The organism is Acinetobacter sp. 24-47-39, from assembly GCF_056783825.1.
This window is the reverse complement of the sequence record NZ_JBWYIP010000003.1, coordinates 173015-230685: the sequence shown is the minus strand read 5'-3', so window position 1 is coordinate 230685 and position 57671 is coordinate 173015. Positions and strand designations below refer to the sequence as shown.

Annotated in this window: 63 protein-coding genes, 1 tRNA gene and 1 pseudogene (1 of these 65 cut by a window edge); 37 read left to right on the top strand and 28 right to left on the bottom strand. The window is 38.8% G+C overall.

The window, feature by feature from the left end; all coding sequences use genetic code 11:
• On the top strand, positions 1-537 hold the 3' portion of the coding sequence (locus AC1M9C_RS05105; RefSeq protein ID WP_481611692.1) for an OmpW/AlkL family protein. The gene continues 42 nt to the left of window position 1, outside the view; the window shows 537 of its 579 coding nt (coding positions 43-579); its start codon lies off the left edge, out of view; the stop codon is at positions 535-537.
• A 57-nt stretch (positions 538-594) separates the two neighbouring features.
• On the opposite strand, the gene AC1M9C_RS05100 is transcribed toward AC1M9C_RS05105, so the two are convergent.
• From AC1M9C_RS05100 to AC1M9C_RS05075, 6 genes are all read right to left on the bottom strand, one after another.
• A complete protein-coding gene (locus AC1M9C_RS05100) occupies positions 595-1656 on the bottom strand; it encodes a 2Fe-2S iron-sulfur cluster-binding protein (protein ID WP_481953318.1) in 1062 nt (353 codons plus the stop codon).
• 11 nt (positions 1657-1667) lie between these two features.
• Complete coding sequence (locus tag AC1M9C_RS05095; RefSeq protein ID WP_481953317.1) at positions 1668-2030, bottom strand: phenol hydroxylase subunit P4; 363 nt, start codon at positions 2028-2030, stop codon at positions 1668-1670.
• A gap of 67 nt (positions 2031-2097) precedes the next feature.
• On the bottom strand, positions 2098-3621 hold the full coding sequence (locus AC1M9C_RS05090; protein ID WP_179998392.1) for an aromatic/alkene/methane monooxygenase hydroxylase/oxygenase subunit alpha: 1524 nt from the start codon (positions 3619-3621) through the stop codon (positions 2098-2100).
• A 62-nt stretch (positions 3622-3683) separates the two neighbouring features.
• Positions 3684-3950 (bottom strand): MmoB/DmpM family protein, encoded by a 267-nt coding sequence (locus AC1M9C_RS05085; RefSeq protein WP_180027547.1) that lies wholly within the window; start codon positions 3948-3950, stop codon positions 3684-3686.
• An 11-nt stretch (positions 3951-3961) separates the two neighbouring features.
• A complete protein-coding gene (locus AC1M9C_RS05080) occupies positions 3962-4966 on the bottom strand; it encodes an aromatic/alkene monooxygenase hydroxylase subunit beta (protein WP_481953316.1) in 1005 nt (334 codons plus the stop codon).
• Between the two features lie 21 nt (positions 4967-4987).
• Positions 4988-5257 (bottom strand): phenol hydroxylase subunit, encoded by a 270-nt coding sequence (locus tag AC1M9C_RS05075; RefSeq protein ID WP_180027867.1) that lies wholly within the window; start codon positions 5255-5257, stop codon positions 4988-4990.
• Between the two features lie 356 nt (positions 5258-5613).
• Between AC1M9C_RS05075 and mobR the strand changes: the two genes are divergently transcribed.
• Positions 5614-7290 (top strand): phenol degradation transcriptional regulator MobR, encoded by a 1677-nt coding sequence (mobR, locus tag AC1M9C_RS05070; protein ID WP_481586629.1) that lies wholly within the window; start codon positions 5614-5616, stop codon positions 7288-7290.
• 32 nt (positions 7291-7322) lie between these two features.
• Here mobR and AC1M9C_RS05065 read toward each other — a convergent pair whose 3' ends face one another.
• From AC1M9C_RS05065 to AC1M9C_RS05050, 4 genes are all read right to left on the bottom strand, one after another.
• The gene (locus AC1M9C_RS05065) at positions 7323-8948 is read right to left on the bottom strand and encodes a sigma 54-interacting transcriptional regulator (protein ID WP_481586628.1); all 1626 of its coding nucleotides are present in this window, start codon (positions 8946-8948) and stop codon (positions 7323-7325) included.
• 268 nt (positions 8949-9216) lie between these two features.
• Entirely contained in the window at positions 9217-10125 is a 909-nt protein-coding gene (locus tag AC1M9C_RS05060) for an alpha/beta hydrolase (RefSeq protein WP_481586696.1), read from the bottom strand.
• A gap of 12 nt (positions 10126-10137) precedes the next feature.
• A complete protein-coding gene (locus AC1M9C_RS05055) occupies positions 10138-11799 on the bottom strand; it encodes a flavin-containing monooxygenase (RefSeq protein ID WP_481586627.1) in 1662 nt (553 codons plus the stop codon).
• A gap of 284 nt (positions 11800-12083) precedes the next feature.
• Positions 12084-13310: an acetamidase/formamidase family protein gene (locus AC1M9C_RS05050; protein WP_035265726.1), complete on the bottom strand. Its 1227-nt coding sequence runs from the start codon at positions 13308-13310 to the stop codon at positions 12084-12086.
• 262 nt (positions 13311-13572) lie between these two features.
• Here AC1M9C_RS05050 and ybgC point away from each other — a divergent pair, with 262 nt between their 5' ends.
• From ybgC to pal, 6 genes are all read left to right on the top strand, one after another.
• The gene (ybgC, locus tag AC1M9C_RS05045) at positions 13573-13980 is read left to right on the top strand and encodes a tol-pal system-associated acyl-CoA thioesterase (protein WP_035265725.1); all 408 of its coding nucleotides are present in this window, start codon (positions 13573-13575) and stop codon (positions 13978-13980) included.
• A gap of 23 nt (positions 13981-14003) precedes the next feature.
• Positions 14004-14702, top strand: coding sequence for a protein TolQ (tolQ, locus tag AC1M9C_RS05040; protein ID WP_179998400.1), 699 nt, complete (start codon positions 14004-14006; stop codon positions 14700-14702).
• On the top strand, positions 14703-15152 hold the full coding sequence (gene tolR / locus AC1M9C_RS05035; RefSeq protein WP_035265723.1) for a protein TolR: 450 nt from the start codon (positions 14703-14705) through the stop codon (positions 15150-15152).
• 3 nt (positions 15153-15155) lie between these two features.
• Positions 15156-16373: a cell envelope integrity protein TolA gene (gene tolA / locus AC1M9C_RS05030; RefSeq protein WP_481586626.1), complete on the top strand. Its 1218-nt coding sequence runs from the start codon at positions 15156-15158 to the stop codon at positions 16371-16373.
• A 137-nt stretch (positions 16374-16510) separates the two neighbouring features.
• On the top strand, positions 16511-17794 hold the full coding sequence (tolB, locus tag AC1M9C_RS05025) for a Tol-Pal system beta propeller repeat protein TolB (protein WP_035265720.1): 1284 nt from the start codon (positions 16511-16513) through the stop codon (positions 17792-17794).
• Positions 17795-17822: 28 nt separating this feature from the next.
• Entirely contained in the window at positions 17823-18395 is a 573-nt protein-coding gene (gene pal, locus AC1M9C_RS05020; RefSeq protein ID WP_035265718.1) for a peptidoglycan-associated lipoprotein Pal, read from the top strand.
• A gap of 47 nt (positions 18396-18442) precedes the next feature.
• Here pal and AC1M9C_RS05015 read toward each other — a convergent pair whose 3' ends face one another.
• Positions 18443-18628: an NF038105 family protein gene (locus AC1M9C_RS05015; RefSeq protein WP_481953315.1), complete on the bottom strand. Its 186-nt coding sequence runs from the start codon at positions 18626-18628 to the stop codon at positions 18443-18445.
• Positions 18629-18800: 172 nt separating this feature from the next.
• On the opposite strand from AC1M9C_RS05015, the gene AC1M9C_RS05010 reads away from it, so the two are divergent.
• The 5 genes from AC1M9C_RS05010 (at position 18801) to AC1M9C_RS04990 (ending at position 22093) form a co-directional block, all read left to right on the top strand.
• A complete protein-coding gene (locus tag AC1M9C_RS05010) occupies positions 18801-19775 on the top strand; it encodes a class 1 fructose-bisphosphatase (protein ID WP_035265714.1) in 975 nt (324 codons plus the stop codon).
• A 50-nt stretch (positions 19776-19825) separates the two neighbouring features.
• Entirely contained in the window at positions 19826-20602 is a 777-nt protein-coding gene (locus AC1M9C_RS05005) for a TrmH family RNA methyltransferase (protein WP_035265712.1), read from the top strand.
• A 160-nt stretch (positions 20603-20762) separates the two neighbouring features.
• Positions 20763-21383, top strand: coding sequence for an RNA polymerase sigma factor (locus AC1M9C_RS05000; RefSeq protein ID WP_035265710.1), 621 nt, complete (start codon positions 20763-20765; stop codon positions 21381-21383).
• Complete coding sequence (locus AC1M9C_RS04995; RefSeq protein WP_092766070.1) at positions 21373-21699, top strand: hypothetical protein; 327 nt, start codon at positions 21373-21375, stop codon at positions 21697-21699. Before AC1M9C_RS05000 ends, AC1M9C_RS04995 begins: the two co-directional genes overlap by 11 nt.
• On the top strand, positions 21689-22093 hold the full coding sequence (locus AC1M9C_RS04990; protein WP_481588469.1) for a DUF3106 domain-containing protein: 405 nt from the start codon (positions 21689-21691) through the stop codon (positions 22091-22093). The genes AC1M9C_RS04995 and AC1M9C_RS04990 overlap by 11 nt, the downstream gene beginning before the upstream one ends.
• 38 nt (positions 22094-22131) lie before the next feature.
• On the opposite strand, the gene rnk is transcribed toward AC1M9C_RS04990, so the two are convergent.
• Both rnk and glyA read right to left on the bottom strand, forming a co-directional pair.
• A complete protein-coding gene (gene rnk, locus AC1M9C_RS04985) occupies positions 22132-22536 on the bottom strand; it encodes a nucleoside diphosphate kinase regulator (protein ID WP_481953314.1) in 405 nt (134 codons plus the stop codon).
• A gap of 144 nt (positions 22537-22680) precedes the next feature.
• Positions 22681-23934 (bottom strand): serine hydroxymethyltransferase, encoded by a 1254-nt coding sequence (gene glyA, locus AC1M9C_RS04980; RefSeq protein ID WP_035265704.1) that lies wholly within the window; start codon positions 23932-23934, stop codon positions 22681-22683.
• Between the two features lie 402 nt (positions 23935-24336).
• Here glyA and AC1M9C_RS04975 point away from each other — a divergent pair, with 402 nt between their 5' ends.
• Positions 24337-25038: a putative quorum-sensing-regulated virulence factor gene (locus tag AC1M9C_RS04975; protein ID WP_481953313.1), complete on the top strand. Its 702-nt coding sequence runs from the start codon at positions 24337-24339 to the stop codon at positions 25036-25038.
• 258 nt (positions 25039-25296) lie between these two features.
• Positions 25297-25653, top strand: coding sequence for a hypothetical protein (locus AC1M9C_RS04970; protein ID WP_481953312.1), 357 nt, complete (start codon positions 25297-25299; stop codon positions 25651-25653).
• Positions 25654-25949: 296 nt separating this feature from the next.
• Here AC1M9C_RS04970 and AC1M9C_RS04965 read toward each other — a convergent pair whose 3' ends face one another.
• Positions 25950-26951 (bottom strand): hypothetical protein, encoded by a 1002-nt coding sequence (locus AC1M9C_RS04965; RefSeq protein ID WP_481953311.1) that lies wholly within the window; start codon positions 26949-26951, stop codon positions 25950-25952.
• 459 nt (positions 26952-27410) lie between these two features.
• Here AC1M9C_RS04965 and AC1M9C_RS04960 point away from each other — a divergent pair, with 459 nt between their 5' ends.
• The 10 genes from AC1M9C_RS04960 to AC1M9C_RS04915 all read left to right on the top strand — a co-directional run bounded on the left by AC1M9C_RS04960 (position 27411) and on the right by AC1M9C_RS04915 (position 34876).
• Positions 27411-28736 (top strand): tyrosine-type recombinase/integrase, encoded by a 1326-nt coding sequence (locus AC1M9C_RS04960; protein WP_481953310.1) that lies wholly within the window; start codon positions 27411-27413, stop codon positions 28734-28736.
• A gap of 99 nt (positions 28737-28835) precedes the next feature.
• On the top strand, positions 28836-28994 hold the full coding sequence (locus tag AC1M9C_RS04955) for a hypothetical protein (protein WP_481953309.1): 159 nt from the start codon (positions 28836-28838) through the stop codon (positions 28992-28994).
• A gap of 445 nt (positions 28995-29439) precedes the next feature.
• A complete protein-coding gene (locus tag AC1M9C_RS04950; RefSeq protein ID WP_481953308.1) occupies positions 29440-30261 on the top strand; it encodes a hypothetical protein in 822 nt (273 codons plus the stop codon).
• A gap of 130 nt (positions 30262-30391) precedes the next feature.
• Entirely contained in the window at positions 30392-30613 is a 222-nt protein-coding gene (locus AC1M9C_RS04945) for a transcriptional regulator (RefSeq protein WP_481953307.1), read from the top strand.
• A 2-nt stretch (positions 30614-30615) separates the two neighbouring features.
• Complete coding sequence (locus tag AC1M9C_RS04940; RefSeq protein WP_481953306.1) at positions 30616-31323, top strand: phage antirepressor KilAC domain-containing protein; 708 nt, start codon at positions 30616-30618, stop codon at positions 31321-31323.
• A complete protein-coding gene (locus AC1M9C_RS04935; protein ID WP_481953305.1) occupies positions 31320-31637 on the top strand; it encodes a hypothetical protein in 318 nt (105 codons plus the stop codon). The genes AC1M9C_RS04940 and AC1M9C_RS04935 overlap by 4 nt, the downstream gene beginning before the upstream one ends.
• Entirely contained in the window at positions 31634-32179 is a 546-nt protein-coding gene (locus AC1M9C_RS04930; protein ID WP_481953304.1) for a hypothetical protein, read from the top strand. Before AC1M9C_RS04935 ends, AC1M9C_RS04930 begins: the two co-directional genes overlap by 4 nt.
• A 158-nt stretch (positions 32180-32337) precedes the next feature.
• Complete coding sequence (locus tag AC1M9C_RS04925; protein WP_481953303.1) at positions 32338-33138, top strand: helix-turn-helix domain-containing protein; 801 nt, start codon at positions 32338-32340, stop codon at positions 33136-33138.
• Positions 33135-34502, top strand: coding sequence for a replicative DNA helicase (locus AC1M9C_RS04920; RefSeq protein WP_481953302.1), 1368 nt, complete (start codon positions 33135-33137; stop codon positions 34500-34502). The genes AC1M9C_RS04925 and AC1M9C_RS04920 overlap by 4 nt, the downstream gene beginning before the upstream one ends.
• Positions 34499-34876 (top strand): hypothetical protein, encoded by a 378-nt coding sequence (locus AC1M9C_RS04915; RefSeq protein ID WP_481953301.1) that lies wholly within the window; start codon positions 34499-34501, stop codon positions 34874-34876. The genes AC1M9C_RS04920 and AC1M9C_RS04915 overlap by 4 nt, the downstream gene beginning before the upstream one ends.
• A 59-nt stretch (positions 34877-34935) precedes the next feature.
• On the opposite strand, the gene AC1M9C_RS04910 is transcribed toward AC1M9C_RS04915, so the two are convergent.
• The 11 genes from AC1M9C_RS04910 to AC1M9C_RS04860 all read right to left on the bottom strand — a co-directional run bounded on the left by AC1M9C_RS04910 (position 34936) and on the right by AC1M9C_RS04860 (position 46743).
• The gene (locus AC1M9C_RS04910; protein ID WP_481953300.1) at positions 34936-35367 is read right to left on the bottom strand and encodes a hypothetical protein; all 432 of its coding nucleotides are present in this window, start codon (positions 35365-35367) and stop codon (positions 34936-34938) included.
• A gap of 25 nt (positions 35368-35392) precedes the next feature.
• Positions 35393-35614: a hypothetical protein gene (locus AC1M9C_RS04905; protein ID WP_481953299.1), complete on the bottom strand. Its 222-nt coding sequence runs from the start codon at positions 35612-35614 to the stop codon at positions 35393-35395.
• A 43-nt stretch (positions 35615-35657) separates the two neighbouring features.
• Positions 35658-36161 carry a hypothetical protein gene (locus AC1M9C_RS04900; protein ID WP_481953298.1) on the bottom strand — a complete coding sequence of 168 codons (504 nt, stop codon included), beginning with the start codon at positions 36159-36161 and terminating at the stop codon, positions 35658-35660.
• Positions 36162-36207: 46 nt separating this feature from the next.
• Complete coding sequence (locus AC1M9C_RS04895; protein WP_481953297.1) at positions 36208-37143, bottom strand: hypothetical protein; 936 nt, start codon at positions 37141-37143, stop codon at positions 36208-36210.
• 72 nt (positions 37144-37215) lie between these two features.
• On the bottom strand, positions 37216-37698 hold the full coding sequence (locus AC1M9C_RS04890; RefSeq protein WP_481953296.1) for a hypothetical protein: 483 nt from the start codon (positions 37696-37698) through the stop codon (positions 37216-37218).
• Positions 37699-37764: 66 nt separating this feature from the next.
• Complete coding sequence (locus AC1M9C_RS04885; protein ID WP_481953295.1) at positions 37765-40290, bottom strand: hypothetical protein; 2526 nt, start codon at positions 40288-40290, stop codon at positions 37765-37767.
• Positions 40287-42917: a lysozyme family protein gene (locus tag AC1M9C_RS04880; protein ID WP_481953294.1), complete on the bottom strand. Its 2631-nt coding sequence runs from the start codon at positions 42915-42917 to the stop codon at positions 40287-40289. The genes AC1M9C_RS04885 and AC1M9C_RS04880 overlap by 4 nt, the downstream gene beginning before the upstream one ends.
• 7 nt (positions 42918-42924) lie before the next feature.
• On the bottom strand, positions 42925-44907 hold the full coding sequence (locus tag AC1M9C_RS04875; protein WP_481953293.1) for a hypothetical protein: 1983 nt from the start codon (positions 44905-44907) through the stop codon (positions 42925-42927).
• A 117-nt stretch (positions 44908-45024) separates the two neighbouring features.
• Complete coding sequence (locus tag AC1M9C_RS04870; RefSeq protein WP_481953292.1) at positions 45025-45507, bottom strand: hypothetical protein; 483 nt, start codon at positions 45505-45507, stop codon at positions 45025-45027.
• Between the two features lie 11 nt (positions 45508-45518).
• Positions 45519-45821: a helix-turn-helix domain-containing protein gene (locus tag AC1M9C_RS04865; protein ID WP_481953291.1), complete on the bottom strand. Its 303-nt coding sequence runs from the start codon at positions 45819-45821 to the stop codon at positions 45519-45521.
• A gap of 640 nt (positions 45822-46461) precedes the next feature.
• The gene (locus AC1M9C_RS04860) at positions 46462-46743 is read right to left on the bottom strand and encodes a hypothetical protein (RefSeq protein ID WP_481953290.1); all 282 of its coding nucleotides are present in this window, start codon (positions 46741-46743) and stop codon (positions 46462-46464) included.
• 187 nt (positions 46744-46930) lie between these two features.
• Here AC1M9C_RS04860 and ssb point away from each other — a divergent pair.
• Both ssb and AC1M9C_RS04850 read left to right on the top strand, forming a co-directional pair.
• Positions 46931-47143 (top strand): annotated as a pseudogene (ssb, locus tag AC1M9C_RS04855) (single-stranded DNA-binding protein); the annotation flags it as partial.
• Between the two features lie 97 nt (positions 47144-47240).
• Complete coding sequence (locus AC1M9C_RS04850; protein WP_481953289.1) at positions 47241-48236, top strand: hypothetical protein; 996 nt, start codon at positions 47241-47243, stop codon at positions 48234-48236.
• Positions 48237-48270: 34 nt separating this feature from the next.
• Here the strand turns inward: AC1M9C_RS04850 and AC1M9C_RS04845 are convergent, their stop codons facing one another.
• Both AC1M9C_RS04845 and AC1M9C_RS04840 read right to left on the bottom strand, forming a co-directional pair.
• Positions 48271-48801, bottom strand: a complete 531-nt coding sequence (locus tag AC1M9C_RS04845) for a hypothetical protein (RefSeq protein ID WP_481953288.1) — start codon at positions 48799-48801, stop codon at positions 48271-48273.
• Positions 48802-48805: 4 nt separating this feature from the next.
• Positions 48806-49264 (bottom strand): Panacea domain-containing protein, encoded by a 459-nt coding sequence (locus tag AC1M9C_RS04840; RefSeq protein ID WP_481953287.1) that lies wholly within the window; start codon positions 49262-49264, stop codon positions 48806-48808.
• Positions 49265-49779: 515 nt separating this feature from the next.
• On the opposite strand from AC1M9C_RS04840, the gene AC1M9C_RS04835 reads away from it, so the two are divergent.
• The 5 genes from AC1M9C_RS04835 to AC1M9C_RS04815 all read left to right on the top strand — a co-directional run bounded on the left by AC1M9C_RS04835 (position 49780) and on the right by AC1M9C_RS04815 (position 52449).
• A complete protein-coding gene (locus AC1M9C_RS04835; RefSeq protein ID WP_481953286.1) occupies positions 49780-50157 on the top strand; it encodes a hypothetical protein in 378 nt (125 codons plus the stop codon).
• A complete protein-coding gene (locus tag AC1M9C_RS04830; protein ID WP_481953285.1) occupies positions 50157-50432 on the top strand; it encodes a pyocin activator PrtN family protein in 276 nt (91 codons plus the stop codon). Before AC1M9C_RS04835 ends, AC1M9C_RS04830 begins: the two co-directional genes overlap by 1 nt.
• A 76-nt stretch (positions 50433-50508) precedes the next feature.
• Positions 50509-51771 (top strand): exodeoxyribonuclease VII large subunit, encoded by a 1263-nt coding sequence (gene xseA, locus AC1M9C_RS04825; protein WP_481953284.1) that lies wholly within the window; start codon positions 50509-50511, stop codon positions 51769-51771.
• Positions 51764-51958 (top strand): exodeoxyribonuclease VII small subunit, encoded by a 195-nt coding sequence (gene xseB, locus AC1M9C_RS04820; RefSeq protein ID WP_481953283.1) that lies wholly within the window; start codon positions 51764-51766, stop codon positions 51956-51958. Before xseA ends, xseB begins: the two co-directional genes overlap by 8 nt.
• Positions 51959-51981: 23 nt before the next feature.
• A complete protein-coding gene (locus tag AC1M9C_RS04815) occupies positions 51982-52449 on the top strand; it encodes a hypothetical protein (protein ID WP_481953282.1) in 468 nt (155 codons plus the stop codon).
• Between the two features lie 392 nt (positions 52450-52841).
• On the opposite strand, the gene AC1M9C_RS04810 is transcribed toward AC1M9C_RS04815, so the two are convergent.
• Positions 52842-52917 (bottom strand) — tRNA-Arg (locus tag AC1M9C_RS04810).
• A gap of 187 nt (positions 52918-53104) precedes the next feature.
• On the opposite strand from AC1M9C_RS04810, the gene AC1M9C_RS04805 reads away from it, so the two are divergent.
• The 5 genes from AC1M9C_RS04805 to mltB all read left to right on the top strand — a co-directional run bounded on the left by AC1M9C_RS04805 (position 53105) and on the right by mltB (position 57558).
• A complete protein-coding gene (locus AC1M9C_RS04805) occupies positions 53105-54040 on the top strand; it encodes an ABC transporter ATP-binding protein (RefSeq protein WP_180027530.1) in 936 nt (311 codons plus the stop codon).
• The gene (locus AC1M9C_RS04800) at positions 54037-54810 is read left to right on the top strand and encodes an ABC transporter permease (RefSeq protein WP_035265695.1); all 774 of its coding nucleotides are present in this window, start codon (positions 54037-54039) and stop codon (positions 54808-54810) included. Before AC1M9C_RS04805 ends, AC1M9C_RS04800 begins: the two co-directional genes overlap by 4 nt.
• Entirely contained in the window at positions 54810-55628 is an 819-nt protein-coding gene (gene queF / locus AC1M9C_RS04795; protein ID WP_481586625.1) for an NADPH-dependent 7-cyano-7-deazaguanine reductase QueF, read from the top strand. Before AC1M9C_RS04800 ends, queF begins: the two co-directional genes overlap by 1 nt.
• 25 nt (positions 55629-55653) lie before the next feature.
• Positions 55654-56307 (top strand): hypothetical protein, encoded by a 654-nt coding sequence (locus AC1M9C_RS04790; protein ID WP_035265692.1) that lies wholly within the window; start codon positions 55654-55656, stop codon positions 56305-56307.
• Positions 56308-56616: 309 nt separating this feature from the next.
• A complete protein-coding gene (mltB, locus tag AC1M9C_RS04785; RefSeq protein WP_416202006.1) occupies positions 56617-57558 on the top strand; it encodes a lytic murein transglycosylase B in 942 nt (313 codons plus the stop codon).
• The last annotated feature ends 113 nt before the right edge of the window (positions 57559-57671 follow it).

The window sequence follows — 57671 nt, the reverse complement described above, 5'->3', positions numbered from 1 at the left end:
CTTTCGCATGACAAGTATCTACGGTTTGGTATTACCCAGATTGAAGCAGACAAACATCCTGGCCTGTTATTTAACAGTGTTGAAACCTCAATTGGTGAAAGTTATCGACCAACCCTAGCCATGGGGCTATTCCTCAGTGACAACATCAGCCTGGATTTATTAGCTGGTATCCCGCCACAACATAATTTTTATGGTGATGGAGTCAAACTAGGCAGCACCAAATATCTGCCACCCACATTGAGTCTCCAGTACCATTTCAAACCCAAAGGTAATATTAATCCTTATCTAGGCATCGGTTACAATTATGTCTATTTTTATGATACTGACAGCACAGATGGTTCAGATGTTGATCTGTCCAATTCACATGGCATCGCGTTTAACGCCGGCCTAGAATATTTCATCAATAATAAAATTAGTCTAGGTTTTGATTATCGTTATGTCAAAGTAGACAGCGATGTGAAAATCAATGGTGCGGATGCAGGTAATCTCAAAATTGATCCAAGTCTCTACAGCCTTACACTGGCTTATCATTTTTAAATCATTCAATAAAAAAACAGCCATTTGGCTGTTTTTTTATGTTCACCTATCAGGCACTTAGATATGTTTAAATAGTGCTGAACGTGATTGATCCGATGCTCCATCGGCCGCACTGAGAAAGCGTTCTGTATGAATATCTCGTTCAAATAGACGACTTTGCATTAGTGTGGAAATCGCAGCGTCAATCATGAGTGGTGGACCGCACAAATAAGCTTTGTGACCAGAACATTTATTTTCAAAATAATCTGCTACGGCGTCATGTACAAATCCGGTAAATCCATCCCATTGATCTTCGGGCTTAGGGGCATTCAAGGCTGGTACATAACGGAAGTTCGGATATTGTTTTACCCAACCTTCAAATATTTCACGGTTATACAGTTCTGCAACATCACGTGCACCTTGGAATAAATAAATGGTCCGGTTATCACCTTGTTCTAATAAATCTTGAATCATTGATTGAGGGCTAGATAGGCCCGAACCACCTGCGATAAAAATCACATCCTTCGTATCAGACTTGCGTACAAAGAATTGTCCATACGGTCCGGAAATTTCTAGCTGGTCGCCAGTCTTTAATGATTCATGGACATAAGTAGTCGCTGCGCCACCCGGTACTTGGCGGATATGTAATTCAACAATACCTTCCTCACTTGGGGAATTGGCAATCGAAAAGGCGCGTGTACCTTCAATTCCAGGGAACCGAATATTGATGTACTGCCCAGCTTGGAATTGCATTGGACGATCTAAGGCTAAACGCACGCCTTTAATCGTAGGTGAAAGCTCTTTGATCTCAATCACTTCAGCCTGAAAATCATCAACCAGATAGCCAAGGAAGTCTTCATCCTCATCAACATCCGCTTCAATGACCATATCTGATTCTGGTTTGCAGCAACATGCGAGAACTTTATTTTCTTCACGCTCAATGTCCATTAATGCAAATGGAGAAGCTTCACCAACATCATAATATCCATCTGTCACCTGCACTTTACAGGTACCGCAGGTGCCATGACCACAGGCAAATGGAAGCCATACACCCTGACGTAATGCTGCATCCAAAATGGTTTGATCTTCTTCGACTTCAATGGTGGTTCCAATCGGTTCAATCGTGACCTGATAACTCATTTCAGCGCTCCTTAAACATGACGATGCTGGTAGCCATCCAGCCCAGGTGTAATGAAGCGCAATAGTGATTTATGACCAATATTTTGACTTGCCAAGCTTTGATCCAGTTTCGGTTGGAACGACTGACCATCTAACAAATATTCGACTTTTGACCAATCAATTTCAGTAAATTCAGGATGTTGGTGGAAACCACCTTGTATCTGTTGATCAATTAAATCCTGAAAGCTTTGCTGTGGAGATGCCAACATGGCATGTGCCGCACAGTATAAGGTGTGATGATCCCATCCCACGTAAATCAGTATGTTGTCACCATAGTGTTTTTGTAAGTCACGTGGTTCAAAATCATATTGGTTGATAATTGCTTTTACTGGCATTTCCCTAAACTCCTAAATTCCATGATGAAGGTGGATAGCCCTGTGAAGGGCTATCCAAACATTCGACTTAAGCCACACCTTTCCATTTCTTCCAACGTGCTTGATCTGGAGAACCTTCGATATCTAAATTATCAGCACCGACATTAAAGCGATAATATTCGCGTAACATCACTTCCAGATCAGGGCCACCACAGTTACCTTGTAGAATTTGGTTCACCGGCAACCAAGCTTGTACATATTTCTCTGGTTCACGCTCGAAAATGTCATGGCAACCATCTGAACAAGTGTGATAACGCTCGCCCTTATAGACACTGCTGCGGTAACTGAACATGGTTTGGTCACCATCCATTTCAGTAAAGGTCATCGGTACCTGACAGATTTGGCATAGCTGTGGCAAGCCCGCACTATAGAAACGTTTACCTTCCGCTTCCATCTTGCGTGCTAACTCCCAACGTGGACGGTAATACTTGTCAAAAGTGTCTGGATATTTTTCTGATAACCAATCCATTTCTTCATCAGTTGGAATCCAAGTGTGGAAGCCAGCCGCATGACCAAAGTTATAGAAAATCCACCATGCTTGATGCGAGACGTGCTCTTTTTCTTTTTCAATGACTTCAGAATATTTAGGCATACGAATGCCGTAGCGGCTCAGGTCTTTAAAGAGCGCCCCACCCGCTTCTTCAAAATAAGTTTCCCATGCTTCTTTCCATGACATAACTTTGTTTGGCAGCATGTAATCCATCATCATGCCGACAATTGATAGTAATCGAGTGCCACGCCAGAACCATTTATCAATCCACTCCTGTACGATCGGCACGTTGTCTTCATGCTGTTCCAGTAGGAATTTGACAATTTCCAGTCCTAGTGTCATATGACGCGCTTCATCTGACTGCGCGCTAAAGCCGAATGTGACGGTTGCCATATCACCGTTATGGGCAGCACCAGACATGAAGGGTACAAACAGCAAGTTGGTCAACACATATTCAAAGGCAAAACTGATAGCCAGTAAGAATTCAAATGGGCCTGCAGAACGCGCATCTTCAAAGAATGATTTAGGTACAGATAAATACCAAACGCGGTCATGCATGTGTGACCAATCTTGGAAGCCATCAAAGAATTTGTTGTAATGGCTCATCGCATGAATCTGCGTTTGCACATGACGCAGTTCATCAATGGACTGCATTTGGGACGCAATACGTGCACCCACACCACTGAACTGACGTCCTACATGGGCATAACCTTGGAAGGCTTGATATTCCAATGGCGTTACAGCAGTTAAAAACAGTTTAATGGCATTTAAATAGCGTTCGTTGGTGACATTCAACTGACCATTATTTTGTGCAAAAGCATCAAAAATTGCGTAGAGCTTTTTCTCTTTTTCCGCTTGATATTTCCAGTAGGCATCCATGGTTAGGCGGAATGGATCTTCCCATTTCGACCAATCCGTAATTTTAATGCCTTCAAATTCTTCATAAGGAAATGCTTCTTTACGGTCTGCATAGGAAAATTCCCAGTCCAGATCACGCGTGAGTGCACGGTAACGGTCTTTGGCATTTAGTTTTTTACCAATTGCATTAATTTTAGAATTCATACCTAAGGTCCTTTATTCTTTTGATATACCGCTTCAATGCGGCACATTGGCGCTTACTATTTTTAATTCCAGTGTAGACGGAACGTATCGTCATCTTCTTCAACGTTACCGCCCAATGTGATCATATTGAGCTGTAAAGATTGGATATCCCATTCTTGTCCCAATTTTTCCGAAACCGTTTCCGCACGAACAATCAGCCCTTTTTCACTTTCTACGCGAATCATGGCCGGTAAATATTGAATGGTGGCCTCAGGATTATCTTCTTCAATCGCTTCAATGATGTAACGTGAGGTATCGTTATCTTGTAATGCCAAATACACTTTAGACATGCTGCTTCTCCTTAAGCCTGTGCCACTTGTTCGAGATCTATTCCAATTTTTTTACTGCGCTCCAGCAGTTTTTGTTCAGCCGCATCTATTGCGTCACTAGCTAAAACTTTTTCAGCCCAAGGTGCAAATGCGGCTCTAACTTCGGGTAGGTATTCCGCCAGCCATTGACTTAACAATTGCTTATTTTCAATTGATTCTGCTGTCGCTGTTTTGAGTACGCTGTCTGACCATTTGCGCAGATCTGTTAAGGCTTCTTGCATAAACTCGGTGAGCATCGCGAGATCCCGAGCTTGGTGCTCTGCTAACCATTGATCAAATTGGGTATAGACCAGTTCAGCCATAAAACTATCTATCACTAGGTTTTGTAATAAAAACAGCTTGAAATAGTCTTGTTCTGTCAGACTTTGTTCACATAGCTTGCGTAAACCTTGCCAAGCTGTATCGTTCATCCATGCCTGTTTTGCAGGTGCGAGTGATTCACCAGTTCCCCCATCTAAAGCCAAACCCACACGAGAGATATACTGCGCCATCCCGAGTCGGTCCATCGCTGCATAAATACATGCTTGGGTTAGTACCGTGCCATAACCATAAGCACTTCCTGACATCATGTGCAGGTTGGCAGTTTGCTCCAAATGACGGAATGGAATAAACAACGTGATTACTTTTTCACGGACTTCTTCAGAAATATGTACAGCCAGCTGACGTTTTTCAAAAAAGTTAAAATTAGCTTCGGCAGTATCTTGTAAACGGGCGCGATGTTGCACATATGTCCCATAATAAAACTGACGTGGATCCTTAAATGCATACCAGTCCTGCATCACAATAGCTGTATGCGTTTTATCATTCAGTGTTTTCTCAGGTTTCCATAATGGTCGGTAATGGAAGTTGGTTTCAGCCTGAATATCAAAACTAACTTCCTGATAGCGGGTTGCAGGTTTATTGCCAAAACGGCGTTCAATGTAGGCGTAACTCTGGCGTATTGGTTCAATACTAGATGTTTTAATTTCAAGTGACATGGCTATCTCCTTAAGCTATTTCTAAAGATCTTCTTGATCTGGGATATATCGCTGTGCATTGACTAAAGTGACTTCAGTCCCATAGCGCCATTTTTCTTCTTCCTCATCATTTCTGGTTTTCTGTTCTTCAGTCATCTCAACGACTTGATTGGTCTCACAAAACTGTATAAAAGCTTCACGAGGTAGCACCAGTTCGACAAACAGACTTGGATCGTGAATGGCGAAATCAAATTCAATAAATTTGGCATTACGGTCACCCGTCACCCGAATATATTTGGTGAGTTGTGGCATCCCTATTTGATTTGTCATGACTAAGAATCCTTCTTGCTGGACAAATTTCCTTCCACATACATATATCAATTAGTGTGCCAACTTTTTAAGTTTTTGATTTTTATAAATTTTATTATATTGGGTGTCTTTTTTTGAAGTTTGATTTCATCAACTGATGAACACAATTAAAAAAAATTCATCAAATGATGAAAGACTATTTTCAACTCTTTTTTTTATAAATATCCATCTGGCATTTTCATGCACTTTATGTACAGTATGATGATATTTATAAATTTTGAGTTCGTTATTAGTACACAAGTAATGAAAAAAGTGCTTCATAGGATATTGAGCACAGAATAAAATGAAGGACATTGCGCATGCAGCCATTTTTGAAGCCACAACAAGATATTCAGGACCTGATTGACCGGATTAAGTTCGATGCCGCTCATGGTCAGATTTGGTTTGAAGAAAATCGTATGTTGTTGCTACATACCGATATTTTTGGTTTTCTACGCAAAGACTTGCACGATATGCTGGGTTATGAGCCAGCCAAAAGGTTCTTTATTCGTTGTGGTTATCAGGCTGGTATGCGAGATGCCGAAGCCACTGCACAACTTCGTCCAGACCTCAATGAAACAGAGGCTTTTATGGCAGGACCACAAATGCATGGTATTCGTGGGATGGTACAGGTCGAAGTCAATACACTTCAGCTGAGCCATCGCAACCATGAGTTCTATGCCGACTTTAACTGGCGACATTCCTTTGAAGGTGAAGTTCACCTGAGCGAATTTGGTAAATCCGATGAACCTGCTTGCTGGCTACAACTTGGTTATGCTTGTGGATATAGCAGCTATGTCATGGGACAAACCATTATTTATCAGGAAACCCAATGTATTGCCCAAGGTCATGATCATTGTCGGATCATTGGTAAACCCTTAACTGAATGGGAAAATGCTGAAGAACTTGTACAATTTATGTCTCCTGACCCTATATCGGACGAAATCATTGCATTACGCGCTGAATTGAATCAGCTAAAACTCGATATTTATACTCGTGCCGAGGTCGACTACAGCATGTTTAATGCGGTCGGAGAATCTGCGGCTTACCGCAATGTCTGTGACCTCCTCAAAAAAGCGGCTGGCAGTAAAGTGGCCGTACTCTTGTCTGGGGAAACAGGTGTTGGTAAGGAGGCTTTTGCACGAGGTATTCACTATGCTAGTCCACGCAAAGATAAGCCTTTTATCGCAGTTAACTGTGCTTGTATCCCACATGACCTGATTGAAGCTGAGCTCTTTGGCGTAGAAAAGGGGGCTTTCACAGGAGCAGTCAGTCAACGAATAGGTAAATTTGAACGTGCCCATCAAGGTACGATTTTTCTGGATGAACTGGCTGAGTTATCCCCTCGTGCCCAAGCAGCCTTATTACGAATGCTGCAAGAAGGTGAATTTGAGCGTGTAGGCGATTATCAGACCCGAAAAGTCGATGTTAGAGTGGTAGCTGCTACCAATGAAGATCTAGAATTAGCTGTCAAAGAGGGTCGATTCCGTGCCGATCTGTATTTTCGCCTAAATATTTTTCCGGTACGTATTCCGCCATTACGTGAACGGCGGGAGGACATTCCCCTGCTGGTCAGTCATTTTCTTAAACGCTTTGAAAATATATATGACAAAAAATTTAAAGGACTAAGTGACAAAGCCAAACATTTCTTTATAAATTACAATTGGCCAGGTAATATCCGTGAATTAGAGAATGTGCTGGAACGCGCAGCACTACTCACAGATGATCAACAAGAGATTAAACTACGTGATTTATTTCCCGATGTTGTAGCCGCTGAGACAAATAGCTATCGGGAAACATTCCCTTCCAAATCATTTAATTCACAAAAAATTGCAGAACTATTTACTCCTGACTTTTCATTGGAGCATTACGAACAGCAGATTATTGTACAAGCCATGCAACAGAGTCAGAACAACGTCTCCGAAGCAGCACGTTTACTTGGCATTAGCCGGGCAACATTGGATTACCGCTTAAAGAAATATAGGGCCTTATCCTAAGGCTCTATATTTCATACCCAAACACCCTCAACTTATATTACTGCGTGCTTTTTTAACCGGTATTCCAGTGCACTTCGTGTCATATTCAAATAACGTGCGGCTTTCGACACGTTGCCGCGATACTTTTGCAAAGCTGTTTGTAAAATCGTGGCTTCGACATATTCAATATCTAGCTGTTCTGAATTGTGCATCAGATTTTCAATGAACTGATCCAGATCACTTTGAGTAGCAATGCCTTTGATGCCATTCACTTTCTGCTTATGCTGGCTAACAAAGCTCTGAATTACATTATCTTCCAACATCAGGTCTTCTAAGTCCAATGACACATCATTGGACAATAGCACTGCCCGTTCCACAATATTTCGCAGTTCGCGGATATTCCCCGGCCACTCATAACTGTTGAAGAAAGCATAAACCCGGTCACTAAATCCGTTGAAGGTCTTCTCGTACTGCTTTTCAAAGAACCGAATATAATATTCCAGCAGTAAATTAATGTCTTCCCGACGCTCTTTCAATGATGGGATTAATACCGGATAAGTGGCAAGCCGGTAATATAAATCACTGCGGAAACGTCCTTCATCTACTGCTTTTTTCAGACTTTCATTACAAGCGACCACCACCCTGACATTGGTCTTGCGGGTCTTGGTATCCCCTACCCGTTCAAACTCTCCAGTTTGCAAAACACGAAGCAAAGACGCCTGCGCTTTAGGGGATAGCTCGATAATTTCGTCCAGGAAAATGGTGCCCCCATCTGCCCGTTCAAATTTACCAAAGCGATTTTCAGTCGCCCCGGTAAATGCGCCTTTATTACTACCAAACAATTCCGCTTCAATCAGTTGCTCTGGCAGACAGGCACAGTTAATTGCGACAAATTCTTTATCTTTACGGGCACTATTCTGATGGATACCACGCGCAAATGCTTCTTTCCCAACCCCTGTGCTGCCTTGTAGCAATACCGTAATATCCGACTCTGCTGCCTTGAGCAATAATTGGCACACCTTGGCAAAGGTCTTGGATTTCCCTATGGCATCAAAGTAGCTGTTGGAAAATAATGGTTTAATGGTTTCAATGAAATATTCAGATTTCAGTCCAAAATGACGGTCCTGCCCTTCATGGCTTTCAATCCGGCAACACTCATCTCCTTTGGCAACACAATGTGTTTCGACATAATGAAAGGGAGCATTTAAAAATTTTGAGGTATAACCACTGGAATAACCCGTCAACCACCAGCAGCAACAGTGTGTCGAGTAAGACCTGTTCTTAATTTGTGCATAGGCTTCATAGGAGTCATTCCATTTGAATATACCTTTAAACTTGTTTTGCTTGGGATTGAAATCCAGCGTCTCAATATCAACATTTACCATGCCACGAATCTTGGCCAGTTGAGGTCCGGCCACAAAAGCTGACAACTGATCATCTGCGCGCAGTTTGAGCGCTCGCACAGCATCTTCACTACCAATTTCATAACCCCAGCGATAGATAACTTTTTTAGCTAGATCAATCCCATATTCATCAATTAAAAAATGCTTCAGTGTATACAAACTATTCGCATTAAAGAGAAGTGATCGATCTCCATCGAACCAGATTTTACCGTCCTCACTTTCAAAAGAAATTTTACTAATAAAATCGCTAACCGATATATCCATATAATTTTTCATTGAGTATTACTCCATCCCTCAATTAATTTCAAATTTCCTGAACTGTTTGAATATATTATTATTTTTATAAATAAGCAGGCGTTTCTAGGTCAGTGTATAGATCGCCAATTTAGAAATACAGTGTCAAAGATGACAAAACTACAAAACACTACGTTTTGCTCCTTTGATTCATTCTTCAATCTCATCGAGCATATCAAGCACATATCGATAAGATTAATGCGCTTTGAATGTGAAAACCAGCCATTCACTGGCTGGTTTTGAATGGGAGTTATTTCTTTAAAAATCGAGCAATTTCCTCCCGAATCGTCTGGTGTTCAGGCACGACTGCAGATAGCCAGAAAATACCATGTACACCACCCCGAATACGCTTGATGGTGGTGGTTATACCTTGTTCGATTAAACGGAATCCATAATATTCCGCATCATCCCGCGATACTTCATATTCGGTGGTCACAATTAAAGTTTCTGGCGCAGCGGATAGATTGTCATACTGTAAAGGTGAATATTGAACAGACTGCCCATCTTGGATCTGATAATTTTTCCAGAACCAGTCCATATCCTGTTGCGAAATTAGATAACCATTTTCATCATTTCTTGAGGCAGAATCCATCTCAGGCTGTATCACTGGATATATTAAGATCTGTTTGGCAATCTTCATATCCTGTGATACAGCCCATAACGCAGATGTCGTTGCAAGATTACCTCCTGCACTGTCACCTATGACTGAGATTTGATTCTCGTCACCGCCATATTCTTGAATATGTTGAAACACCCACTCCAATCCCTGTCTGGCATCTTCATGTGCGGCTGGAAACGGATGCTCAGGCGCCAAACGGTAATCCACTGACACCACAATATGTTGATTCATTTGCGCCAGCACATGGCAAGTTTCATCGGCTACAGCCAGCGAACCAGCGACAAAGCCACCTCCATGATAATACACCAGCACAGGGAGTGTTTTTCCTGCAAGTTCTGGCTGATAAATGCGCAGATAAGTTCCTGTGCGGTACTCAACATCGGTCGTTTTGGTTTTCACCTCGACCGGCTTTTGCATGTTGTGGAATGATTCAACTACTGCACGCACTTCATCTACCTGACTTTGATGAAAAGGTTTCACTCCTGCTTCTTGGATCTGACCGAGTAGAGTTGCAATTTCTTGAGTAATTGGCATATGAATTCTCCTGACCGATCAAGACACTTGTTGAAGTAAAGTACTGTTAGGATCGCCTGCTTTAAAATGAAAACCCTGATAACCTTTAGCAATCATCTCATCACAAATCGCACGATACTTCGGTGCTCCACCTAAATACACCAGGCAACGGCGTGGTTTTCCGGGAATATTGGCACCCATATACCAAGAATCCGTATTTGGTAGCAGACTTGCCTGAGCCAGCTCATTAGCATGATTCACCCATTCTTCTTCCGCTTGAGCATCTGCATCAACTTCAAGAAGCTGATGATCAATCATGTGTTGGATAATGCCTGTCGCAAGATCAACATGATCTTCAATCGCTAAAGGCATGTTATATAGCACTGAAGGACTTTGTGGACCTGTCACAAGAAATAAATTCGGGAATCCACTCACGGTATGCCCCAAATAGGTACGTGGTCCTTCTTTCCATTTTTCAGTCAGTTTTTCATGGTTCTTGCCTTGGATCCCTAACGCAAATAATGGTCCAGTCATGGCATCAAAACCGGTCGCCAGAATCAAGACATCCACCTCATGCAACTGATCACCAACCACAACGCCATTCTCATCAATACGGGAAATTGGAGTTTGTTTAACGTCAATTAAATGCACATTGTCCTGGTTAAATACTTCGTAATATCCACTTTCCATGGGTGGTCGTTTAGTGCCATAGCAATAATCTCTCGGTGCCAACAATTCTGCTACTTCTGGCCTTTTCACACGAGCATGAATTTTTTGACGAATAAACTCGGATACAGTTTCATTGGCTTTCGGATCAAACAAGATATCCTGATAACTATCAATAAACAGACGGAAACCACCACGTTGGTAACGGTCTTCATAAACTTTTAAACGTTCTTCTTCGGAAACTGCCAGTGCTGAAGGCTGTACTTCGTTATAAGGTACCCCCAGGAAATGATTGCGGGCATTATGTCTGATTAAAGTATATTTGGCCTTGTTCTCGAGATCTTCCTCTGCCTGAGTAGGCCCATTACCCAATGGAGTGGAGTAGTTTGGTGTACGCTGGAACACATATAACTCACCGACTTCTTTGGCAATTTCCGTAATAAGCTGGATACCCGTAGAACCGGTGCCAATTACACCAACACGTTTGCCTTTCAAGCTGATTGGTTGTTTTGGCCAGTTGCCGGTAATCAGTGTTGGACCTTTAAAGTTTTCTACACCTGGGAATTCCGGTTTTTTCGGCACGGACAATGTCCCTACACCAGAAATAAAGAAACGAGATTTAATGACTTCACCCTGATTGGTCGTTACTGTCCAATATTTTTCTTGTTCATTCCAGACCACAGACGTGACTTTGGTATTGAAGGTGATGTCCTTTCTCAGGTCAAAGCGATCTGCCACATGATTGAGATATCGTAGAATTTCTGGCTGGGCGGCAAATTTCTCGCTCCAGGTCCATTCTTGCTGTAATTTTTCATCAAATGAATAGGAATAATGCACACTCTCAATATCACAACGTGCACCGGGATAATTATTCCAGTACCAAGTTCCACCGACATCCGGTGCACTTTCAAACACGCGTACTGGAACTTTCATCTGATCACGCAGTTTGAATAAGGCATAAAGTCCAGTAAATCCTGCACCAACGACCGTCACCAAGGTGTCCACACCTTTTGTTAAAATATTTAAATTATCCATGAAACGTCTCCAGTGTTCATAAATTATCCTTATGCTTAAATGTCCTATCTAAGCCACCAGATACTTCGCAAGGAGCATGCCAAAATTTAACTATATGTTTTTTATAAAAATATTTATTTTCTAAGTAAAAAAAATTCATGTTTTCACTAAATTAACTCTAATTCTCACATATACATGAATTTATAAAGGAGTTGAGAATGAAGGGAGTTCATTCATGGCATCAAAGATACACTCCAGCAGGCAAAAAAAATCCTCCATTAAGGAGGATTTTTTATTTCAAAAATTTATTTCTGCTCGATGAACTCTTTAAAATCTGCTTTACGAATCATCGCATGGATGCCTTTTGTTTTATCTACAACTTGAGAAACTTCAAAATCAGTCGCCGCACTGAGATAAGCATATGCAATATCTTCACTTATGCCATATTCATTCACTAAGAAATTAATTGCTTCACGCGTAGATTTGCGCATTGCTTCATCCAAATCTTCATCTAAACCAGGCGTGATCCAAAACTCACCATTTTCACCTAATGGCTGAGAAAGGTGCTTACCTGGAATATGATCTTTACCCGCTTTTAACACACTAATTTTAAACGTTGCGCGCGCTGAACCCTCTAAAGCAGTTAATGCAACCTCACCATCGCCTTGAACGAAATGACTATCACCTGTGTAGAATAATGCACCTGGAACTTGAACAGGATAATAAGCGGTTGCCCCAGCAGTTAAATCATTAATATCAATATTTCCACCATAAAATGAGGGTGGAACTGAGTGAACAGGTTCGCTGGTATTCGGTGCAACTCCCATTGTTCCCATAAACGGATTTAATGGAAAACGAATCGCTTTACCAGATTCTGTTTGAATCACCCCCTCCCATACACCCTCTTTATTTTGCGCAATGGGTGTAAATACTGAAACATTGCCATAAGCATCTGGATTTTCTGGCGAAGCATGATCATGTTTTTGACGTTTAGGGAATTCAGGCAATGTACCTTTACCATGACGGTTTGAAATAACACCATAAGGAACACGCGGTTCTATTTTGATGATTTCAACTTTAAGCACGTCTCCCGGCATTGCACCTTCAACGTAGATCGGACCAGTAATAATGTGTGGGCCATCTTTATGGAAATCATGCTTTAAATTAGAGCGGGTGATCAATTTCGCTTCATCTAAAATGTGCTCTTTTTTAACACCTTTAGATGTAAAGTATTTTTCAGCATCACGCCCTTGGTCCTCTAATAAACCTTCATGTGACACTGTATCAAAAGTCACATGACTCCCCGATGGAACCGTTAAAACTGGCTTAGCATCTTTATTCGGTAGATAACCCCATTGAATAGTATTGAGTGTGCTTGGAATATAATAGTGTCCAGCATATTCCCCTTTTTTTAGTAAAGTTGGCTTGCTTTCAATCTGTTTTAAAATTTTAAAATCTTCAGCCGAACTAAAAGTCGAAAAACTTAATATTGATGTAGCAATCGAAATCGATAAAGCTAACTTTTTTAACATGCACTCAAATCCAACTATAAATTTCATGTGAATTTATTTAAGCAATCCCTATGCCAAACATGATTAAAATTCAATTAAATCTGCATTTTCATCTTAAAATATTTCGCCCAATCTACAGCTATTTTTGAAATCTTGTGCCATTGGTCTGTAAAAATGGAGTGCTAAACTTCAAGCCTTTCAAACATTGTATAAATCAGCGTTTCGCATTCTTTGTCAAGAATGTTGCAAAACACTGGACTATTTAAAGTAATGGAACACCTGTATGGCGAACAAATTTGAATTTCAAATCCGAGTGTATATTGAAGATACAGATGCAGGAGGCATTGTTTATCATGCCAATCATATTCGCTTTATGGAACGCGCACGTACAGAATGGTTACGCGCTTCAGGGATTTCACATTACTGGCATCAAAAAGATTACAACTTTGTCGTGCATAAATTAGCGCTTAAATATTCACGTCCAATATTAATGGATGACTTAATTACTGTTACAGCAAGTGTAGTTTCGTGTAAAGCAACGTCTTTTGTATTGCAACAAAATATTTATCGTGGTGAAATCATGCTAGCTTCAGGGGAAGTAGAATTGGCGTGTATTAGCGCTGAAATGAAACCGCTGAGAATTCCAAATGAAATCCGTGATCTAATCGAAAAAGAATTAGCCCACGCATAAAAATATGATTGGCACATGTAACTATGGCAACACAACTCGAATCTTCACTTCACGTCACAGATTTAATTCTTCAAGCGAGTCCAGTCGTACAACTGGTCATGCTGGTGTTGGTACTAGCTTCACTCTTTAGCTGGTACCTTATTGCCAAGTTACATATGACTTTTAAAAAAGCTCGCCAAGGTGATGATCATTTTCAAAAGATTTTTTGGTCTGGTGCAGAACTCAACACTTTATATAACAATGCACAAGTCAACTCTAAGCGTGAAGGCTTGGAAGATGTTTTTTATCTTGGTTTTGCAGAGTTTCTCAAACTCAAAAAAACCAAAGCTGAAACAGCACAAGTCATTGATGGCACAGAGCGTATTCTTGGGGTGGGTTTAAGCCGAGATCAGAGCCGTATGGAACAAGGCCTCAGTGCACTTGCCAGTATTGGTTCAGTTGCGCCCTATGTTGGTTTATTTGGTACAGTTTGGGGCATTATGAATGCTTTTATCGGCTTAGCCCAAGTCGATCAAGTGACGCTAGCAACTGTCGCACCAGGTATCGCGGAAGCCCTCATTGCGACTGCTATTGGTTTATTTGCTGCGATTCCTGCAGTACTTGCATTCAACCACTATACGGCCAAAAGTGAAGAAATTTACTCAGATCGTTCCTTGTTTGCTGAAGAAATGGTGGCGCTTTTACAACGTCGTTCTGTGGGTTCTACACAGGAAGCTGAATAAATGGCCGTTCGTCGCTCAGGGCGTTTCCAACGCATTAAAAAGCCACTTAACAGTGACATGAATGTAGTTCCTTATATTGACGTCATGTTAGTACTTTTGGTGATTTTTATGGTGACTGCACCAATGATCACAAGTGGCATAAAAGTTGATTTACCTGAAGCAAACAGTGTACCGATTGAATCTAAGGATGCACCAGCTATGGTGACTTTAGATCAACAAGGACAATACTTTTTAGAATACAAGGGTAGCCAACCAAGTCCACTGAGCTTGCAGGAATTACAACAGATACTTCGTGATGCACAACAAACTGCTGAACGTGAGAATAAACAATTTAGTGTCGTCATTAATGGTCATAACACTCGACCTTATGGTGAGGTGATGACGCTCATGTCTAACTTACAAGATGCAGGGATCAATCAAGTTGGCTTGCTGACCAAACCAATTCAATAAGCTATGAAAGAATCTAACTCTCGCTTTTCAAAAGAAAAGAAAATTGCAATCGGATTCACTGTTGCGGTCCATGTGATTGCGATCACAGGCTTATTGTTCCTTGGGTTGACTCAACCTCCTGAGCCAACTAAAACTGTTAAAACAGTTTTAGTGAAACCTGAAGATCTGGTACCACCTGAACCCACACCATTGGTTGAATCTGATCATTCAGATACAGCGCACCAGAACGTTCAAGAAAATGTTCAACAGACCAATGAGCCTATTCAAAATGCTCCTGTGATTCCTGTTGCGCCTGCTGTACCTCCTCCAGCTCAACCAAAAGTCGAAGAGCCAAAATCCGACCGTAAAGCTGAGCAAGCGGCTGCGGTTAAAGCTCAACAAGAAGCCGAACGTAAAGCAGCGGCTGAAGCACAACGTCAAGCGACTCAAGAAGCGAATCGGAAAGCTAAAGCTGAGGCCGATGCTAGAGCTAAACAAGAGGCCGCCCAAAAAGCCAAAGCAGCAGAGCAAAACGCAAAACAGGAACAACAACAAAAGGCGAAAGCTGATGCGGCTTTAAAAGCGAAACAAGAGGCTGATCGAAAAGCTAAAGCTGAGGCAACTCAAGCCAAAGCTAAGCAAGAAGCTGATCGGAAAGCTAAGGCGGAGGCCGATGCTAAAGCCAAACAAGAAGCCGACCGGAAAGCTAAAGCTGCTGCTGAAGCCAAAGCAAAACAAGATGCTGATCGGAAAGCTAAAGTTGAAGCTGATGCAAAAGCCAAACAGGATGCTGATCGTAAAGCTAAGGCTGCAGCTGATGCCAAAGCTAAAGCGGAAGCTGATGCGAAAGCTCGTCAGGAAGCACAAAGAAAAGCGGATGCCGAAGCCAGAGAACGTGCCGAAGCTGAAGCTCGAGAATCTGCGGCTGAAAAAGCCAGACAAGAAGCAGCCAATAAAAAAGCTGAATCTAAACGCATCGCTTCTTCAGCAAAAAGAGACTTTGAGCAAAAAATTAAAGGTGCTTGGAGAATGCCAATAGGCTCTTCAGGTCAAAAAGCGACAGCACGCGTGACATTATCTGACAGTGGTTCTGTGACTTCAGTCATCGTCAATGCATCAGATCCAGATGTCAAAGCCAGTGTCGAACAGGCTGTTCGTGCAGCAGCACCATATCCGATGCCATCCGATCCTGATGCAAGGCGTGAAGCTCGTAGTTTCACTTCTTCATTCACCGTGAAATAATAAAAAACCTTTCGATTCGTCGAAAGGTTTTTTCATGAATTGCGGATAATTACACGCTTTATATAGATTCGGTACGGAGCTATATGCTAAAAAGCTAGAATATTCGAAAAATTAGTATCTTGAGTACGTGACTTCTCATGAAAATGATCTCAAAACATCTTCTCGGTTTAGCAATTTTGGTAGCATTTAGCCCTGCTCTCATTACGACCTCTTATGCACAGCTTCATCTTGAAATTGCTAAAGCACCTGAAGAAGCACCAAAAATTGCTATCGTGCCATTCCTAGGTGATCAACGCTTATACCCTGTTGTAGAGCAAGATTTAAACCGTTCAGGTCGCTTTACCAGTTCATCTAAAAATTTACCTGCAACAGCAACCATCAATCAAGCCAATGGTGCTGCTTGGCAATCTGCAGGCGTACCTTATGTTGTGAATGGTGAAGTTAAAACTAATCCTGATGGTTCACTGGCTGTTCATTACCAACTCTATGATGTCCAAAAACAACAATATTTGCTCAATGAACTATTAACTGTACCACCATCGCGCATTCGATCTGCAGCACATATGATCAGTGATGCGATTTACCAAGCATTAACAGGTATTCCTGGTGACTTTAGTGGTCGCATCGCTTATGTTTTGCGAAATCCTGCGACTCCTGATAATCGCTACACTTTACAAATCGCAGATACGGACGGCGAACAACCACGCACTGTATTGAGTTCACGCGATCCAATTTTATCCCCTGCTTGGACGCCTGATGGCAAAAAAATCGCTTATGTTTCATTCGAAACCAAACGTCCAGCCATCTATGTTCAAGATTTAGCGACTGGACAACGTGAAAAATTAGCTGGCTTCCGTGGCTTAAACGGTGCGCCAAGTTTTTCCCCTGATGGTAAAAGCATGTTGTTCACTGCTTCAATGCATGACAACCCTGAAATTTATCAAATGGATTTAAATACGCGCCAAGTGAAGCGTATGACAAATAATACAGCAATTGATACAGAAGCTCGCTATACCCCAGATGGTAAAGGTTTTATCTTTACCTCAGACCGTGGTGGTTCAGCACAGATCTATCATTACACATTTGCCGATGGTTCAACAAAACGTTTGACTTTCCGCGGAGCATTCAACGCACGTGGAAGTTTAAGTGCCGATGGTAAATATGTTGCTTTAGTACATCGCCCTTCAGGCAGCAACTATAAGGTAGCAATTCAAGAAATCTCAACTGGAATCACGAACATTTTAACGCCAACCAGTTTAGATGAATCACCAAGCTTTTCACCAAATGGTCAAATGGTCGTGTATGCGACACGTGAAGGCAGCCGTGGATTGTTATCGATTATGTCTACAGACGGTCGCTTCCGCATGAACCTACCTAGCGAACAAGGTGAAGTTCGTGAACCTGCTTGGGCACCCAAATAATCGAATTTAATCTTTCAAGGAGATGAACATGAACGCGATTAAAACGTTTGCTCTTCCACTCATTGCTGTTAGTTTAGTAATGACGGGTTGCGCAAGCCGTAAACCAGCGACTACAGATACCACTACGATGACACCGCCATCAACGTCAACCTCTGTAAATACGACTGGTCTCAGTGAAGATGCAGCATTAAATGCTCAAAACTTAACGGGTGCTTCTGCTAAAGGGGTAACTGAAGCCAATAAAGCTTTCTTGGCTAAACGTGTTGTTCACTTTGATTATGACAGCAGTGAGCTATCTACTGAGGACTATCAAACCCTCCAAGCACATGCACAATTTTTATTGGCAAATGCAAACTCTAAAATCGCATTAACTGGTCATACCGATGAACGTGGAACGCGTGAATATAATATGGCTTTGGGTGAGCGACGCGCCAAAGCAGTTGAAAGTTATTTGGTTACAAATGGTGTAAATCCAAACCAACTCGAAGCTGTGAGTTATGGTAAAGAAATGCCAATTAATACAGGTAACAATGAAGCTGCATGGAAAGAAAACCGTCGTGTAGAACTCAATTATGAAGCAGTGCCACCACTTCTTCGCTAATGAATGCAAAAAAAGCGCTCAATTCGAGCGCTTTTTTTATATCAGGTTTAAGACCTTTGCGAGTCTGGCATGGGCACTTGCATAGACTCAATCATGTCATGCTTATTAAACTCTTTATATTCAGGTTTAGCCTCGTACTGTTTCCATGCTTCCTTGGAACTCTCTGAACTAATTTGGTTTAAGTCGATTGCCTCACCTGGCGTTGGAGTTGCTTCAAACTTTTGAATGCTCATTTTAAAGCTCCTTTTAAAATCATCCTCCTATCAACATACCATGTTCTAAAACTCTGGCAAGTGCAAAATCACCACAAATAACGCAGGATAATTTCTATTTTGCACTGAACTCATCTAAAATAGCCCGAGATCCAAATTTTATTCTTTTAAAGCTTTTAGGAGCGTCCTTGTAATGTCATACCTCACCTTGTCACAATATCTTGCACAGCAACAAGGAAATCTAACGCCTGAACTCTCTAATGTGATTGAAACAATTGCTGAAACGTGTAAAACCATCGATTCAGCATTGCAAAAGGGTGCCTTAGCGGGTGTATTAGGTAGTGCTGGTAATGAAAACGTACAAGGTGAAGCGCAAAAAAAATTAGATGTTATTTCAAATGACTATTTAATTGATGCGCTAAAAAACAACGCAAATGTAGGCGGTTTAGCTTCTGAAGAACTCGATGAGTTTACACCAGCACAAGAGAACGGTAAGTATTTAGTTTTATTTGACCCACTAGATGGCTCAAGTAATATCGATATCAATATGTGTGTTGGCACCATCTTCTCTATCCTACCTGCCAAAAATTCAGTGACACAAGCAGAAGATTTCCTTCAAGCAGGCACTGAACAAGTCGCAGCTGGTTATGTGTTATATGGCCCATCAACTATGATGGCATTAACCGTTGGTGCAGGTACTGTTTTCTTTACATTTGATCCAGAGTCAAAAACATTCCTGTTGACGACTGAAAATATCCAAGTGGATGCCGATACAAAAGAATACGCCATTAATGCTTCAAACCAACGTCATTGGGAAGAACCTGTTCAACGCTATATTGGTGAGCTACAAGCGGGTAAAACATCTGTACGTGAAAAAGACTTTAATATGCGTTGGGTTGCCTGCATGGTTGGTGATATCCACCGTATTCTTTGCCGTAGTGGGATCTTCTTATACCCTTACGATACCAAAGATCCTAAGAAAGCAGGTCGTCTACGTCTTATGTATGAAGCAAATCCAATGAGTATGCTCATGGAACAAGCAGGTGGTGCTTCGACAACAGGTCGCGTGCGTATTATGGAAATCCAACCGACTGAACTTCACCAACGTGTACCAGTCGTTATTGGTTCAAAAAATGAAGTTGAGCTTGTTACTGCTTATCATCAATAATCTTACAATTGAGAGCCTATTGATTTAGGCTCTCATGGAAGTCAAACTGAATGGCCATTATCTTTTTAGAATCTAAAGACAACCCGAAAATTAAACATTTACGTGGTTTAATTGATCAAAATAGTTACCGTAAAAAGCAAGGCCAAACTGTTCTAGAAGGCACACATTTGTGCTTAGCTTGGTTAGAAAAAAATCGTAAATTGAATTCGATTTTTACCACTGAAAAAGCAATGGAACACGCCGATTTTGACGAAATCGCACAACACTATACAGGTTCAGTGTTTGTTATTAGTGAATCACTCTATAAAGACATTAGCACGCTAGGAACCACCTTAGCATGTTTAGCGATTGTAGATTTACCAACTCAACGTGATGCTCTAGATTATACTCAAGACACTTTAATTCTTGAAAATGTTCAAGATCCAGGCAATGTAGGTACATTACTTCGTTCAGCTGCGGCTGCAGGTATTGAACAAATTGTTTGCACCAAAGGTTCAGCATCTTTGTGGTCTCCTCGCGTATTACGAGCAGGAATGGGTGCGCACTTTTCATTAAAAACCTATGAAAACGTTGCGCTTGAAGATGTGCTGTCTCAATTCAAAATTCCCGTGTATGTCACGAGCTCACATGAATCAGAAAGTTTATATGCAAAAGACTTAACTCAAGCTTGCGTATGGGTACTGGGCAATGAAGGCCAAGGCGTTTCGGAATATGCCCTAGCGCATGCTTCAGCAATTACCATTCCCCAACCGGGTGGTCAAGAATCATTAAACGTTGCAGTTGCCGGATCGATTTGTTTCTTTGAAATGGTACGCCAACGGATATGATTCGTTAAAATATATTAACGAAGTCACTGAAAATAAAAAAATCTATTAAACTGCTAAAAAATAGTTGCTTAGATTGTCAACCTACCATTATGTTTTGACGTTATATAAGTAACGATTAGAAAATAATGGTGGGTACCCAATGACGGGATTTTCCATCTCTATGGATTTAGCACCAAAAAAAGTCAAGCCTGAAGATTCGAGTGTTCTTTTGAATACGGCAGAACAACGTCTTAAATATTTTATGCAAGACGTCACTGGGCGTGCATTGGTGATGATGGAAAGTGCAACTCAAGGACACAATGGCATTGCCATGGATTTAGTCCAAGAAGCTTTTATATCCTTGCATAAATCATATGCTGATAAATCCACTGCAGAGTGGTATCCCCTTTTCTATACCATTTTAAATAACAAACTTCAGGATTGGCGTCGTAAAGAATCTCGACGGGCTTTTCCATTCACGTTATTTAAAAAAAATAACCACGATGAAGATGATGACGAAACCATCAATATTGTGGATGAATCAACACCTAATCCGCTGCAATTTCTTGCACAAGAGATGGCTGTTGAGGAGATTCAAAATGCAATTTCTAAGTTACCTGTTCGCCAACAACAAGCATTTATGTTGAGAGCATGGGAAGGGTTTGATACACAAACCACAGCCGAAATCATGAATTGTTCAGAAGGCAGTGTAAAGACCCATTACCATCGAGCTATACAGGGCTTAAGATCTGCTTTGTCTCACTTAAACCCAAATGACGGGGGATCATCGGATGAATCATGATGAATTTACGAAACAAGTGACTGAAAAATTGAATGTACTGGCATCACAACATCGCAATAAAGCGGTCGTGATGGAGCATGTACTTGATGAGATTAAAGACAAACCCTTATTTTCTCAGTTGATGACTTGGAAAGTTACTGGTTTTGCATTAGCAGCCGCGATCACAGGATTTGTGGTACTTCCAAATGCGTTTGATTTGGAAGAAGCTCCAAGCCCACAACAAGTGATTGTCACCCCTAAACTTTCTCCGCAAATGATGGAAGATCTAGAAATGTTATCTGTTTTTGGTGAGGATAAATCAGCTCATGGCAGCTAAAGGCTTAGCGATTGCACTCTGCACATTAGGTTTTTTACAAACCAGTTTTGCAGGCTATGAACGTTTTTGGATCTTCTCGAAAGACAATAATTCTGAACTTAATGAATCTTGGGAATCGCTTTCTGAAGATGAACAAAAAGCACTGATTAAACGCTATCAAAATTTGAAAGAAATTCCTGAAGAGCAAAGTGTTGTTCTACAACAAAGAATGGATTGGTTTACTAAACTGCCTGAACAAGAAAAAATACAAATGCGCGAAACTTGGCAACAGATGAGCTCAAGTGAACGAAATGATTTGCGTAAAAAAATGATGAACGCGACGACTGCCGAGCAGCGCAAAGAAATACGCGAAACTTATTTAAATAAATATATGCAACAAACCACGATGAAATAATAAACTTTAAAGCCTCCACAAGAGGCTTTATTTTTTAGTTAAAGATATATACCCTCACGTTCAGGCTGATAGAGCACTTTATCAATTTTCACTTTCATTGTTTGCCCATCAGGCTGAGGCCATTCAATTTCTTGTCCTTCAGCCAAACCTAGGATTGCTGCACCAATAGGTGCAATCACATTAACCTGCCCCTTTTCACCTTTAAAGTCATGGGGATATACCAGCACAATCTCTGTAGATTCAGTGGACGGTGCAACCGTTATCAGTACTCTAGCATTCATCGTCACTACATTGGCAGGGATATCTTTAGGCTGTACGACTTCAGCACGAGCCAACTCATTTTCTAAATGCTCCATCGTTGGAGTTACCTGCTTCTGATGTTCCAACATGGTTTCTAAACGATTTAAATCCTGTTCAGAAATAGTAATATTTGGATGGCTCATTTTCTGCTCCAATTCAAATGTATAACGACAATTGAATAATTAATAGATACATCAGTTATATCAGAACTATCTAAAAATGACAGATTTGACATTTCAACATTCAATAAAAAAGCCCCCTTGAGGGGGCTTTTCTCAAGTCGAAGATTATTTTGCGTAAACTGGGAATTTAGCGCATACAGTCTCAACTTTAGCTTTCACAGCGTTAATGACAGTTTCATCACCTTTAGAATCTAAGATATCCGCGATCCAACCTGCAAGTTCACGTACTTCTGCTTCACCGAAACCACGAGTTGTTACAGCTGGAGTACCGATACGGATACCAGAAGTTACGAATGGAGAACGTGGATCGTTTGGCACAGAGTTTTTGTTCACAGTGATGTGAGCCGCACCTAACCAAGCATCAGCATCTTTACCAGTAATGTCTTGTTTGATGAGAGACAACAAGAACAAGTGGTTTTTAGTTCCACCTGAAACAACATCATAACCGCGTTCGATTAACACTTCAGCCATTGCTTGCGCGTTTTTCACAACTTGTTGTTGATATGCTTTGTATTCAGGAGCCATTGCTTCTTTGAAGCAGATTGCTTTAGCCGCTACAGCATGAACTAAAGGACCACCTTGGTTACCTGGGAATACAGCAGATTGAAGTTTTTTCTCAATCTCTTCGTTTGCTTTCGCAAGGATTAAACCTGAACGTGGACCACGAAGTGTTTTGTGAGTCGTCGTTGTAGTTACGTCAGCAATTTGAACTGGGCTTGGATAAACACCAGCAGCAACAAGACCAGCAACGTGAGCCATATCAACGAATAGATAAGCGCCTACTTTGTCTGCGATTTCACGGAAACGCTGCCAATCAACGATTTGGCTATAAGCAGAGAAACCAGCGACAATCATACGTGGCTTGTGTTCTACAGCTAAACGTTCTACTTCTTCGTAATCGATTTCACCCGTTTCTGGATTTAAACCGTATTGGATCGCATTATATGTTTTACCAGAGAAGCTAACTTTAGCACCGTGAGTCAAATGACCACCGTGAGCTAAGCTCATACCTAAAACAGTATCGCCTGGGTTAAGAAGCGCTAGATAAACTGCAGAGTTTGCTTGAGAACCAGCATGAGGCTGAACGTTCGCGTAATCAGCACCAAAGAGTTCTTTAGCACGGTCAATTGCCAATTGTTCAATCACGTCTACATATTCACAACCGCCATAGTAGCGTTTGCCTGGGTAGCCTTCTGCATATTTGTTAGTGAGTTTTGAACCTTGAGCTTCCATTACTGCTGGAGAGCAATAGTTTTCTGAAGCGATTAACTCAATATGAGCTTCCTGACGAGCATCTTCACTCGTAATAGCTTGAGCTAATTCTGGATCAAAGTCAGCAATAGAGATATTGGCAAACATTAGCGAGGTCCTATTAATGTAGGGCTTTTAAGCCGTGCTAAGATTGGCGCGTATTGTAACATGAACTTGTTAAATTTCGAGAATGAAGTTTAAACAGTTTGCAATTAAATTTGATTAATTCTTGTGTGTTCACTCTATTACTATTAAAAACAAATATCTGAATTAAGACTATTCTTTTTAAATTTATTCATTTTTAAAAATTATTTTTAACAACCTACAGTCTAAACTTGCAGCGTTAATATCATAGAAAACGAAATTTCTTTAAATGAGCACCTTATCTAAATAATTCCCATAATTTGTTCAATTCAGCATAATTTATACAATTCATTGACTTTATTACTGTGAGCTCAGATTTGAAAATGTTAAATTAATTACATCTTTATCATTTACTTGGACATTTGCATGCAAGCCATTATCTTGGATACTGAAACCCATACATTGAACGGTTTGCCCATAGAAATTGCATATGCTCCTATTCAGATTGAACAAGGCAAATTAAGTCTTGATCGCGAAAAAATCTTTGACCAACTATATAGTATTGGTGACGAAAAAATTTCCTATGCTGCAATGGCGGTACATCATATTCTTGAAAGTGATTTAGTAGATCAGCCCAACTTCGGTACCTTCGAATTACCTCAAGAAACGACGTATATTATTGGTCATAATATTGATTATGATATTCGAGCTATTCAGCAATGCGGCGTTGAAACAAGTCATATTAAAGCCATCTGTACACTCGCTCTTTCTCGACTAGTTTGGCCTCATGCAGAAGCACACAACATTTCTGCTTTAATTTATATGATTAGTAAAGGCAGTAGCAAAGCTAGAGAGATGTTAAAAGGTGCCCATCGAGCTGACGCAGATATTATTTTGACTGCAAATATTTTAATGCACATTATTCATCATTTGGGTATTCAAAACATTGAAGAACTCTATGAAGTATCTGAAGATGCACGTATTCCTCGTACAATTAACTTCGGTAAACATCGTGGGACAGCCATTGTAGATCTTCCAAGTGATTATGTTTCATGGTTACTAAGACAAGAAGACTTGGATCCCTATTTGAAAAAAGCCTTAGAAAAAACTTTAATTGATACGCTTTAAGCAATATTTCATGACTCTCACTTTGAACCTAAACCTCAAAGTGAGAAATTAACTATTTTTTTAATACTTTTAAACGATTAAACTAAAATTTACACCAATAATTAAAATAATATAATCACATGATAATTAAATATTTTTTATTATTTTTATTCATTCAACACTGCCCACCTCATCCGCTATTAGACTAAGGCGAAGTAGAACATCTTTGTCATAAATATATTAATACGATCATACAACAACGGTATAAATAGGTGCCTTATGTCTAAACTTAGCCAAATTCTAGAATTTGATCCTTTAGATAATCCTATGTATCTTAAAAAAGTCGGAAATTGGGTTCTCACCTTCTTGCATGCCCATGACCAGGTGGAGAAAATCCAGCTCGCCATTACCAATGTTATTCCGCGTCAAGCAGATGGCTCATTGCAGCCTCGTCGTATTATCATTGAGCAAGCTGATCAAGAACATCAATGGCAAATCAATTACATAGAATGCTTTGATAGCCTTGAAAATAAAGAAGTCCTGCTCAATGCTTCAGAACAAACGGGTGGATCGATCATTCAAGACCTGCTCAGTGAATTTCGAAAATATGATGTTGAAGTCATGTTTAAAGCATAATTCCGATATGAAAAAGCCCGCTTTATGCGGGCTTTATGTTGGAAGGCTAGTGTTAGATTTATTGTTCAACTGAACTCAACTAACTGTCATTGATCCGTCCAACTCGTCAGTAGCGTTGAATATTTATTTACAACCTACTGTGAGTTTTAATTTAATACTTTCAATATGTGATGTGAAGTGACTTTAACACTTTTCAACAACTGTATAAAAAAAATACAATTGATTTTTTTTATTTATAGATAAGAATAAGTTTCGCGAATATGAACAAAGTTTTAATTCTAAATTTAAGCTCAGAATTAAGCCAAATGACGTGAACGATTATTTGAATGATTTACACCAAAACGTCCAGCAAAAATCGTCACAATCAATCCAATCAATAAACCAATGAATGACCATAAAGCAGCTTTTGCAGCAGCTTTAGTCGCATCAGCTGCTTTTTCACGTGCTTGAGCTTTTAGTTCAGTATATTTCAATTTAGCAGATTGAATATTCGCTTCTAAATCATTAAAGAATTTATCCTGCTGTATAAGGAAATTATTGACAGCTTGATTCGCTTCTTGCGGAGTTAGAGATGAATTTTTCGCTAAAGCAGCACTGACTTCATTCTTATTAATAGAAGCAGTCACAGATTGTGCACGAGTTTTTAATTGTTCTGATAACGTTTGAATAATAGCATCACTGTTATCTGGATGAATCACCAACTCTTTTGCAGCAACCTTAATTTGCTCTTTTGCCCATTCACCCTGCGCTTTTAAGAATTCGGGTTGCAATTCCTCGATTCCTGTTTTGCGTAATGCCTCAGACATCTTTTCATCACTATTTTCAAGCTTTGGTAAAGGAACTAATTCCTCAAAAGCTTTAACTCCGATCTGAGTTAAATTAACGCCACCTTGACCAATTCCTGATGCTACACTACCCACAGCACTACTGACTGAACTAATCGCACTACCAGTAATTTTTGCCGCGCCGCTAATGGTCATTGCACCAAACCAGATACCTAACAGCAGTGAAAGTGACCAGACAATAAAGCCATGGATTGCACCATCAGCTTGAGCCAAGTGACCTGCAACAAATCCACCAATAGCCAACGATACTAACAATGAAATAATTGTCCAAACGCCTAGTGCTATCCCTGAGCCATTTGTAATATCAGTGGTAGATTGTGGATCTAGGAGCGCAAATCCTAATGCAACGCCAAGTAATGAGAGTAAAATTGAAATAGCTAATACAACAATAACGCCAGCGAAAATACTCGCCCACGAAATTCGATTTTGGATCAAAACTTTTTCTTCGTACATTGTTGTGCCTCTTATTTGAATTATTCATAATTTATGTGATTTATACGGCAATTCCGCAATTCAAATTTAAAATAGGCCATGTGAATTTTATGTGACAAATTTTGCATTTTTATGTTTATTTTGAGACTAAATATATTGTTATTTGTCAGTATTGGAGCATCTCACGATTCAATCGACTCAGATTAACAATTCAGATTACGCACTAAATTTTGATAAAAATTTACTAAAAATATTTTATTTGACGGACTATGTTTTGTTTGAAAGACATAAAAGAAATGGTGCGCTCAGCGCGCACAAAGATAATGCAAAAATATGCCAAAATATGGTTATAAAACCATGATAAATAATTATTTTTTGTAAAAATATAGCAATATTTAGTTGTAGTATCATCCGTATGGTTGCAATTTTTAAGTACACAAATGAATATACAGACAGGTTGTTAATGTATGTATAAATGCTATGGCAAGAACTGTTGCTCCTCTTTCAGAATCTAAATGCTCATCATCAAAACCACGTGATTCAGATTACTCACTTTTTGATGGGAATGGATTGATTCTGTATATCCGAAAAAGCGGTACCAAAGTTTGGCGCTACAAGTATAAAAAGACTAATGGAAAAGTAGGCAACATCACGCTCGGACAATACCCTGCACTCTCATTAAAAAATGCCAGAGAAAAACGCCGTGAGTTTGAAGCATTAATCGCATCCAACGTAGATCCCATTGAACATCTAAATAACCAGCGGTCCAGTAAAGGAAAGGCTGTGACATTTGAAAGTATTGCCCGAGAATGGCATACAGAATATAAAACTACTGGTAGATGGAGTGAGGACACCGCAGAAAGAGCTCTTCTAAACTTAAACCAGTACGTTTTCAGTCAAATAGGAAATATGGCATTTGACGAAATTAAGCCTAAAGATTTAATCCAAGTAATACGCTCCATTGAAAAAAAAGGATTTACGGAAGTCGTTAAAAAGACGCGCCAACGTCTTATTAGTATTTATGCATATGCTATTTCACGTGGTGTCACTGAAACTAATACGGCGTACTTCTTAAAAGATGTCTTCGTAAAAACTAAAAAGCCAAAACACCATCCTCAGTTACCCTTGGAAAAATTACCAGAGCTACTACAGCGACTGGAAGTTGATCAGGGCCATCCTTTGACTAAGCTATGTATGCGTTTTGCACTACATACATTTACCCGTTCGAGTGAATTCAGATTTGCAAGATGGGAGGAAATTAATTTAGAAAAAGGAATCTGGAGAATACCAGCGGAAAGAGCCCCTGTACCAGGTGAAAGATTTTCTCAACGTGGTGCAAAAATGAGAGAAATACACCTAATCCCCCTTTCAAAACAAGCTTTAAATATTCTCGAGGAGTTAAAAATTTATAGTGGTATGTCCCCCAACATTTTCCCAAAAAGTGGAAATTTGAATGGTTTTATCAGTGAGTCCACTATCAATAATACTTTACGACGGCTAGGCTATGACACGCAGAAAGATGTCTGTGGCCATGGCTTTAGAGGAATGGCTTGTTCAGCTTTAGTACAAAGCACCTTATTTCAAAAGGAAGCTGTTGAAAAGCAAATGAGTCATCAAGAGCGTGATCAAGTGAGACTTGCATATACACATCAAGCTGAATATTTAGATGAGCGTAAAGCCATGATTAATTGGTGGAGTGATTATCTAGAGGCAAATAGCTTAGATCACATATCGCCATATGAATTTACAAAGCAATTACTCGGTGAGGAAATTATTCAATTCAAATATGCAAAGTTAGCTAAATAGCTAATTGCAAAAAGTTTGCTAAGCCTAGGTTAGCTCCCGAAAGTCGGACACCCATCCGATTGGCTTGGCTCCTAATTGGGTATGCCGTGGGAGGCAAAAATGCAAAAAGTATTTTCATTAAATGAGCTTATAGCTATTTCAGAGAATAAACTAACTATTCATACAGTTAAAGATTATTGCAGACGTGGGGAATTACACCCATGTATATACTTTGAAGGAAATATTGTTTGTATTAAAGAGGAACGTTTAAAAAAATAGTATTAGCAAATATGATCCGGTTGCCCATATAGAAACTGAGAGTTGGTCAAGAAATTTTAAAGGCTATCTCTCAGCTTCAAATTTTATAGACTATATCGCTTATACAGATCCTAATTCTTCTGACGTTTTTTTCAATGTTGAAAAAATTATTGAGTCTCTCCCCCCAACTGACAGCCTTCCTCCTCTTCAAAATGAGGAGTATCTAAAGGCATTCCCTTCGAAGATAGATGATGATATACAAGAAAAAAGATGGCTGTATGAAATTCAAGATTTCAAAGGGAATATCTTTAAAGCTCATGAAATAATTTTCCACGAGAATGAAGTAAAAAAAATTTTACTAAACCTTTCAGGTTTTTCGAATACATCTAAACATTTGGATAGTCTCATCGATGTAAGTAGTAATAATCTTCATAACAAAAAAAATTGTTTAAAGTTAAAAAATCTATTGGCAGATAACGATGAATATATTTCAGTATCTAATGTTTTTAAACTTATAAAAAATAAAACAGATTTAACATCTGATATTGAAATTGCTGATTTCCTGATAGTTAATAAAATTAAAGACTTATTAACTCCTGTTGATAAATTCAGATATTTTAATGGAAAACCAATGCCGTTGTATAAAAGTTATCAGAATGATCAACTCTCTGAAATGGATTTGCTATTGATGGAAATAGCAAAAGGAAAAATACAACTTAACAGTAATGATAATAGATTAAGTAGTTTCGTATGGGATAAATTTGATTTCTTCTTTGAGTTTAATAATCTAACGGGTATTGATTTAGAGGAAGAAGTAATTCAAGATCAATTAAAAGATAGCACAATGTTCACAGAAGAAACATCTCTCGAATATTATCAGAAACAAAATGACTTTCTACGAAATGAAAATGAGAGATTAAAAGCAGAATTAATTCAAGCACAAAACCAAATTAAACGACAAGAATTAGAATTGCTAACTAAGAAAAAAGAACTAAACGAGATCTCCGATGATTTAAAAAAACTTACAGGAGATATAAAACTTACAGGACTAGATCTATTTAATCTCCGTGCACAAGATCGGCAAGGTATGGCAAGAGTTATTGCTTCATCATTATGGAAAAATGATAAAAATATTCGTATCGGCACTATGGCGGACAAAGTTTATAAAATAATGGTTGATTACTGTAAAGATGAATTACCTGGAACATCTGATACTTTAAAAAACTGGATTCGATCAGTAGCAACAGAAGAATCACAAAAAAAAGGTCGCCCAAAATCAATTACTTAAAATATAGTAAACATTGAAAAATATAGTAAACATAGCATGTTAAATATATTTAGCACATGTTTACTATATTTTTTTATATGAAAAACAAAAAGATACTTATAACCAAGTTTACGCAAAAATGGTTATATTTATGCAACCAGCAACTCCTATCCGAATTCAATTCAGTACTGCTTGTAAGCTACTTGACGTAACACGCGAATCACTTCGTCACACTATTCGTAGAGACCCCTCCTTCCCTAGACCTATTAAGCAGGGTACATCTAAACAGGCACCAGTTTTCTTTGATTATCAAGAATTAGTCGACTGGCACAACAGCAAGAAAGAAGCAGCCACCGTTGAAATGGAGGCATGATTATGAATACTCCAAAAGCCTTACTAACTGCTCATCAAATGCTTAGCGTTGATATAGCCAAACTTGTCCAATCTGAATTACGCGCCGTTAATTTATCGATAGAAAGACTGGCGAAACGTGGTGTTATTCAACTACCGTCATTGGTGAAAGTTGAAAATAATCAATCTCTTAGCCCAAACAAGCATATAAGCGTGTATGTTTTTAAGGGTGAGCAAGGAAAACTGGACTCAATCACTGTTGTTGCCCAGCTCTGCCCAGAGTTTACCGCAGCAATTATAAAACGCTGGTATGAGCTTGAGCAGCAGACTCCAGCATTCGACATCAACAATCCTCAGCACTTACTTCAAGCGATTGAAGTCCAAGCTAAGCAGAATCTCCAGCTAACCTCAGAAAATAAAGCCTTATCCCAAGCCATCGAAACAATTACGCATACAGAGCACGGCGTTAAATTTCAGCAAGCATGCAAGATCCTGAATATCAAACAGCAGACATTGGCGGAATGGTTGAGAAAGCATAATTGGGATCGTTATTTAAACGGTTCCCGTGCCTCTACATACTACAGTGAGAATCGCGGTTATTGCGAAACCAAATACTCGCTAAAAGAAGGCGTAAAACCGTCTGGTCAACCGTATAGCTACACTCAAACAGAGTTCTTCATTTTGCCGAAAGGTATGCAAATCCTAGCTAAAAGATTCGGAGAGCAGCCATGAATTTTCAAAATATTTCCTGGTTAGGGCTTCTCAAATCGAAAATGATCGGCTATATTGATCTTGTTCGGTGCAAAATCACTGAATCAGCTTTGGTCGGCTGCAAAAGTAACATAGGCGCACAGTCCGCTCTTCGGGCTTTTTTTGTGCGTAAAATCTCTATGCATCCGCATGTTATGGCGGAGCTGGAGAGGGACACTTTCGAGTGTGCAGGTTCCCTATGTTACCTGTCGACCAACCCTTTTCAGCTTCGTCACCCAAATCATTTGGTCGTGATTGACGAAGCTCCCAACAACATAGGAGCGCACTCATCATGAACGCTAAAGTTAAAATTTCAGAACAATTAGTCCCGTTTTACAGCACAAAAAAACTTTTAGATGCTTACGCCATAGCGTTTGAAACGACAACTCAAATTCAAACACTTATCGGTCGAATTGGCAAAAGTGCAGTTTTTCTAAAATCTACACATGCGAATGAACTTCACTCAAGTGCATTTACAGAATTCGAAAGCCTTCTCTCAATTGCACGTCATCTATCTGACGATTTCAGCAACACATTTGATATTCAACTCGAAAAATATAAAAGCTCATTTAATGAAACCGAATGTGATGCAGGTGATCTGTTAGAGCCATACGGATTGGCTTATGAAATTTTCACCTGGCTTTCGACTTTAATTTATCAGATGAAAGAAGAACTAAATGCTGTAAAAGAATCTTCAACAGTTCTTTGTGACGCAGTTTTTGCAGGTTTAGAAAACCTTATTAATATTGCCGACTATTTATCTGACAATCATAGAAACACTTTCAAAATCGAATTTGAAAAATTTGAGGCTGAATGGGAGGCTACTAAAAATGGGTAAGCCATCTTCCTCATCAGAGCAAACTCAAAAACAACTAGAAACTGTTGTCGAGCAGATAACACCATCCCCATCAGCTGCGTATATTGATTCAGTTCACATTACTCCGGAACGTTTGATGAATGCTGTATTGAAAAATCATTATCGGCAAGGAGGGCCTAGTGAGCATTGATGCAATACGTTGGGCCTGGACTGCTACAGTAAATAACTCTTCACAACGTCTCGTTCTACTTTCATTAGCAGATCGGGCTGGTGAAGAACATACAGCTTGGCCAAGTATAGGACGCTTATCCAAAGATACAGTACTGGATAGGAAGACAGTTCAGAAAGTTATTTTAGAGTTAATCAACTTGGGCTTAGTTGAAGATACTGGTAAGCGTACAGGATCTACTAAGCGTGTTCGTGTTCTCAAACTCAATGGCGTTACTGGACGAGAAGATTATCTACAAAATCGAGAGGGCTTTAATTTACCCAAAAACGGGAATATTAAACAATCCCAAAAACGGAATGATTCCAAAAATGGGAATAATACCGATAACGGTACTTCAAATGACTCCAAGAACATGATGTTAAACGATCCCAAAAACGGGGTACAGAATCTATCAGGGAACCTGCTAATGAATCTCTCTCAAGAGCATGACTGGATTCCCGATGTAGATCAATTGATAACTAAGATAAAGATGGCAGGTCATGGTAACAATATAAATCTGATCTTTGGATTACCTAGTTTTGAATTCGAGCTTAGTGCATTTAACTCTCATTTTGACAGTCAGGCGCTATCGGATAGTAAAAAACTTCATAAGTTCACAACTTGGATCTTGGATAAATTTGAGCGCTACAAAAAACAGAATCCTGAATATGGCATTCAATCTCCTACAGAAGAAGGACAGCAAACTATAAATAAGCAGCCGTCTATAATTTTGCCGACTAAGCCTAAAAGTTTGTTAGGGGGTGCTCAATGAATACATCTATCTTTAATCTGCAGATTGAGCAAGCTGTTCTAGCTGCCCTGATGACTGTTTCAAACTCATATGACCTAGTTGAAAACCTGCTTACTGAAGATGATTTCTATGCTACACGCCATAAACTGATTTTCAAGGCTGTGGTTGATCTGGATTCAAAGAATTCACCATATGACGCTCTTTTGGTAAAACAATGGCTTGAAATGCATAGCTATTCTGAAACTGCAGGTGGTGAACAGTATATTATTCAAATTTTAAGTGACACACCTTCCAGCTTTTATAATCTAGTTTCTTATGCCGAAAAATTGAAAGATCTTACTACGTGCCGGCAAGTTGAAGCCGAAGCAATGAAAGTGATTAGTCAGGCTCGAAACCTAACTGTTAGCCGTGGTGAGTTAGTCCAGAATGCACAGACTGCATTTGCAGATTTAAATACGGAATCAGGAAGTGAATCTTTATTTCATATCCATGATGCTGCATCTAATACATTTCTTGAGATGCATCGAAAGATTGAAGCTGCTCTTGCTGGTAATTTTATGATTAAAGGAATCCAGACAGGCATATATGACTTAGACAAAAAGTTAGGAGATGTCGAACCTGGATGTCTAATGGTGGTGGCCGCACGGCCCGCCATGGGTAAAACTACAATGCTACAGCTCATTGCAAACAATGTAGCAGTCATACAGAAAAAGCCTGCTCTGATCATGTCTGGCGAAATGCCAAAAGAACAGATCGCCATGCGTCTCTGTTGCGCGATTGCACCAGCGGATATTGGAGTGGTGCGTAATTCCCCTCATCTGCTACCTAAAGAAGAATTTACAGCATATACAAACGCCGTTGTGATGCTTCAAAAGGTACCAATGCAGATCAATGATACTTCCCGCCCATCTATTGCAAATATCAGGGAGTCTATCCGTAAGGTAAAACACAAGTATGGATCTGTTGGTGTTGTTCTTGTCGACTACCTTCAGATTATGAAAACGTCAAAACAATTCGCCCGAGAGGATTTAAAGATTGCGTACTTTACCGGTGAGCTCAAAGCGATGGCTAAAGAGTTTGAGTGTGTCATTGTTCTTTTATCTCAACTTAATCGAGATTTAGAGAAACGCCCTAATAAAAGACCAATGATGTCGGATTTACGCGAATCTGGAGCAATTGAACAAGACGCTGACCAAATTATTTTCTTGTATCGCGATGAAATATATAACAAAGAATCTCAACACAGAGGTATTGCAGAAGCAATTATAGGTAAAAACCGCCATGGCGAACAAGGAACTGCTTATATGCATGCCCAATTGAAGTACTGTCAATTTACAAATCTCGATCAAGATACACTTCTTCATATCCAAGGAGTTAAACCATGATGTTTTCAGAAATAAGTCATATAGACTGCTCTGCAAATTACAAATCAAAGGCTGCTAGATTTAAAAACCTTAGAAGCCAAAAAAAAATTAAAGAATTCTTATCAAAGCGTCGTAGATACAAGCGTCCAGACTTCAATCGTATGATTTTGGATTTGAGCAACCACCTTGGTTGGACTCATGAAAAAATTGCTTTTGTTTTACCAGTATCTGGCGCATCCACTGTATCTGAGTGGGCGCGTGGCGGCACTCCTAACTATGAACATGGTGAAGCATTTATCGAACTTTGGAGAAAAGAAACAGGTATTGAACGTTTTCCACGTGAAGGAGAATGGGCAACATATCAATATAAGATTGGGCAATTAGATCTTATTTAGTCAATTTCAAATACATATAATTATGGGGATCTTTCTATTTAAGGTCTTCATATAAAAGATCATTTAATTTTAAATTTCATAGGCTGAAAGTCATCAATATGAACCTTCTGGGCCTCTATTAAATCTTCTCTTTTACCATCCATGACCAAATTGGCGCGCTTAACCTGAACTGTCCAAGTACGATCTGCATCGCACATAGTCTCTGATTCAATAAAAACATTTCCAAATGCTTTACCTTGAAGGTTTTGTACATCGCCGTAGGAAATTACATTCTTAGAAGTCCCCTGCACTCTACCAAATCTATCCTTTGCTACTAGATCCAAATAAAGTTTGTCATAGGTTCCAAGAAAATCATGGATTGTCACATCTACTACGGCGGAACAGATGCCCGAATTCACATAGCTAGTCTTGGAGTGTTGAAGTGTAATCGGAGTGGCCAAGACTACTGAACTCACAAGAGTCATAAGAGATATCAATATTATTTTCTTCATGATGCACATTACTTTTTTACTAAAATTATGAATCTCGGGTTATCAAAGGAGGTGATTCAAGTGAGTCGAGCAATCCACTGTTTCTTTCCCAAGTATCAACTGCTTTGATCCCATAGCGACTATTGGAGCGCCCATGACCTTTAATCATCGGCTCGGGAAAGTTCTTTTTATTTCTCCAATTGATCAAAGTAGCTATGGTTATTTCATAGCGTTTCAATAGCTCAGAGGTTGAAATATATAAGGTCATCAGCGCTCATCTCTTAAACTATATCTACAAATGTGAGAATTAATTATGATAGTGCGCTCTGTATAAGTCTCATAAGGGAATCCATATTATCCCAACCAGTATCTACAATTTTCATTGTCAGGTGTTTTAGCCCTTCTGCAGGTAATTGTTTAATAGCCTCAACCAAAGTGTTTTTACGTTCAGAACTAAGGTCAGAACTCATGATTTTTGCAGCAAGAATGGCTCTAAGTTGCTCGGTTTCGAACTTGATTGTAACTGTACCAAGAATTGCGGAGAGTCCGCCGTCATCAGCTAAAAAGTCCATTCCTCTATGGTTTAATCTAGTGTTTCCTAAACTCCAACTTTGCCCTCCACCGATCCCAAGGGTTAAATGAATACTCTTTGCCTCCAATAATCCATGAGACTGTAAATAATAAAGATTAGTGAAAAGCTTTGTTCGAAAGTCACTATCCCTATATCGCTCATCTTGTGAAAAATTATAAGCAGCTGGATATACCTCGGCCATTTTTATCATAAGTTCAAGCTGAAATTCTCGATCTAATATCATAAGAAATTACCGTGATAAAACTCAGTGTGTAGCTTATTAATCCTCACTACTGTCCCCCATTTCTAATTTTTAATATATCTGTTGTAGCCTTGACCATTTCTGTTGTACTTTTTATTTGGTCAGAAACAAGATTTGACATATCTTTATGCGTAGATCCATCTAACTCTCGGCCGAAATACTTTAAAGCAAGTTCTTTTCTGACTGATGCAGCCTCATTACTTGGAATACTTTCCATAAAACTTGGATATGCTTGTAGCTCTACTTGAGTTTGGTAATTTTGATCAGCTAAATGTTGGTAGTGGGATGACTGTTTAAGAAAATAGCTGACTAGGGTTACACCTACTAAAAGAATAGATATTTTTAAAACCCAAAACTCAATCGTATTAAGACTAAAATATAAGAGTAAAAATTGCTTAAAAACCAGTAAAGCTACGGCCAGGAATAGAATCACGCCAATCCCTGTATAAAAATAGTTTCTATATTGATTTTCTAAGTACCTATACCGCTCTACTGCTTTATTATAAATATTTTCAGTTAAGGCAGTATCTGCGATACTTCTTAGGCGTCTAAATGCACTTAGCTCTTGCTGAACCTCAAGAATTGTTTTCGAGAGTGTGTCGACTGTGAAAGTTCTAAAGTTGTCTTTTATACTAATAAATCTTTCTATAAAACTAGGAATCTCAGTTAAATAATAGTTTAGCCTAGCTTCTTTATCTGGTAGGTCAGAATCAATAATTATTTTGACTTGAGATATGTTTTCATTTAAATAATCTAATATTGAAACTTCTTCATAATGATGAATACCATTTTTCAACTTATTAACAACATTAGGAATATTCTTAAATAATTCTCTGTTTTTAGCTGTTAGTCCATCAATCTTAGGATTCATCCCAAGCTGTTCCAAACTAGAAATGACTTTTTCTTTTTTTCCTTTAAAAATTTCTACTTTACTGCTAATTATTGCTCTTTCTTTTTCGTCCATAGTATTCCCCCCCTTTCAGAATCTTCAACAATAAATACGTATCGGGCTACTGTATATTTCTATTCTATAGTCTTACGCCATATCCAATAAAATCTTGGCACATCCATTCTGAGCATATGATTCTTTAGATTTGGAAAAATATTTATCAGATCCTTTGGCATCTAAATCATAGGTTATGGCTTTCGTATTATCCCTAACCTTCTGAAAAATAGCCCCGAGCATAAAATCGACATTAGGCGTCAACTTTAACTCGGGGTACATAATGCCAGGGATATATCTTCGTTTATCGTCCTGATTGATTTTTGCATTTAATAAGCCTTGCACATATACGCGTCCATGATCATATCCATTCAATAGAAATGCCTCACTTGCCTTTTGATCTCCCATGAGATCGGCCCACACAGAACAAGTAAAACTTTCGAAAGCGAGAATAGACTTATTGGCCAACTCTTTAGATGTTAGTACTTCATACGTGGCATATACATCATCTGCATGGCTAAATGTGCTGATAGCACTAGCAAAACAAATCCCCATCAAAGCTATTTTTCTTTTCACTTCAATTCACTTTTTTATCTTACGCTCAAATACCATACAATAAAAAAGGAGCCGAAGCTCCTAATTTTATTCAGATAAATCCCACCAATAGCTATTACCCAAGTTCTCCAGACGCTGCTGTGTTCTTGGTAAATAATCAGGATCAATCATATTCTGCATTTTGGAATACAGCATTCGATCTACGACCAGCTTACTGTACCAAAGATTCTGCAATGGAATATTACTCTTAAGGGTATTAGCCACTTCCATCATCCGAGTAGACTCTTTCCCTTCAATGATGTTGTTGCCCATACCAGTTAGCAACATACCTAGCTTCATGCCTTGACCTAATAATGGTCCACTAATGAAATCAGAAGCACTTCGCCCTGTTGGATCAGAAAGCGCTGACATAATGTCGCCTAGGAAAGAAAGTCCACCTCCTTTGAGTATGGATTTACCGAAAAAGTCCATCGTGAATACTGGTTCTGGATTCTTACCATTAGCCAAATTTTGAGTTTGAACAATTAAAGCGCCTGCTAAAGTTTGATATCCAAGTAATGAAACCAAAAATGTGACTCGGCTCTTAATATCACCCTGGGCAAAAGCTCGATGACCGATACGCATCATATAAGCTAATGGGAAACCTTTGAATTGGAATAGTGTGCACCCTAATTCCCCTTGAATTGTTCCAGCATCACCTAAGTTAATAATGCTTCGCTCACGTACGCCTGCCTCAATAATAGCTACAGATTCCTCATTAAAAATATGAGTCTGATACTTCATTGCAGCCTTATAACGGAAATCAGCAATCGCATTAGCATTGTCCTGCTTATCCAATGGCAAAAATTGCTTAATCACATCATCAGGGGCATTGAAAAAATCATTCTGGGAGAGTACCGCCGTCCCATCTTCACGCTTACTTGGCTCCAGCTGCTGCCATAACTGCCAATCACGTTCAGTAATACCGTTCCCCTGCAGGATTTTAAGATCATCAGCACCAAGATCCTTCCAATCCGTTTTACGGGTCATTTCAGCAAGTTTATTCATATGCACCAGATTAAGCGCTCGCTTCGCTCCTGCAGTGACGGCGTTTAATCCTGACAGTTTCATAGTCATTGCAGCAAAAGCCTGCATACGCGCATTAAAACGGCCTGACTTGGTAGCACTGCTGACAATATCAGCATCACCAAAACGAGTCATTGAACCGGCCATTTCGTTAATGCCAAGGCCAAACCGCAATGCTTCATCACGTGTGGCACCCTGTTTCAATTGCTTCATGTATTCTGGGAGGATCGATTTGGTATAGGACAGGCCCAGCATATTAGCGACCTTCTTCATACTGGCATGGTCGCCAAAGGTCGTCAGCGTGGTGCCACCCAGTTTAGATGTAACCATTAAGGCACGAAGACCACCCATAACATTCCCCAGAGTTGAATCAATTGCTCGCGTATTGGCATCCAAAGTGTTGTACATCGACATAGCCCGATGAGCCTGCTTATCAATCTCGCCGTGTTTCATACCGTTCTGTGGATCTGTTTTTAGTTTGATCTTGGCTTCATCCAATAGCGACTCAAATGTGTGGCGAGGATTGGAACCAAGATTCTGCATCATTGCCACTTCAGTACTCATACGCTGAGTATGATTTTTCAGAATCTCATGAAAGCCTGCTTCATCATAAGTTCCATATTTCTTTTGATATGCCAGCCATGCATCACCATCCTTGAAATGCAAAGCCCTGGACTCTTGGTGACGATTCGCCATCTTGGAGCGACCACCTACAGGTGATGCACTTGTTTTGGCCTGTTTATTTAGTACCAATAAATCCTTATTAGCGCCGTTGGTTGAGATAGTTTTATAAATCTCCTCGAGCATGGACTTAAGTTCCAGCTCATCCATCAATTCACCAGTGTCTTTGACATATTGTTTACGATCCAATCCGGCCAATGCATCATTCACCCATTCGGATTGATCTGTTAAGGTCACCTTCTTTTGATCGTGAGAGGTCATAAAACCGAAGTTATCAAGCTTTTTGATATTCCCACCAGCACGGTTAAAGGCCAATCGCATTTCCTCCAAGACGGCGCTCACATCTTTGGCCATTGCTGTTATTTCTGGATTATCAGACTTGCCACCAAACATGACTCGGATAATATCGTCAGTCATTGCCTTGTTCACTGACATCCCAAAGCGCTCTTGTGTTTTGGTAAACACATCCGCAACCAATGACATCCAGCGACTGTGTAAGGCTTGGGATTGCTTCTCTATGGACTGGATACCACTCTGATCTGAGAAGTATGCAATTTTCCGCATTAAAGCCTGGACCGGGTTTAATTTAGGGTGGTTATAAATTTCGTTCTGTAGCTGGGCCTTGAGAATTGCATCCCGGGCAATGTTCTGATTGTTCTTAGCGATCTGGACGGCGAGATCCGTAGCAGTCTTCTGCGCAATTGCTTCAGCACGTTCAGCAGGACTTTTGAACATCCAATCAGGATCTGTTCTGGCCAAAGTATTTTGTGCCCGGATATACAATGATGAAATACGATTACTATCAGCTGCACTTAGTTTTCTTTTACCTAATGCTTTTGCAACTTGTTCTCTACATTCAGCTCTCATGCTGCTTCACTCCCAAATGTTAATGCGCAGCTAGCCAATGCTTTCACTGCCTGAATTTCATCTTTTGCGATTTCTTCTTGCTCTCTGACATAGTCCAATAGATCTCGGGATGACATCGTCACGATTTCCTCATTTCCATTTTCATCTTGGCGCGTGAAGGTCACTTCCATGTCAGGATCTGCTTCCAGAATTGAAACCGCTTCCCTACCGTCTGCTGTGTCAGTAAATGCGCCGTATTCCCCTTTACTGGATTTAGTTAAGTCTGGTGCCCCATCAACCTTAGACTTACCAGGCTTCCAAAACTCACGCTCTAATGCCTGAGTAGCTTTATGCTGTACTGCGGTTAATTCAGGACTATCAGCTTTACCATTAGCAGGATGAGCAAATAGGTCATTTCCATTGCGTGTGGCCTTTACCGGGCTAATGGTGCCATCCTGATTTACCTGACGCTGGAATGTCGTATTAGAGGTCTTATTGTGTAGCTCTTGAATGATGCCCCCATCATCCGTTGATCGCTCTCGTTTAAGGTAGTTTTGCGATCTGGTGGGAGTCCAGTTATCTATTCCGGCAGTAATTGCATTTTGCGGAACATTTGAACCTGGTGTTCTGGCATTAAGATCCAAAGTATTCGGCTCAGGATCTGTAACAATAACTCTTTGCTGTTCAGGTACGAATTGTTGAAGATCGGCGTCTAATGTGTCCAAAGTACGATTAGCACTATTACCAGGCCCAGATAAATCAACCTGAGGTTCAACATACGGCGTTCGGTAAGCACCACCTTCAGAATATTGATAATGCGCCGTAGCCTTAAGGTATTCCAGATCCTCCTTGGTCAATGGAGAAGATAGGGCTTCAAACTCTTCCTGGAGTGACTTCACACTATGCTCATCTGCACTGAGTACAAAAGGCATTGCTTCGATTTCAGCATCGGATTGGGACTTGTAAGCAGGTGGCGCAGTTATATCAGACTCAAACTGTGGAAACTCTGATTCGCTCCCTCGGACTTCAGTAGATCTTGCTGAGGCATCTGGACGAACATCACCATAAAGCTTGGCTATATCATTCCAGCGGTTCTCGTATTTGGCCTTTACCTGCCCTATGGTCATGCCATTAAATTGATGAGAGGAAGTAATTTCTTCCGCTATCTGACGCGCAGTTTTTTTACTATTCCCTTTACTCCAGCGTGTGGCCACATCAACAAAAAGCTCATTATCCTTGGCTTTCAAAAAGACTGGTCCACCACCCTCACCGAAGAAATGCAGAAAGTAAAGTTCTAAGCCACTAGGATCTCGATTAAAGTGACTACGAAAAACCTTGGCATTGTGTTCGTAGTAGTTCAGGCCCGCTTTAATTTGATCATTGCCATCAAACTTGTTCTTACCTCCCATACGGGCAAAGGTGCTATCCAAAGTCTGGAATAAGCCGGTAGCTGACGATAGTAACTTACCGTTTCTGTCCTTTGGCTGGATTGAAGTGCTGAAGGTGCCACCAGTTTCCAAATGGGAAATGATTAAGGCATCCACTGGATTGATACCCCGTTTAGAGGCTTCCTGGACAATCGTTTTTGTCCACGGTTTTTTATCAAATACAGAGTTAGTCAAGACATCGGCTATTACTGGTGCTTTATGTTCATCAGTATTGATAGCGCTTGGTCTTACGAGGGCCTTCGGTGTACCTGTTATTGGTACCACTGGTGTACTGGTTGCTACTACTTTAGGTGTGCCTGTCACTGGTGCTTTTAAGCTGACCAGCTCATCATTGAGTGCACTCTCCAATGCACTATCCAATGCATCAAAGTGTGAATTGGCCTCTTTTGCATTAGTTGGACTAAATGGATTTGTGCCCTCTGCATGCTCTATATTGGCCTGTATATGAGCCGCATCATTCATAGTGTCAAAATCAGCATGATCCTTAACTTGATCAGAGTGAAGTCGCCCCTTATTAGCCCACAGATTTAGCAGTAGAGCCATTCCTCCATTCGCGGCTAATGTGCTTGGACTGAGGGCATTTTCTTTTAAGGCTTCACCGTACTGTGAGACCTTCTTATTTTGATTGTTTTCGAGAAAGTCACCTTCCAAATAATCCCCACCCGATCCAGCTACAGCAGCTAGAGCTGTCGTAGCAATTGCATCAGGTATTATTTTTTTAGTAACGCCGTGCGTTGGGATTGTATACGCTAAAGCATCAGCAACCCCTTTAATTGCTCCTCCAGTTCGAGCCGTTATGATATCAGCGCCCTTATTTAACAAATCAGATTTTTCAGCTTCAAAAGTTTGATATCCAAACAGACTCGCGTTTAATGCTAAACCTGTAGAACCGCCTGTACCTAAAGTGGTTAAAGCATTCCACCCAATACGAGTAAAATCTTTTGTTAACCCATAGGTAAATTCACCTACCCCTCCAAGATCTTCAGGTTTAAATACTTGAAGATTTTGAGCTCTCAAGGCTGCTGCTTTTTTATCTCCGCGTATTAAAGAATCTGGAGCTGTTGCTGCTTCAACAGTTCCCATAGCAATACCTGAAGTTATCCCTAAAGCACCATCAGCAAAACTCCCACGTTCTGTACGCGGCTTAAAACGAAGGTCATCTTTATTTAAAGCTAATTCATCATCTGTAAGAAAATCCATATTAACCTCAGCGCAGAATCAAACTTAAACGAGTTTTTCTAGTTTTATCATTCACATCCATTACGTATTTAGAACCATTTTTAAAATAGTAAACATATGGATTTTTAGGATCCTGCTCTAAAGGCAGATCCATAAAATAATCTCTGTCAGATCCGCCGTAGACTCTATAATTTCTAGAGTTAAATTGTTCTAATTGTTGCTTGAAAGACTCTTCACTTACTGTATGCGGCCTCAAAACAGTTGACTTAGCTCCAAACAAACCGCCTGTTTTAAACTTGCCACCAGTGACATTGAGAATCGCTTTATTGAACAAATCCTCATCTATGGTTTTATTTAATATGCTTCCATTTGAATCAGCCACTTTCTCGGATTTTTGAACCAAATAAGCATAATTAGCTTTGACGGATTCTAGATAGATTTGAAAGTCTGGTTTACCTGGGGATGTGATGCCTTCTAGATATGATGCTGTTTTAAGCCTCAAAGCATTATCATCAACTTTCACCAAATTTTTTTCTATCAGATCCTGCCCCGTAATGATTTGACCAGCAATATCTTGATGTCCTCTGTGATTAAGAGAAGCTGATAAACGGTAAGCTCCACTTTCACCTGCTATACTCTGTATTAATTCTTTATTAGCTGAAGGATTGCCTGCGCTAGACTTATAAAGGGTAGTCAATAAATGCAATTTGTCACCTGGGCTTGCTTTTCCCCAATATTGCTTTAACTCAATCTTTTGCTGAGTTGAAAATGGATTTAATGATCCAACTGTTCCACTTATCTCATTATTCAATTTAATTGCTTTTAAGTTTTTGGATATGTTGCTAATAGCCTCTAAATCACCATTTATAATCGCGCTTGTAGGTACGACTTTTAAGTCTTGACCAGTCTTAATTGAATAAGCCATTGATGGATTATTTTTTTCGTAAGCCAACATATTTTCATTAGCTTTAGAAAGTAAGTTCAATCTCCAATTCAAATCTTGAACATTGTCTTGCGGATTATTTTGAGCTTCAAAACGTAGATTTGTTAAATATGCATCTCGTTCACTTGGACCTAAGCGCATCAGTTTTTGAACTTCAACTAAATAGTTACTATGTTGAATGAACTCTGCCTCGTATTGAGTACCCTTTACTCTTTGAAGGCGTGATTTTAAAACGGATTCACTAGGTATTAAGCCAGTTGAAATATCCGATCTAAGCTCACTTACAGCATCTTTGGCATCATTCTCTATTTGTTTTTGTTGCAGAGTTTGTGCTCTATTGTTCTGATCTAATTGATTCGAAACACGACTACTCCAATAGACTGCCTGCTCTTGGGTTAGATTTGGAAACTTACTTAAAATTGAATCCGCACTTACTAATTCCGAAAGCTTTTCAGAATTATTTTTATGCCCCAAAAAGAATGAACTTACATCATTACCAGCCCGATTGTTTTTATATTCGCTAAAAGTATCCTGAACATGAGCTATTGGTATACCTTTTGACTGCGCATACATATTCAATCCATCCCAAACCTCTTTTTCCGAAGAATTAGGATTTTTTAAATAATTTTCCTTCATGTCCTTAAGATGAACAATTGCTTGTTGTTGTTCTGATTTCTTTGCGATCGGTAAATATTTAGCAGCACTGCCATATGAATGCTGCTCAAAATAATTATTAAAGTTATGTTCAAATTTTTTTGGTATTACCGTTTTATACTGCTTCTTTATTGTCTCTAAGCTGTCCTGTCTATATTTCACAGCTTTATCAAAAGATAGTTCACCACTTTGAACTTTTAGTAATAAATCATTATCTAGGACATTGATATCCGCACCAATTTTTGAGGATTGTAATGCGAAATCAGCTTGCTCTTTTTGCTCTATCTCTGCTTTTCTCGCATCGGCTATACCACCTATTGCTTGACCTAAATTTGATAGTCCCGAGAATGCTGGGCTTTGTCTTAATTGAGGATTTGAACCAATTCGCCCATGTGATCGAGGAATCATTACCATTTTCTTTAACCCTTAAAACTTAATCATTAGACTTACTTTAGAGCTCTGTGTGCATTTAAAAAATGGGTATATTTTGCTATGAAAAAGGAGCACTTAATGGCTCCTCTTTAGTCAAATTTACGTGCGAGATCTAAAATTTGAAGTAGGCTTAGGAATATCTCTAATTACCCGATCACCTCTATTAACACGATCTAAAATTTGTTTGACAAAATTTACTTTTTTTAAAATTAGATTCACCTCAAAAGTGAAAGAGTGCTGGTTCAATAAACGTTTACATTTAAGTGCAGGATTTAGGTAATATGCTGTAATAATTAAGGAATTAGGTGCATTATTAATCCCAGCCAAAGCTGTTCTTAAAGAAGAGTAATAGATATCCTTTGGGTGTACCATGCCGATAAGCAAATGCTGTAATTCTTCTATATCATCAACTATCAATAGCAATTGTTTAACCAATGATTTTTTGAATAGCTGGTTTGAATCAAGATAATAAATATCATCTTTAAATTTTTTTAAATCTTTCGGGATGCTGATACACAGAGCTATAGCCCGATCAATTTTTATTCCTGTAATCGGTTCGAAAAATTTCTTTTTAGATCCCATACTAAATCCTTTTAAGCTTTAAGGTAGCGGTTAATTCGAGGTATTTCTTGTTCAGTCTTATCAGTCAAATGCTTCCAGAGTTCTATGAACGATTCGCCATTGTCATAGTTCATAACACTTCCACGCGCCCAATCAGAAACTGTAGATACACCACTAATAGGCAGAAGAAATGCAAGCTTTTCATAAGTCCAGCCTAACTGACATAGTTCTTTAATCATTGCTCTAAAATCTGGAGCTAAATAGATTGCGAACTTTTTACTGTAGATGAGATTGGTTGGTGTATTAAAACAGTACAATTCAGCAAATATATTCATATTTCATCTCCTTTTAATTTATCCAATTAGGACTTAATTCAAGCCCCCAAAAAATGGGTATATTCCCCCAATAAAACGCGCGCGCGCGCGAGGGAGAGTGCAAAACTCTATATTTGTACGTTTTAACTTAATCTTAAAATAGGGATGACTTCGGCAATACAACTTGCCGCTACGGAACATTGATTTTTTAGAATGGACTAGATATCACAACCTCAAAAAACACTCTGTTTTTCGTTTTAAGGGGCTTTCAAGTTCAACATATACCTTTGGTCATTTTTTAGATTAAAATGCCTTACAGCTCAAATCAGTGCAAAATTGATATATTCCTCATTATGCTTTTAGACTGTATTTTAAAATTTATAAAAAAATTGAATCAGAATTAATATAGCACTCTCAAAGAAAAATGATTGATTCCTTGATGGGTTCAATTGATAGGTTCTACATCCCAAAAACGGGTACATTCAAAACCCCAAAAACGGGATCGTTCAAAACCCCAATTTTGGGAATATTACCGTTTTCGGAATGATACCAATATTGGATATATTTCAATTTCTCAAAATTATTAGATACTTGAGCTAGATCAATAACTCGCTTTAGACCTGGATCGACTCTTTTTATTTAAATAAATCCTGTCCGCATTTTAGCATGCCAGTTCAAACTCTTTCATGTTTTGAGCCTTTTTAGCGGTGAACCGTACATAGTGAAGATTTTGAGGGAAATACATTTGATTTAGCTTTTTATGGTTTGGATCCCTGCTATTTAATTTTGATCTGGTCTTGGCTTGCAACTTTCCAATTTGATGCCGGGTGCCATGAAAATTACCGTGTGCACTTAATCGATATGTAGCTTCTTTTAATCGATCTGCCTTACCTGTAGAGATTAAATCAATCTTCTTATCTAACTCCCTTTCAGCCGACAGCATAAAATCATTTTAGTTCAAAATTATCTAACAGTTTAAATATCCAGTAATAAATAAGAGTTCCTATCCATGCTTGAAGTAAAGATCAAACACGCTTAAAAAGTTTGACTTCAACCTCCCTACTCAACAGGTAAGTTACTAAAATTTATGAACATCGGACTATTAATCCGTTGGTCTACCAATTTAGCAATGGAAAGACAAGACCACAGGCGAACGCAAAGAGGCTACAGAATGGCACAGAATCACCACCGGCAACCGACTAGCTGAGATTGCCAGTAAGTACCTCAAGAAAGGTGGAAAGGTTTATATAGAGGGTTCACTGCGTACAAGGAAGTGGAAAGATGGTAAAGGAGTAGATCGGGAAGTGACAGAGATTCGAGCTGATGAGTTACAGTTGCTTTGATGTATTGTGATACCAGATAATCTTGTATTAGTTAATAGCCTCCTTCATTGGGGGCTTGTAAACGATGATTAATAAAATTTCAAAGGAATAGAATAAATTGTTTAATAATAAAACTCGTAATCAACACTATATATCCCAAGTAGAGCAAAAGTTAAATTGCATAAATTCCTCAATTGCTAAGGAAAAAAGACGTATATATCAATTTGAATCCCTTAATCGTGAATCTCAAGAATATAAACTGAGTAATGAATGTGGGGTTAAAATTGAAAAAAATCTTAGCTTTGATGATTTGTATTCACTAGAAATATTTGATGATGCAACAAGAGATAATTTTGAGCAGTACTTCTGGCAACTAGAGCATCAAATTGAAAATTTAACGAAAGAAATATTAGCCAATGAGCAACTCGATAAAGATATTCTTCTTACTTTGTTTAATGCAAAATTAATGAATGTAATTCGTAATCCTTACTGCATAATATCTACCATAAATACTTATTCATTTTTCTGTAACTATACGCCTACGGATGAATTTTTGAAGAAATATTTCAATAAAATTAATGGTATGAAAGTAAGAGATGATCTTATAGCAGAGTTTAATATCACTGAAGAACAATACAGAAAGTGGCTTAAAATTCTATTCTATATGGTAGTTCCCATTAAGTTAAATAATGGAAAAACCTTTAACTTTGCTTCTGAGTTAATTAATAAAATTTTTGATACTGAAAAAATGCATTTATACATTGCTATTGCAACTCATGAGAGAGAAGTATGTTTATTGTCTGATCGTGCTCATGTTGACCTTTCGGAAGCACTGCCTGGTAATAATTTCGGATATGAATTCAATTTGACAAAAAATGCTTTTATACATTTTATTTTTGCAGAAAATAGTTTAGATAATTTAAGAAAACTCGCTGATATTCCAGAAAATTTAACTAATATAATGAAAAAAAGAGGAATTAACAAACTTCAAATACCATCACTAAAGATTGATAAATTTGTAAATGAGGATAGTCTTTTTAGGGCCTACAACTCAAGAGTAATATATCAATGCCATACAAACTTTTATGCTGCGAATAAAGGTTTTTTAAAATAATAAAAATCAAGTTAATTAGCATCTTAAGTAAGTTCTAAGTTTCTTCATTAGAACTGTCTTTTGTATCAGATTTTTGTTTTTTATCTTCTTGCTTGCCTTTGTAAAGCCATATCGCAGCAATAGTATAAAGACCTAAAATTGTTGCGGTAGTGGTTGTGATTAGAGCTATAAATGCTGGATTTGTTAGCTCAAATTTGGGCGCCGCAATATAAAAAGGTAATTTATCTAAGTATTTTGAATTTAAATGAATAGTAATTAATCCAGAACCTTTAAATCCTTGTAAATAGCTAACAACAGTAATTAGACCTAACCAATAGATTGTGATTTTTGATAAGAAATTTAGATGGGCTTTTCTTAAAGAATGTTCTTCTTCTGTGTGTCTATATTTTTGCTCTTGAGCTCTTTTTAACTCTTCCGCTCTAAGTTCAGCAAACATAAAATCATTTTGAACTTCTTCTTCCATGCGAGGGGAGGCACCGGATGAATCATCCGATGCACCATTTTCAGTATCTAAGATTTGTGCCTGAGTAAGATTCAGAGAGTCTAGATTAATATTATTTGACAAAAGACTAACCAGTTTTAGCAGAGTATTTTTGATAAAGCTCTTTATAGTGATTAGCAATCAAATTATCTGGAATAAAATTTAATTTTCCAAATGTTTCAGACCAAGGTGTATGTGGTGCATGGGTAATATCAGACAGCTGGAAAGCTGAGAAGTTGCCATAATTTTTAAAAGTAAAATCTATAACCTGATTTTCAAGAGGTGAGAAAGAAGCCTCGTCAGATAGAATCGGGCGTTCTATTGGTTTAGCTCCATTATATTTTAACTCATGATAAAGGTCTGGAATTACTGGGCCATATTGCCAAGCTTCCACCTGATTATGAATTAAAGGTTGGTCAGTAGTTGCTAACATCCAACCATGAGCAATATAAACTAGCTTGAGTAGTTGCATTTGCGTAAAGTGTTTACCTTCCGCTATACCTAAACGAATAAATTTATCAGCAACTTGAAGTGCAGTATGAGCCATGCTGTACCTCCTATATAAATTAATGCGGAAAGACAGTCCACACTGAGCCTAATTGGCTATCACGATTTATAATTGTTGAATAAGGATTACAACAATCACCATCGAAAGGCAAGGCATTATACATAGCCTTACATTTAAGATATATGGATGAATAAACAAAAATAAAGTAGGGCGACAAATTATTACGCCGTATTTCGTAAAACAAAACTATGTCATTCTCTTGTTTGACGACATACCTATAAATACAGCCTTAAAAGTGCTTGTAAAACATATATAGTAAGGCTTGTCGCTATTTTGAGGAAATCCCATTTTATCAAGGAAAACTCACCTTTTTATCAAAACCTGATTGCTTGTATCTCTGTCTTTTGATGAAGCTGTGTACATAGGAGCAAGCATAATCCTAAAATTGTCTTGTAACGCAGCCTAATTTTGTCTTGTAACGCAGCCTAAAATTGTCTTGTAACGCAGCCTAAAATTGTCTTGTAACGCCAGTTTTTTGTCTTGTAACAGTAGACATGAATAAAAAACAATCAAATTCAACATGTTTAATTTTCAAGCTTCACAATTATCCTAATTTAGATATCATTCGGAAAAAAATAATGTTTAAACAGAAATACATCATAACTATAGAATCTGAAACCCCACCTCAAATTTGTTTAGGTGACAAAATTCACGGCGCTACAGTTATTGCGTTAGAGACCGAAAAATATCCGGAATTAGTTGACTTAGCTTGGCTCGCAAAACGATTTTCACTCTCGAGACAAACTATTGCCTCCAAAATAGATCTGTTCAATATAGGGACTTCAAAGAAAAAGTTGTATGACCCTAACATTGTCATCCCCTTACTCAAAACAGCCGATAAAAGGCACCGTGGCAGACCGAGGAAAAATTAATGAAACATGATCCCAAGCTTAGTACTTTCACCATGTTATGCATGCAATATGTCTCTCCTGTAGTTCATCTAGACACTATCATCGAAGATTATTTAACACATCTGGACGTAAAGACCGCTCGCAAAAAAGCCAATTTTCATCAGTTGCCTTTCCCTGCATTCAAGCTTGAGCAATCAAGTAAAGCACCGTGGATGGTTAGGCTTGAAGATTTTGCAATATACCTGGACAAGCAATACGCCTTACATCGCCATGATTATGATGCTATGAATAAATAATCTGCTGTTTAGATTAGTATTGCTGAAATACCGCCTGAGCTTTAGTATTTTCTCAATCGTATAAATTAGCTGCCTTATGCTTGATACCCAACTCTCTCTAAGTGAATACCTTGCAACAGTCCAAGAAGTTATACGTATAGCTTTTGATGAACCAGTATGGGTAAAAGCTGAGATTAGAAATCTTAATATTAAAGGAGGCCACTACTATTTAGAGCTAGCAGAAAAAGAAGAAGAAGCGGACAGAGTGATTGCGAGCTGCAAAGCGACGATCTGGAAATCCTCTGCAGCAAAGATGGTTTTAAAATTTGAACGTGAAAGTGGAATTGAATTATCTAAAGACCTCAATGTTCTCATTAAAGTAAGAGCAACCTTTAGCCCTCAGTACGGTTTTTCAGTCAATATTGAAGACATTGATTCAAGTTACACCTTAGGCGATATTGCCAAACGCTATCAACAAATCTTAGAACGATTAACGACTGAAGGCTTGGCCAATAAAAATAAGCTACTCCCCACTCCATTCGATATTAAAAATGTCCTGGTGATTGCTCCAGAAAACGCTGCAGGTTTAGGTGACTTCAAGAAAGATGCTGATACCTTAGATAAAGCCGATGCTTGTCATTTCGTTTATCACAACGCCACCTTTCAGGGAAATACAGCTTCAACTTCAATTATTAATTCTCTAGGCGATGGTCTACGTCAGTGGGCTAAAGACTTCAACTTCCCTCCAGATCTTATTGTTATTATTCGCGGTGGTGGCGCCGTGAATGATCTAGCTTATTTAAATGACTATGATTTGGCTGCCCTACTCTGCAAACGTTCAGTTCCAATCTGGGTAGGTATAGGGCATGAAAAAGACCGTACCATTTTAGATGAAATCGCCCACCGGTCTTTCGACACTCCAAGTAAAGTTATTGGAGGAATTCGCAATCTAATTGTTGAGCGTGTCAATGAAGTACAAGATGCATTACAAACGATCAAACTATTATCACAGCATCAAATAATGACGTATCAAAATACTAACGACTATCTTCTAAATACTATAAAAACGCACGCCATCAATCAGGTAAATGAAGCTAACAGAGCAATAGACCGAATTAAAGATACAACTCAATATTTGGCTAATCAGCAAATTAAATTGGTGACCACCCAGGTCGAATCTCTTATGCGTGAAACTCTTCTACAGAATCCCCGAAATGTGATGGCCAAAGGTTACGGTATTATTCGCATCCATGATAAAGCCATCAAATCCATTCACCAGGTATCAAATGGTTCTATTCAAGTAGAATTACAGGACGGTACCATTAACGCCAATGTACTGAAGGTAATTCCCAATGACTAATCAAGAGCTAACTTTCAAAGAGGGTTACGATATTCTCAAAAAGAATGCTGAACTACTTGAATCTCAGGAAGAGCCTGATATTGATAATTTAATGAAGATCGTGGAGGAATCGATGACAGCTTACAAAGCGTGCAAGTCTCGTGTGGATGCCGTTCAACAAGCTTTAAATGATACGTTTAAAGAATAGATCGTTAGTAAATTGGAGAATAAATGCAAATCGAAATCACTGTTTCAGATTGGATAACTATTATTTTTGGGTTAATTGGACTATTGGGAACAGCCTATACCATATGGTCGAAATGGGATTCACAACGAGAAAAATTAGAAATAAAAAAAAGTTTTGGATTTCTGACTTATCCAAATGGGATATCTGAAGAATTTTATCTATTTTTAGAATGTATCAATCACAGTGAGAGAATGCTAAACCTTTCATCATGCTATTTAGAATTACCTAATAAAAAGAACATTCCCGGATATCTAGACAATGTATTTGGCTTAAATTTGCCTTATGAGCTTAATTCAGGAAAAAACTTTAGATATGCTTTCAATACCGAACATCTAACAAATACTTTAATAAAACAGGGCTACAGAGAACAGGTTAAATTAAAACCTATTTTTACTACACAAAAAGGAAATACATTCGAAGGAAAACTTTTTGACTACCCTTTAGCTGATTAAGCCTGCTTCTACTTTCTAATCAAAACCCCATTCGTTAGTGAATAAAGCGGGTATTAAATGTGGTTGTTGTATTGTATGACTTAGTTTTGAGACGACATTATTTCCCGTAATGTTCTAAGACATCAGTTTTAGCTTTATCAAATTCTTCATCTATTGGTGTGGCTATACATAATCGTTGCACCATTCTTATTTCAACTCTTATTAAAGGCTTAAACCAATTTTTATATAGAAACTGCGCAATTGTAGAAATATCAACAAAATAGAATTTTTTTGGAAATTGTGAAATATTAGCTTACAAAGTGGTGAAATTAATTATGAGCACACAAATAAGTATACGAGACATAATTTTTACTTAAATTTTTATTTAAAATCAAAAACTTAAAATATTAATATGGTGCGCTCAGCGGGACTCGAACCCACGCCACAGGCTTCGGAGACCTGTACTCTATCCAGTTGAGCTATGAGCGCATTTTAGGAAGTGCGCACATCATAACAAAAAAAACTCTAAGGTAAAGCAACTATATATCTTTCCAATTTTTAGTGCTCATGCTTTATACAGCGTTTCAACATCAAAACAGAGAATTCTGATTACAGAGCTTGGTTTATTTTTCAAGATCACTCACAATATCTCAACTTTTCACCATTCGAGATATTCATGACTGATGCATTGACCTTAAGGGATTTGTCGAAGACCTATCGAAATGGTTTTCAAGCATTAAAAGGAATCAACTTAGATGTTCCAGAAGGTGAATTTTATGCACTTCTAGGCCCTAATGGTGCAGGTAAATCAACCACTATTGGCATCATCAGCTCTCTTACAAAAAAAACTGCAGGAACTGTCGAGATTTTTGGTCATAATCTCGATACACATCCTTCACAAGCTAAACAATGCTTGGGTGTAGTCCCCCAAGAATTTAACTTTGCGCAATTTGAAAAGACTTTCGATATTTTAGTCACTCAGGCAGGTTATTACGGCATTCCAAAAAAAGTTGCTGAAACTCGTGCAGAGGAGTATCTGACCAAATTAGGTTTATGGGAAAAACGTTCTACTCAAGCACGTATGCTATCTGGGGGAATGAAACGCCGCCTTATGATTGCCCGGGCAATGATGCATGATCCGAAACTGTTAATTCTCGATGAACCGACTGCTGGTGTTGATATTGAACTACGTCGCTCGATGTGGGACTTCTTAACAGAAATGAATCAGAAAGGTACATCTATCATTCTCACAACACATTATTTAGAAGAAGCAGAAGTACTGTGTCGCAAAATTGCAATTATTGATCGTGGCGTCATTAAAGAAGACACCACCATGAAGAACTTCTTAAATCAATTAAATGAAGAATCTTTCATTTTTGATTTGGCTGAACCTATAGAACCGATACAACTTGACATTATTGGTGTGAAATTTAATTTGGTTGATCCAGTGACCTTAGAAATTACGCTTGATAAAGCACATAGCATGAATGATCTTTTCCAACTTCTAGAATCACAGAACATTCAAGTTCGAAGTATGCGTAATAAATCAAATCGTTTAGAAGAGTTATTCGTCAAAATGGTCGAAAAGAATCTTGATGGAGCTGCGCAATGAATTTTAACCAACTCGCTGTAGCTTTATATACGATTATCCATAAGGAAATTCGTAGATTTATGCGCATTTGGCCACAAACATTGTTACCACCAGCAATTACCATGTCACTGTATTTTGTGATTTTTGGAAATCTAGTCGGTTCAAGAATTGGGGAAATGGGTGGCTTTACCTACATGCAGTTCATTGTACCTGGTCTAATTATGATGGCTGTCATTACTAATAGTTATGCCAACGTTTCATCAAGCTTTTTTAGTTCTAAATTTCAAAAAAGTATTGAAGAATTGATCATGAGTCCAGTGCCTTTACATGCCGTACTTTGGGGTTATGTGCTCGGTGGTGTTGCTCGAGGCTTATTGGTTGCTATCATTGTGACTGCGATGAGTTTATTTTTTACTGACTTATATATTACCAACTGGTTCGTAACAATTTATACCGTCCTGATTACATCATTACTGTTTGCATTAGGTGGATTTATCAATGCGGTCTATGCAAAGTCATTTGATGATATTTCGATTATTCCCACTTTTGTTTTAACACCGTTGACCTATTTAGGTGGGGTGTTCTATGCAATTTCTGCATTAAGCCCATTTTGGCAAAATCTATCTTTAATTAACCCTGTCGTATATATGGTCAATGCATTCCGTTATGGGATCCTTGGTCATAGCGATGTAAATGTATCTATCTCTTTATTAGTAATCACAGCGTGTTGCGCCGCGCTATATGCGGTCGCTTATCACTTACTCTCCCGTGGTTCAGGAATGCGTGAATAATGAGCGTTGAACAATCTCTTTTAGGCAAAGACACCAACTATCCAACTGAATATCAACCTGAGGTGCTATTTCCAATTGCTCGTGCAGAAGCACGAGCGAAGTACGCTCATGTAGACGGTATTCAACAAGGAATAGATTGGTGGCATATTTTTGAAATTTCTTGGTTGAATCTGTCAGGGATTCCTCAAGTTGCGATTGGTCGAATGCATCTTCCTGCTTCATCACCTTATCTCATCGAGTCAAAATCTCTAAAGCTATATTTCAATAGTCTGAATTTTGCTCAATTTGAATCTCAAAATCAGTTTATTGAGACAGTTGAGCGTGATCTTTCTAAAGCAGCCAATGCAGAAGTCAGACTTGAATTATTCGATGTTGATCAGTTGAATATTGCCCAGCCTGAAGGAATTTGTATCGACCATTATGAGCCTGAACGTCTTGAAAACCACCCTGATGCAAGCTTACTTAAACTCGATGCAGCGTCTTCCGAAGAAATCGTTGAAATTCAATTATATTCGCATTTATTAAGAAGTAACTGCCCAGTCACAGGACAGCCTGATTGGGGCACAGTTTTTTTAAGATATCGTGGCAAAAAACCTTGTTATCGTTCAATTTTAGCTTATATTATCTCCTATCGTCAGCATAATGGCTTTCACGAACAATGCGTTGAACAAATCTACGCAGACATTTGGGAAAACTTTAATCCTGAAAAGTTGATGGTATATGCGACTTATACACGCCGTGGTGGTTTAGACATTAACCCTTGTCGTGTATCGGACTTTGCATGGATGCCGAGCCCAATTCGATTGGCGCGACAATAAATTGAAGAATAGTTGAGGTTATACGATGTCATATTTTGGTTTTATTCCATCTGAATCTTTGTTAAAGAATATTCAAACTGGAATTGAGAAAAAAAATTCAAACGAACCACTTTACCCTTTGCGTGATCAAACTGCACTCGCTATTAATGATGAAATTATCGATGCAATTTTAGTTGAACTTGTACGTCGTTTCCCTGCAAGTGACAAACGAGAAACAGCTGAAAAACTTGCTGGTTATATTAAATCAACAGTATCGGTACTACTTAAACAGTTATTGGGTAAAGCACCAAATGACGTCGTGAGACAATCGATTGAATTCTCTGAAAAAAGTTTATTCAAAGATCCAGAGGGTAATTATCGTGTCGGTGCTCCATTACCCGCTGATTTAGTAACAAACTTAAAAAATAGCTTTGCAGAAGTACGTGCAGGCAATGATGTCAATCGTGCAGTTCTGTCTGAACAATACAAACAATTCGGTGAAGCTGCAGTTCGTCACTTTATGAATGATTTTAATAAGACCCTAGATTTGGGGATGATTAAACGTAAGGCGTCTGATATCGCTTCTTCAGCGGTCATCAAAGCAGTTCATATTGCTATTGATAAGCTCATTCCTAACTTTACTAAAGAAGAATTGTTAGCTGCAGCTGAATATCATGACACGCTATTTATTCAGGAATAAATCAGATTAATCAAAAACCTAGCTAAAGCTAGGTTTTTTTATGTTTTAAAGATGGTTCAACAATATTGAATAAATAAAAGACATAATTCATCCATTTTTACACTTTTTATGTAGGTTTTTGTGAATCCATCACGACCTAATGTTATCTTAATAAACATTGCGATTAATCAAATGATGCTGAACTTTTAATCCTTATCAACACTTATACCTTTGCATCTATCACCGATAATAATTGGATCTGCTGCTGTTATGTTATTTGAAAATTTTAATGTTAAATTACAACGTATTGGTCTAGCACTCAGTGCGTTTATGGTCACAAGTTTTGTTCAAGCCAATGACTTCGCTCAACATCCTCAATATCAAAATTTTAAACTAAAAACGATGCAGACCTATGGTTTGAGTGCTGAGCAAGTTGACTGGGCCATGAATGGGTCAAAAAACCTACCAAATATTATCAACATTATGAATCGCCCAGGAGAAAGCAAGCCTTGGTACGAATATAAAAAGAATTTTTTAGCAGAAAGTACAATTCAACGTGGTGTGCGTTTTAAAAATCAATATGCAGACACTTTAAATCGAGCAGAACAGCAGTTCGGTGTTCCCCAGTCCATCATTCTCGGTATTCTCGGCGTAGAGACAGGTTTTGGGGCAAATAAAGGCTCATTCATCACACGTGATGCCCTAGCCACTTTAGGGTTTGGATATGAACGACGTGCACAATACTTTCAAGACGAATTAAGCGCTTTGATTGCATGGTCTTATAAGGACGGCATTCCAGCTAATTCAGTCGTTGGCTCTTATGCTGGTGCTGTGGGCTATCCTCAATTTATGCCAAGCAATATTCCGAAATTTGGTGTGGATTATGACGGTAATGGTCATATCGATCTCAGAAACTCTGCTGTAGATGCAATTGGTTCTATTGCAAATTATCTTGCTCAACATGGTTGGCAACGAGATCAACCGATTGCTTTTGCCGCACGCTACCAAGGAAATAATGCGGATGCCATCATAGCCAAAGACTTAACACAACCTACTCCATATGGTGCATTAAAAGTTCAAGGCATTAGCCCACTCAATCCTATTGTTAAAATAGATGACTTAGACATGGTCAATGTGATTCAACTACAAGAAAATTATGGACCAGCTTATTACCTTACATATCCTAATTTTCAAGTCATTACGACCTATAACCGTAGTCGAATGTATGCAACTGCACTGTGGCTTTTAGGGACTGAAATCGCGAGTAGATAAATATAAATCTACTTGTTTTCACAAAAGTCAATAAATATTTTTGTGATTAAGTTCACTATTTGCACATTTTACATATTTTGTTACACTATTGATTAATTTTTAACCATATTTTG

Bases quoted from the DNA above. Each gene is read 5' to 3' on its own strand.
- tolB (WP_035265720.1), top strand. From the start codon at position 16,511: ATGAAAATGATCTCAAAACATCTTCTCGGTTTAGCAATTTTGGTAGCA.
- AC1M9C_RS05080 (WP_481953316.1), bottom strand. From the start codon at position 4,966: ATGTCACTTGAAATTAAAACATCTAGTATTGAACCAATACGCCAGAGT.
- AC1M9C_RS04910 (WP_481953300.1), bottom strand. From the start codon at position 35,367: ATGAAGAAAATAATATTGATATCTCTTATGACTCTTGTGAGTTCAGTA.
- AC1M9C_RS04860 (WP_481953290.1), bottom strand. From the start codon at position 46,743: ATGCTGTCGGCTGAAAGGGAGTTAGATAAGAAGATTGATTTAATCTCT.
- glyA (WP_035265704.1), bottom strand. From the start codon at position 23,934: ATGTTTGCCAATATCTCTATTGCTGACTTTGATCCAGAATTAGCTCAA.
- tolQ (WP_179998400.1), top strand. From the start codon at position 14,004: ATGGCAACACAACTCGAATCTTCACTTCACGTCACAGATTTAATTCTT.
- AC1M9C_RS04840 (WP_481953287.1), bottom strand. From the start codon at position 49,264: ATGGCTCATACTGCACTTCAAGTTGCTGATAAATTTATTCGTTTAGGT.
- AC1M9C_RS04995 (WP_092766070.1), top strand. From the start codon at position 21,373: ATGAATCATGATGAATTTACGAAACAAGTGACTGAAAAATTGAATGTA.
- xseB (WP_481953283.1), top strand. From the start codon at position 51,764: ATGACTAATCAAGAGCTAACTTTCAAAGAGGGTTACGATATTCTCAAA.
- AC1M9C_RS05050 (WP_035265726.1), bottom strand. From the start codon at position 13,310: ATGTTAAAAAAGTTAGCTTTATCGATTTCGATTGCTACATCAATATTA.
- AC1M9C_RS04915 (WP_481953301.1), top strand. From the start codon at position 34,499: ATGATGTTTTCAGAAATAAGTCATATAGACTGCTCTGCAAATTACAAA.
- pal (WP_035265718.1), top strand. From the start codon at position 17,823: ATGAACGCGATTAAAACGTTTGCTCTTCCACTCATTGCTGTTAGTTTA.
- AC1M9C_RS04885 (WP_481953295.1), bottom strand. From the start codon at position 40,290: ATGAGAGCTGAATGTAGAGAACAAGTTGCAAAAGCATTAGGTAAAAGA.
- AC1M9C_RS05075 (WP_180027867.1), bottom strand. From the start codon at position 5,257: ATGCCACAACTCACCAAATATATTCGGGTGACGGGTGACCGTAATGCC.
- AC1M9C_RS04870 (WP_481953292.1), bottom strand. From the start codon at position 45,507: ATGGGATCTAAAAAGAAATTTTTCGAACCGATTACAGGAATAAAAATT.
- AC1M9C_RS05065 (WP_481586628.1), bottom strand. From the start codon at position 8,948: ATGAAAAATTATATGGATATATCGGTTAGCGATTTTATTAGTAAAATT.
- AC1M9C_RS04930 (WP_481953304.1), top strand. From the start codon at position 31,634: ATGAACGCTAAAGTTAAAATTTCAGAACAATTAGTCCCGTTTTACAGC.
- AC1M9C_RS05055 (WP_481586627.1), bottom strand. From the start codon at position 11,799: ATGGATAATTTAAATATTTTAACAAAAGGTGTGGACACCTTGGTGACG.
- AC1M9C_RS04945 (WP_481953307.1), top strand. From the start codon at position 30,392: ATGCAACCAGCAACTCCTATCCGAATTCAATTCAGTACTGCTTGTAAG.
- AC1M9C_RS04875 (WP_481953293.1), bottom strand. From the start codon at position 44,907: ATGGTAATGATTCCTCGATCACATGGGCGAATTGGTTCAAATCCTCAA.
- ybgC (WP_035265725.1), top strand. From the start codon at position 13,573: ATGGCGAACAAATTTGAATTTCAAATCCGAGTGTATATTGAAGATACA.
- AC1M9C_RS04815 (WP_481953282.1), top strand. From the start codon at position 51,982: ATGCAAATCGAAATCACTGTTTCAGATTGGATAACTATTATTTTTGGG.
- AC1M9C_RS05100 (WP_481953318.1), bottom strand. From the start codon at position 1,656: ATGAGTTATCAGGTCACGATTGAACCGATTGGAACCACCATTGAAGTC.
- AC1M9C_RS04965 (WP_481953311.1), bottom strand. From the start codon at position 26,951: ATGTACGAAGAAAAAGTTTTGATCCAAAATCGAATTTCGTGGGCGAGT.
- AC1M9C_RS05015 (WP_481953315.1), bottom strand. From the start codon at position 18,628: ATGAGCATTCAAAAGTTTGAAGCAACTCCAACGCCAGGTGAGGCAATC.
- queF (WP_481586625.1), top strand. From the start codon at position 54,810: ATGAGCGTTGAACAATCTCTTTTAGGCAAAGACACCAACTATCCAACT.
- AC1M9C_RS05005 (WP_035265712.1), top strand. From the start codon at position 19,826: ATGGCCATTATCTTTTTAGAATCTAAAGACAACCCGAAAATTAAACAT.
- AC1M9C_RS04805 (WP_180027530.1), top strand. From the start codon at position 53,105: ATGACTGATGCATTGACCTTAAGGGATTTGTCGAAGACCTATCGAAAT.
- xseA (WP_481953284.1), top strand. From the start codon at position 50,509: ATGCTTGATACCCAACTCTCTCTAAGTGAATACCTTGCAACAGTCCAA.
- AC1M9C_RS04880 (WP_481953294.1), bottom strand. From the start codon at position 42,917: ATGGATTTTCTTACAGATGATGAATTAGCTTTAAATAAAGATGACCTT.
- AC1M9C_RS04935 (WP_481953305.1), top strand. From the start codon at position 31,320: ATGAATTTTCAAAATATTTCCTGGTTAGGGCTTCTCAAATCGAAAATG.
- AC1M9C_RS04800 (WP_035265695.1), top strand. From the start codon at position 54,037: ATGAATTTTAACCAACTCGCTGTAGCTTTATATACGATTATCCATAAG.
- AC1M9C_RS05010 (WP_035265714.1), top strand. From the start codon at position 18,801: ATGTCATACCTCACCTTGTCACAATATCTTGCACAGCAACAAGGAAAT.
- tolA (WP_481586626.1), top strand. From the start codon at position 15,156: ATGAAAGAATCTAACTCTCGCTTTTCAAAAGAAAAGAAAATTGCAATC.
- AC1M9C_RS04865 (WP_481953291.1), bottom strand. From the start codon at position 45,821: ATGAATATATTTGCTGAATTGTACTGTTTTAATACACCAACCAATCTC.
- AC1M9C_RS04830 (WP_481953285.1), top strand. From the start codon at position 50,157: ATGAAACATGATCCCAAGCTTAGTACTTTCACCATGTTATGCATGCAA.
- mobR (WP_481586629.1), top strand. From the start codon at position 5,614: ATGCAGCCATTTTTGAAGCCACAACAAGATATTCAGGACCTGATTGAC.
- AC1M9C_RS05095 (WP_481953317.1), bottom strand. From the start codon at position 2,030: ATGCCAGTAAAAGCAATTATCAACCAATATGATTTTGAACCACGTGAC.
- AC1M9C_RS04955 (WP_481953309.1), top strand. From the start codon at position 28,836: ATGCAAAAAGTATTTTCATTAAATGAGCTTATAGCTATTTCAGAGAAT.
- AC1M9C_RS04900 (WP_481953298.1), bottom strand. From the start codon at position 36,161: ATGATATTAGATCGAGAATTTCAGCTTGAACTTATGATAAAAATGGCC.
- AC1M9C_RS04920 (WP_481953302.1), top strand. From the start codon at position 33,135: ATGAATACATCTATCTTTAATCTGCAGATTGAGCAAGCTGTTCTAGCT.
- AC1M9C_RS04895 (WP_481953297.1), bottom strand. From the start codon at position 37,143: ATGGACGAAAAAGAAAGAGCAATAATTAGCAGTAAAGTAGAAATTTTT.
- tolR (WP_035265723.1), top strand. From the start codon at position 14,703: ATGGCCGTTCGTCGCTCAGGGCGTTTCCAACGCATTAAAAAGCCACTT.
- AC1M9C_RS05000 (WP_035265710.1), top strand. From the start codon at position 20,763: ATGGATTTAGCACCAAAAAAAGTCAAGCCTGAAGATTCGAGTGTTCTT.
- rnk (WP_481953314.1), bottom strand. From the start codon at position 22,536: ATGAGCCATCCAAATATTACTATTTCTGAACAGGATTTAAATCGTTTA.
- mltB (WP_416202006.1), top strand. From the start codon at position 56,617: ATGGTCACAAGTTTTGTTCAAGCCAATGACTTCGCTCAACATCCTCAA.
- AC1M9C_RS04960 (WP_481953310.1), top strand. From the start codon at position 27,411: ATGGCAAGAACTGTTGCTCCTCTTTCAGAATCTAAATGCTCATCATCA.
- AC1M9C_RS04990 (WP_481588469.1), top strand. From the start codon at position 21,689: ATGGCAGCTAAAGGCTTAGCGATTGCACTCTGCACATTAGGTTTTTTA.
- AC1M9C_RS04790 (WP_035265692.1), top strand. From the start codon at position 55,654: ATGTCATATTTTGGTTTTATTCCATCTGAATCTTTGTTAAAGAATATT.
- AC1M9C_RS04835 (WP_481953286.1), top strand. From the start codon at position 49,780: ATGAATAAAAAACAATCAAATTCAACATGTTTAATTTTCAAGCTTCAC.
- AC1M9C_RS04940 (WP_481953306.1), top strand. From the start codon at position 30,616: ATGAATACTCCAAAAGCCTTACTAACTGCTCATCAAATGCTTAGCGTT.
- AC1M9C_RS05090 (WP_179998392.1), bottom strand. From the start codon at position 3,621: ATGAATTCTAAAATTAATGCAATTGGTAAAAAACTAAATGCCAAAGAC.
- AC1M9C_RS04975 (WP_481953313.1), top strand. From the start codon at position 24,337: ATGCAAGCCATTATCTTGGATACTGAAACCCATACATTGAACGGTTTG.
- AC1M9C_RS04905 (WP_481953299.1), bottom strand. From the start codon at position 35,614: ATGACCTTATATATTTCAACCTCTGAGCTATTGAAACGCTATGAAATA.
- AC1M9C_RS04970 (WP_481953312.1), top strand. From the start codon at position 25,297: ATGTCTAAACTTAGCCAAATTCTAGAATTTGATCCTTTAGATAATCCT.
- AC1M9C_RS05085 (WP_180027547.1), bottom strand. From the start codon at position 3,950: ATGTCTAAAGTGTATTTGGCATTACAAGATAACGATACCTCACGTTAC.